Consider the following 46,082-nt stretch of genomic DNA (forward strand, 5'->3'; position numbering starts at 1 on the left):
AGGCGGCCTTCGACGCCGGCGCCTCGATCCTCACCCACGCGTTCAACGCTATGAACGGCATTCATCACCGCGCCCCCGGCCCCGTGCTCGCAGCGGCGGCCGACCACCGCGTGGTGCTCGAGGCGATCGCCGACAACGTGCACCTCGCCCCCCACGTCATCAAACTGGTCTTCGACGCGGCGCCGGATCGGGTCGCCCTCGTCACCGACGCGATGGCGGCGGCGGGCGGCGCCGACGGGCACTACGACCTCGGCGCCGTGAGCGTCACGGTCACCGACGGCATCGCCCGCACAGACGACACCGGTTCGATCGCAGGCTCCACCCTCACGCAGGACGTCGCGCTGCGACGCGCGGTGCAGGCGGGTGCCGGGCTGATCCCGGCGATCCGGGCGCTCACCGAGACCCCGGCGAGGGCGATCGGGCTCGACGATGAGATCGGCTCGCTGCGGAACGGCTTCGTGGCCGATGCCGTGCTGCTGGATGAGCAGCTGAACGTCGCACGGGTCTGGGCGGGCGGGCGCCTCTCGCGCGGGAAGGGCAAGGCTTGAGGCCGCCGTTCCCCAGACGGCGACCTCATTCCCCCCTTGCGTAGAGCGAGGGGCCCGGTGAGTTCCTCCCCCGAGGCTCCCGGACCGCCTCGACCGGCGGGATCGCTCCCGGCACGGCGCCACGGCTCCGCCCCCCGGTGGAGCCGTACTGGCTGTCTCTACCTGATGAGACGACGCGGTCCGCCGTTCATTACGCGACTTCGAGGATTTCTTTTCCCGAGATCGCGTTTCGAGGTGGACGACACCGAGTTCCAAACTGGGGTAGCCAGGCTGGGAGTTTCGGGAGAGAATGGAAAATACGCGTGATGCGGACAGCTTCTGCGCGTCTCTTCAAGTGAGAGGGCTCCTGCCCCTCACGACAGATGGATGATTGTGCCCTACGACAACACCTCCCCCGGCGGCGAAGCCACCGCCGACGCCGACCTGGTCCTGCGCACCCGCTCAGGAGACACGGAGGCCTTCGGCGAACTCTGGCGACGACACTATTCGGCCGGGATGTCGGTGGCACGCTCGTTCACGTCGTCCATCGACGCCGACGACCTGGTGCAGGAGGCGTACACGCGCATCTATCAGGCGATCATCAAAGGCGCGGGACCCAACGGCTCCTTCCGGGCGTACCTCTTCACCAGCATCCGCAACACCGCCGCGGCCTGGGGCCGTTCCCGGCGCGAGACCGCGATCGACGAGCTCGACTCGGTCGCCGACCCCGACAGCAGCGAGCAGGCGGCGGGCGAAGCGCTCGATCGCAGTCTGACCGCCCATGCCTTCCGCAGCCTGCCTTCACGCTGGCAGGAGGTGCTCTGGTACACCGAGATCGAGCAGATGAAGCCGCAGGAAGTGGCGCCGCTCCTCGGCATGAAGTCGGGTGCGGTGTCGCAGCTCGCCTTCCGCGCTCGCGAAGGCCTGCGCGAGGCATGGATCCAGGCGCACCTGCGCAGCGCCGACCCCGGCTCCGACTGCCAATGGACCATCGAGCACCTGGGCGCGTACTCGCGCGGCAACCTGGGCACCCGTGATCACAAACGTCTCGAGCTGCACCTCGACGAGTGCGCCCGATGCATCATCGTCGCCGCCGAGGCGAAGGATGTCTCCACGCGCCTCGCTCTGGTGCTCCTTCCGCTCGTGCTCGGGGTCGCCGGCTCCACCGGCTATCTCGCCACGCTGCAGGGCGGTGTACCGGTCGTCGCACTGGCGGCGATGCCGTCCAGCGTCTTCGGCGGCGCTGTCGTCGTCGGATCCGGCACTGCATCGGCCGGCACGACGGGCGGTTCGGTCGGCAGCGGTTCAGCCGCTGGCGGTACGACCGCCGGCGGAGGTGGAAGCGCCGGAGGCGTGTTCAGCGGAGTGGGCGCTCTGATCGGAGCCGGCTCGGCCGCTCTCGTCGTCGCCGGCGTCGTCGCCGCAGCGACCACCATCCCCGGAATCGTAGGTGCTGTGCCGGCATCGTCACAACCCAATGCGGGCGACAGCGACCCGTCGTCGATATCCGCGGAAGTCAGTCCAGATTCGACCATGGCGCTCGACGAACCCATGATCATCGAGCTGCCGGCCCCGGTCGAGCCGACCACGGAGCCGACCCCGAAACCGAAACCGAAACCGACCGAGCCCGCGGACTCGAAGCCCGACGAAGCCGCCTCAGTGGTTTCGCCGCCGACACAGGACCCGAAACCGGAGCCCAGTATCGCTCCTGAACCATCCCCGACTCCCACTCCGACTCCCACTCCCACACCGACTCCCACACCGACTCCCACTCCCACACCGACTCCCACTCCCACTCCCACACCGACTCCCACACCGACTCCCACTCCCACACCGACTCCCACTCCCACTCCCACACCGACTCCCACACCGCCTGTTCAGATCCCAGGCCTCCCGGGCGGGACACCGACCGCCGTTTCGACGGTTGTCAGTTGCGAGGAATCCGACTCCCACATCTTCTGGGTCACTCGCTATCGTGTGGAGGTCCAGGGCGCGCCGGATGCCCAAGTGCAGCCGTTCCTGAATGGCTCGACTGGAGGCACGTCCAGCGCGGTTCTCGACGAGAACGGTGTTGGCTTCGTGGAACTGCGTCCGTCCGCGCTTCAGATCATCTTCAATGCAGATGTCACCTTCCAGTACGTCTTCGAAGCTCAAGTGGGCCCGCTCACCGATCCGATTGCGCTAAGGGATCTCCCCGCCCAGTCCGGACAAGACTGCCGGCCCCGTTTCCCGCTCTCGGCTGAGACCGCATCCGACGAGCAGCAGACCGAGGAGGCTGTCGTTCCGGCAGCGCCAATCGACGGCGGCGAGACCGAACCCGCCCCCGTCGGCCCCGCAGCGCCTGTCGACGAGTCCCTCCCTGGCGAGACGCCGCCCGTCCAGGATGATGCCCCGGCCACTCCCGCCCCCGAGTCCCTCGATCCCTCACAGATCCCCGCGACACAGGAGCAAGGGCTTTTCGGCCCCGTCATAGACACTGTGGACATCGACGACGACGCCACTGCTCCCCCGGCCGAGGAACCCGCGCCCGCCGAATAGACTGGGTCCATGCCCCAGGATTCCGCACCAGTACCGGGCGTCGATCGTCCCGTCGTCACCGCTCTCGATGTCGTCCGCGTGATCGTCCTGGTCCTCGCCATGGCCTCCCTGGCCCTGTGGGGATTCGCCGCCTGGCCGCTGCCGTGGAACGTCGTCCTCGGTCTCGGCGCACCGCTGCTCGTGCTCCTGGTGTGGGCGCTCTTCCTCTCGCCCCGGCCGGTTCTGCGGTTGCATCCGTTCCTGCGGGCAGCCGTCGAGCTGCTCATCTACGCCGGCGTCACCGTCGCGTGGTGGTCGATGGGGCAGGGCCTGATCGGCTCCGCCTTCGCCATCGTCGCCATCGGCGCGGGCCTCGCCGCCGGTCGCCGCACCGTTTCATAGGCTCTCCGTCGTGAGCGTTCTCGCAGAGCTCCAGGCAGCGCTCGGCGCGCTCGTCGACATCGGCGAAGAGACCCTCCAGCTCGCCAGAGCAGACCGCTCAGGGCACGCCGCGGCCGGTCGTCCCCTGGCCGTCGTGCACGCCGAGACCGTCGAGCACGTGCAGCAGACGCTGCGCATCGCGACGGCCACCCGCACCCCGGTGGTGGTGCGCGGCGCAGGCACCGGCCTCGCCGGCGCCGCCAACGCAGGCGACGGCGAGATCGTGCTGTCGACTCTGCGCATGACCGCGGTCAAGGAGATCCGTCCGGACGACCTCCTCGCCGTGGTCGAACCCGGCATCCTCAACGCCGACCTCAACGACATTCTGCGCGAGCACGGTTTGTGGTGGGCACCCGATCCTGCGAGCAGGGCGATCTCGACGGTGGGCGGCAACATCGCCACGGGCGCCGGCGGACTGCTGTGCGCGAAGTACGGCGTGGTCCGGGATGCGGTCCTCGGCGTGGACCTCGTGCTCGCCGACGGCCGTCTTCTGCATCTCGGTCACCGCAGCGTGAAGGGCGTGACCGGACTCGATCTGACTTCACTCGTGATCGGATCCGAGGGCACCCTCGGCGTCGTCGTCGGCGCCACGCTGAAACTGCGGCGACTGATCGTCGGAACCACCTGCACGGTGATCGCTTCCTTCCCCGGGGTCGGGGCGGCAGCGGCGGCATCCGCAGCGGTGACCGCCGCCGGGATCCAGCCCGCGATCATGGAGCTGATGGATGCCCCGAGTCTCGCAGCCGTGCATCGTCATCTCCGCCTGGCGGCGCCTGCGGCGGGAACCGCACAGCTCACCATCCAGACGGACGGACCGGCCGCGATCACGGAAGCGGAGGCCGTCGCAACGATCCTCCGTGCTCTCGGGGGCGAGATCTCCGTCTCAGAGGACCCCGAGGAGGGCGAGCGCCTGCTCGCGATCCGCCGAGCCATGCACCCGGCGATGGCGGCTCTCGGCACCACTCTCATCGAAGACGTCTCGGTGCCGCGCAGTGCGATGCCCGCGATGTTCGACGAGATCGCCCGCATCGAGAAGGCGTACGGCCTGAGCATCCCCACCGTCGCGCACGCCGGCGACGGCAACCTGCACCCGAACTTCATCTTCGAGGGCGCGGAGGTGCCCGAGCGCATCTGGGCGGCCGCCGACGAGCTGTTCCGCGCGGCGATCGCGCTCGGCGGCACGCTCACCGGCGAGCACGGCATCGGCGTGCTGAAGCAGCGCTGGCTCGCCGACGAGCTGGGCGAGGACCAGTGGGAACTGCAGAGACAGATCACCCGGGTCTTCGATCCCCTCGGCATCCTGAACCCCGGCAAGGTGTTCCCCGCCGATGCCTGACATCCACGTCAGCGCGGCGGTGATCGTCGACGAGAACGACCGCGTGCTCGTCGTCCGCAAGCACGGCACCACCCGATTCATGCAGCCCGGTGGCAAGCCCGAACCCGGCGAGTCGGCCGCGCAGACACTGGTCAGGGAACTCGACGAGGAACTCGGCGTGCGGCTGGACGAGGGAGACCTGCGCCCGCTGGGCACGTTCATCTCAGCAGCCGCCAACGAGCCGGGCCACCGTGTCGTCGCCGTCGCCTTCGCCGCCACGATCGACCCGGCCACTGTGTCCGTGCAGGCCGAGCTGGCAGAGCTCCGCTGGATCTCAGTCGCCGATGTACCCGGCCTGCCGCTCGCGCCGCTCAGCGTGGAGCACCTGCTGCCGCTGGCCTGGCCGGGGCGCACCTTCTGACGCACCCGCCGGTCCGGCTCGAGTTCAGATGCCCTGCCAGGCCGGCTTGTTCGCGTAGGTGTACCGGTAGTAGTCGGCGAGCTTGAGCCGGGATGCCGCCGCCTCGTCGACCACGACTGTCGCGTGCGGATGCAGCTGGATGGCGGAACCGGGCAGGAACGCGGTGAGGGGCCCCTCGACCGCATCGGCGACGGTCTGCGCCTTGCCTTCGCCGAACGCGAGCAGGACCAGGTGCCGGGCGCGGAGGATCGTGCCGAGTCCCTGCGTGATGCAGTGAAGCGGCACGTCGTCGATGGAGTCGAAGAAGCGGGCGTTGTCCTCGCGGGTCTGCACGGTCAGCGTCTTCACGCGGGTCTGCGACGCGAAGGAGGAACCGGGCTCGTTGAACCCGATGTGACCGTCGGTGCCGATGCCGAGGATCTGCAGATCGACGCCGCCCGCCGCCTCGATCGCGGCCTCGTAGTCGGCGCCGGCGCGTTCGATGGTGGCGACCGCCCCGTTGGGGACATGGATGCGCTGCGGGTCGAGGCCCAGCGGCTCGACGACCTCTCGCGTGATCACCGAACGGTAGCTCTCCGGATGGGCGGGATCGAGGCCGACGTACTCGTCGAGCGCGAATCCGCGCACCCGTGACACGTCGACGCCGGCGAGTCGCGTGCGCAGCGCCTGGTACACGGCGAGCGGCGTCGAACCGGTCGCGAGCCCGAGCACCGCGTCGGGGCGCGCCTCGATGAGCTCGGCGATCTCCTGCGCGACCAGAGCGCCCGCGGCGTCCTTGTTCTCGACGATGACGACTTCAGCCATGGGCCATGATCTCCTTCTCTGGTGCGGATGCTCCGACGACCGCGGCGCCGAAGGCAGCAGCCGGCGAACCTGCGGCGAGCAGTTCGATTCTCGCGTCCAGGTGGAGCGAGCTCATGAACGGCGACTTCTCGGCCTCATCCCGGAGGGTGGCTCGGATGCCGTCCTCGAGGCGCGCGCCGAGAGAGGTGATCCCGCCGCCGATGATGACCTTCTCCACGTCGGCCGACAGCACGAGGACGCGTACCGCGGCCGCAGCGCCGTGGATGAGGTCGGCCTTGAGGGCCATCGCATCGGCGTCGCCCGATTCGGCGGCGTCGAAGATGTCGCGGACCGGTAGCGCACCGGGGCGTCCCCAGGCGCGGGCGAGAGCGCCGCCGCCGCAGAAGGTCTCGATGCACCCGCGCTGACCGCAGCCGCAGAGTCTGCCCCGCGGATCGACCGAGATGTGGCCGACCTCGCCGGCCGTGCCTGTGGCTCCCCGCCAGATCCGGCCCTCGACGACGATGCCGGCCGCGACGCCGGTGCCGAGGTTCAGGTAGGCCATCGACCCGGTGACGCCGCGCAGCACCGCCGCCCCCAGCGCCGCGGCCTTCACGTCGTTCTCGACCCGGAAGGGGATGCCCATCTCCGCCTGTGCGCGTGGCGCGAGATCGAGCGATTCGACGCCGAGGTTCACGGCATGCAGCACGCGGCCGGAACGGGCGTCGACGAGTCCGGGGATTCCGACGCCCACCGAGCGGACCTCGGCCATCGGATAGCCGATCTCGTCGGCGAGGGCCGTGACGGCGTCGACGATCCCTGCGAGAACGGCATCCTCACCCCAGCCGGTGGGGCGGCGAAGGCGTCCGAGGATGTCTCCCTCCGAAGAGACGGCGACGGCGTCGATCTTCGTACCGCCGACATCCAGGCCCACGCGAATGTGCCGACCGTCGAGGTCGGCGTCGTCTGCACCCGTCATCGGATGGCGCTCCTGCGTGTGGTCGAGGTGGTCTGGCCTGCGCAGCGGATCACGAGACTCCCAGCTGGCCGGACAGCACCATCACCGCGGCACCGCGGAGCACGATGTCGTCCTGGGTGGTGAGCCGGATGGCGACGTCTTCGAAGACCCCTTCCAGCGTCCGCGCGTGCAGGGTCTCGATGGCGGCGTCGATGAGGATCCCGTCGAGCATCTCGGCGGGACCGGACAGCACGACCTCGGACAGGTCGAGGGCGGCGACGATGGGGGCGATGGCGATCGCCATCCGCGTGCCCGCATCCCGGAGGATGTCGTCGCGACCCTCGGGATTCTCGGCGATGGCCGCGCGGAGGCGGGTGATGCTCAGCCACGCCTCGAGGCATCCGTCCTTGCCGCACGCGCACCGCGGTCCGCCGTCGGTTCCGACGACGACGTGACCGATCTCACCCGCCGCGTAACGGCTGCCCACGAGCGGCTGACTGCCGGTGATCAGGCCGGCGCCGACGCCCTTGCCGATCTTGATGAGCATGAAGTCCGTCTTGGCGTCGCCGAAGGTGTACTCGGCGAGCACGGCGGCGTTGGCGTCGTTGCGGGCCAGCGCGGGGAGCCCGAGATCCGCGCCCAGCTTCGCCTCGAGCGGGAAGTTCGCCCAGCCGAGGTTCGGAGAGCTCAGTACGACCCCGTCCGGGCGGACCACGCCGGGCGTGCCGATGCCGACGCCGAGCAACGGCCGGGTGGAGAGCTCGACGAGGCCTCTGGCGAGCGCGAGCGTGGCCGCGTACGCCGCCTCGCCGTCCGGCAACTCGGGGCGGGATACTTCCTGGCGTTCGAGCACTTCGCCGTCGAGGCTCAGTACGGCGCCGGAGAAGGCGTTCGGACCGGAGAGATCGAGCCCGATGATCTGGTGCCCGGCGCGGTCGATGTCGATGAGGATCGGGGGCTTCCCCGGGCCGGCCACGGCTCGCACGCCCATCTCGATGACGATGCCGTCCGCGACGAACTCGGCGACGAGATCGGAGATGGTGACCCTCGTCAGTCCGGTCTCGCGCGAGAGGTCGGCCCGGCTCATGGCGCCGGCGTGGAAGAGCGTCTGCAGGACGAGCGCGCGGTTGTGTCCTCTGGCGTGCTCGGGCAGCACCTTGGAGCGGGAGCGCAGGTGGCGGCCGGGGCCGAAGGCGTGCGTGTTCGCACCGGCGTGGGCAGACGGCGATGCGGAACGCGACTCATCCAATGCGGACATGTTTGTTAGTAGACCTTACGAACATGATTTACGCAAGCCCGGCCCCGCGGCTTGCGGGGAGGGTTACCGAAACGTTATGCGTCTCGGGTGGGTGCCCATCATATGGCTTCGCGCGCTCCAGGAGCACGCTGACGAGGCCCGCCACGATCTCCTCGCGCGCCGCGATCGTGAGCGGCTTGCCGGGTATTCCTGGGCGCCGCTGATCCGGCGTCGGACCGTCGAGCGGGCGGTAGGCGACACCCGCGACGGCGAGCCGGCGCAGATGCACCTGCAGCCGTCGTGCGAAGTCGTCGAACGCCCCGGGCTCGCCGCCGTCCCACAGCCGCTCGGCCGTCGCCGCGAGGCGCGGGAACATCGCGAAGTCGACCCTTTCGCGGGTCGGCAGATGCTCGGTCCAGACGTTCGCCTGGCCGCCGAGCGCGCCCTCCTCCACACGCAGCGAGTATGCGCGTTCGATCGTCAGCGGCGGCCCGACGCGAATCGGCTCTTCGGCGGAGTCGGATTGCGGGTAGTCGAGATACACCTGGAGGTCAGGGCAGGCGATCACCGGGATGCCTCGGCGCAGCGCCTCCCGCATGGCCACAGGGCCCCGCCAAGCGAGGATCCGCACGCCATCGGGAACATCGCCCTCCAGCACCTCGTCCCAGGCGAGGGCGGTGCGGCCGCGAGCGCGCACGTGCGCGGCGAAGTGCGCGGTGAACCACGGCTGGATCTCGTGCGGCGACGAGAGGCTGAGCTGCCGCATCCGCTCCGCCGCGGCCGGGCTCTGCTGCCACTCGGTCACCGGCACCTCGTCGCCTCCGATCCCGATCCACTCCGAGTCGAACAGGTCGCACAGCGCGTCGATGGCCGCCCGGCCGAACGCCAGCGAGGCCTCGGTCAGCGCGAGCGTCCGCGGGTTGACGCCGAACCGCTCCCACGGGGTCGTGGCGGGCTCGGCCGCGTCGAGATTGCCCAGCTCCGGATAGGCGGCGAGAGCGGCCTGCACATGCCCAGGCAACTCCACCTCGGGTACCAGCGTGACGAAGCGCTCGGCGGCGTAGGCGACGAGCTCGCGCAGCTCGGCATCCGCGTAATGGCCCTCGTGCACACCCTGCTCGACGGTCGCCCGCTCGCCGTGCCCCCGTTGCGTCGCATCGCGGCGAGCACCGATCTCCGTCAGGCGCGGGAACCCGGGAACCTCGAAACGCCATCCCTGGTCGTCGCTGAGATGCAGGTGGAGAACGTTCAGGTGGTGGTCGGCCAGCAGGTCGACGATGCGGCGGATGTCGGCTGCCGGGCGGAAGTGGCGCGCGACGTCGAGCATGACGCCGCGCCAGCCGTACGCCGGCGCCCCCTCCCACACTCCGGCGGGGATACGCGCCTCGGTGTCCTCCGGTGGGCGGAGCTGGCGGAAGACGGTGGCGCCGCGGAAGATCCCGGCGGCCGTCGCACCGCGGATCTCGACGCCGTCGGCCGCGACCGTCACCCGGAACGCCTCTGCACCGGAGCGAGCTCGGGCGAAAGCCGCATCGGCGAGTCCCGCGTCGAGCACGAGGGTGATCGCGGGGGCACTGTCAGCGGGGGCACTGTCAGCGGGCGTGGGGTCCGTGCCGCCACCGAGTATCGCGACCGTGCCCGCCAGTTCGGCGCCGGCCGGCTCGGCGCCGGCGACGATCGGCGTCCGCGGCGTCCAGACGAAGCCATCGGAATCGTGGATCACCGCGTCGATGCGGGGCAGTGTCGCCCGGTGCGCCGGTGGCGGCATCCGCAGGGCGCGCCCAGCCGTCGTTCCGGTGACCGCCCCGTCCTCGACGACCGTGACTCCGCCGACCAGTACCTCGATGATGCCCACCGGCGGTGAGTGCGGGGCGTCGAAGGTCGCCCCTGCCGCGACCGTCTCGGGGTCGAAGAGCACGAGGTCGGCTGTCGCTCCGACGCGGATCACGCCACGCGGCGCGTCGCCTCGATGCAGCCCGAGACGCTCGGCCGGGGTGCCGGAGAGGTGCCGCACCGCCTCTTCGAGCGTGAGCACGCCCAGGTCTCGCACGTAATGCCCGAGGTAGCGAGGGAAGGTGCCGCGTGCGCGCGGATGCGGCCGTGCGCCGATGAGGATGCCGTCGCTGCCGCCGGTGTGGCGCGGATGGCGCATGATCGCCCTGACGTTGCCCTCGTCGCCGACGTGCATGAGGATGCTGGTCGCCCCGGCATCCCGAACGATCGTGTCGAGCACGACGTCCACCGCACGCCGACCGCTGTCCTCGGCGATCTCGGCGATCGTACGCCCGACGAGCGTTCCGAGGGCGGGGTCTCCGGTGCCGGCGATCTGGATGCTGTCCCAATCGGCCCGTTCGCCGTGGAAGCCGTCGCATCCGATGCCCTCCAGCTCGACGCGCACGCGCTCGCGGGCCTCGGCGTCGAGGCCGGCGATCACGCCCAGGAGGTCGCCGCTCTCCGCGAGGCGGCTGGGGAGCAGTGACGCGAGCGTCGTCGAACCCGGCAGGTACGGATAGGTGTCGAGCGTCACGTCGACCCCCTCTGCGATCGCCTCATCGATGAGCGCGAGCAGGTCGTCGGCGCGACCCCGGTTCGGCGCGAAGTTCATCGTCGCGTGGGTCAGGTGGATCGGGCAGCCCGTGCGCCGGCCGATGTCGAGCACCTCCCGGTACGCCGAGAGAGCGGCACCGCCGTAGCTGCGGGTGTGCGGCGCCCAGTACCCGCCGCGTTCGGCGACCACCCGGCAGAGCGCCTCCAACTCGGCGATGTCCGCGTGCATCCCCGGCGTGTAGGTCAGACCGCTGGACATTCCGAACGCCCCCGCATCGAGCGCCGCACCGAGGAGGCCGCGCATCGCCTCGATCTCCTCGGCCGTCGCCGGCCGGTTCTCGTGCCCGACGACGATCATGCGCAGGTTGCCCTGCGGGACGAGGACTGCTGCGTTCCCCACGGTCGCGACATCGATCGCATCGAGGAGATCGTCCATCGAGCGCCAGGGCACCGCGGCCGGCGTTCCGTTCCAGCCGGCGATCTGTGCAGGGATGACGGATGCTGCGGCATCGTCGAGCGGCGCGTAGCCGAGCCCGTCCTGCCCGAGCACCTCGGTCGTGACGCCCTGCAGGATCTTCGCGTCATGAGCTGCGCCGGTCAGCACAGCGAGGTCGCTGTGGGCGTGCATGTCGATGAATCCGGGCGCGAGGACGACGCCTGCGGCGTCGACCTCGACGGCGCCGTCCGGCAGCTCGAGCGTGTCGGCGGCTGGAGGGTCCGTGAGGGGCAGCACCGCGACGATCCGCGCCCCCTCGACGGCGACGTCGGCACGGTACCGGGGCGCGCCGGTGCCATCGACGACCGTCGCCCCTCGGTACACGCGCACGCGCCCCGCGGCGGCCTGCTCAGCGCTCAGAAGCATGTCGCCACCGCCCCGATCACGCGTGGATCGGCGGCATCCGGATCGTCGATCACCGCGACGACCCGCCATTTGTCGAACGCCGTGCACGGATGCGAGAGTCCGAGCCGCACCACGTCGCCGACGTTCACGGTCGAACCCGGGGCGAGGGCGAGGAAGGCGTGCTGATCGTTGAGAGCCGTGATCCGGCCCGGCACAGTCTGCGGCGCGGGCAGGTCGATGTCGAAGGGCACGTCGCGCCGGCCGGCATCGAGCAGCGCGAGCCCCTCCTCCGGCTGCGAGACCACCCTCGCCCAGGCATGCATCGCGGAGCGCAGGGGCGGCGTGCCGAGCAACGGGCCGAACGGCGACATCCGTGAGTAGAAGCCGTCATCATGGATCTGGAAGGCCCCCGAGCGCAGCACCAGGTCGGCGTCGTCGCCGTGCGCGCCGAGCACCGCGGCCACGCGATCGGGGAAGGAGCTCCCCCCGGCGGTCAGGACCGGACGCATGCCGTCGGGATAGTCGAGTCGCTGATGCAGGTCGACGAGTGTGTGCAGAAATGCGTCGACGGCGGCCACGGAATCCGCGGAGCGGTCGGGTCCGAACGGACCCTCGTACCCCGCGACGCCGGCGAGGCGGAGCCCCGGGGTCGCTGAGATGGCCGCGGCGATCCGTTCTCCTTCGGCGATGGTGCGCGCTCCGGTACGGCCGCCCGTTCCACCGAGCTCGACGAGCACGTCGAGGGGACGGCCGGCGCCGACGAGCGCATCGGCCAGAATCCCGACCGTGGCCGGCGAGTCGGCCCAGCACAGGATGCGCAGCTGCGGATCCGCGTCCAGCAAAGCCCCGAGCCGCCTCGCGGCCGCACGATCGACGACGGCGTTGGCGATGAGCACGGTCGGCACGCCCGCCTCGACGGCCACCTCGGCCTGCCACGGCGTGGCCACCGAGATCCCCCAGGCGCCGGCGTCGAGCAGTCGTTGCCAGAGGGCAGGCGCCATCGTGGTCTTGCCGTGCGGGGCGAGGAGGATCCCCTGGCTCGCGGCCCAGGAGAACACCGTCGCCTCGTTGTGCGCCATCGCGGATTCCTGCACCGTGAGCACGGGGGACACCAGATCGGAGAGGCGCAGTCCGGCCCCTGCGATATCGGAGAGGCGCATCCCGGCGACGTGGGCCGGAAAGCCCTTCGTCCGCACGCCGAGAACCGGATCCGGAATTTGTAGAGGCATCTAACAACGCTACTAGGCTGACGACATGACTGCGAAGACCCGCGTTTCCACTGAGGCCGCACCGGCTCCCGCCCACACCTTCTCGCAGGGCGTCCGCAAGGGGCCGATCGTCCAGATCTCGGGCCAGGGCCCCGTCGATCCTGTGACGAACGAGTACCTCCACCCCGGCGATGTCGCCGCGCAGACCACGCGCACGCTGGAGAACGTGAAAGCGATCGTCGAGGCATCCGGTGCCACCTTCGACGATGTCGTGATGCTCCGCGTCTACCTCATCAAACGCGAGGACTTCGCGATCATGAACGAGGCATACGGCGCCTTCGTCGCCGCGCACACCCCGAGCGGGGTACTCCCCTCCCGGACCACGGTGATGACCGGACTGCCCCGCGAAGAGATGCTCGTCGAGATCGACGGCCTCGCCGTCGTCGCCTGAGTACGCACGGCGCCGGAGCCCCAGCGACCTTTACCTCCCCGTTACCTGCCATCCCGTATCATAAGGAGACAGGACACGTTATGTGAACCGGGGGGTGATGTGCGTGACCGATCTGATTTCCGCGCCTGATGCGAAGGCTGGGGCGCCCGGCGATACGCCCGCACCCACCGAGGTCCTCACCTCGATCGATGGCGCACCGCCCGCGGACGGCACTCAGTCGCTCGCCTGGGTACCCGTCGAACCGAAGCCGAAGAAGAAGCGCCTCGCGCTCTGGATCGGCATCGGACTCGGCGTCTTCGCCCTGGGCGCAGGTGCGGCGTCCGCGATCCTCATCGCGCCCGGCACGACCGTCGCCGGCATCCCCGTCGGGTGGCTGACACCCGGCGCGGCCGCCGACGCCGTCGACGCGCATCTCGCCGGCACGGAGATCACGCTCACCGGAGACGGTGAAGGAGCGGTGCTGACCGGCGCGGACCTCGGGGCGAGCATCGACGCCGCCGCTCTGGCCGACAAGGCCTTCGCAGAGCGCCCCCTGTGGAACCTCGGGGCGTGGATGGGCGACCCCATCGCCGCCGACATCACCCTCGACCCGGCCAAGGCCGAGAGCGCCCTGCGGGCCGCCGTGCCGTCGAGCTTCGATGACCCGGTCGACGCCGGCGTCTCGTTCGACGCGACGAGCGGAACCTACGTGATCACGCCCGGCGAAGCCGGTACGGCGATCGACATCGAGGCGCTGACCGCCGCGATCGTCGGCACCGTCGCCGATGGCCGCAAGAACCTGGACTTCCCCGGCGGCCCCGCCGAGGCTCTCCCCGCCGTCTCCGACGACGACGCCACCGCGACCGCCGGCACCCTGAACTCGATGCTCACGACGATCGGCTTCTACGTCGGCACCGAGCGCACCGTGCCCGTCGCACCGGCCGTCGCCGCCACCTGGCTCAAGGTCATCGATGTCGACGGAAAGCTGGTGATCGAGGCCGACCGGGCCGCGATCCAGGCCGCCGTCGACGGTCTCGCCCCGCTGATCCATCGCCCACCTGTGAACGCGCAGGCGGTCGTCAACTCGTCCGGCTCCGTGCTGGAAGAGCTCACCACAGGCGTCACCGGTCGCGATCTCGGAGACGTCTCCGGAGCGGCCGACGACTTCGCGGAGTTGCTGGAGGGCGGTGAGGCGGTCTTCACCGTCCCGGTCACCGAGACCCCGTTCGTCACGGCCACCCTGCATCGCCGGATCGACGTCAACCTCAGCAACCAGACCGTCACGGTGCTGGAGAACGGTGCCGCGGTCGACTCCTGGGAGGTCTCCTCCGGGGCGGGCGAGTTCGCCACCCACACCGGTTCGTTCGCGGTGGGATGGAAGACGACGAGCCAGAACATGGGCAACCGCGACCTCACGCAGGCGCCGTTCTACTTCCAGCCCGACATCAAGTGGGTCATGTACTTCAACGGCGACGAGGCCTTCCACGGCGTCTACTGGCACTCCAACTGGGGCACTCCGATGAGCCACGGTTGCGTCGGAATGCCCGAGTGGCGCGCCGCCTGGCTCTTCGACTGGGCCCCTGAGGGCACCGAGGTCAACGTCCACTACTGAGCGCGGCCCGCATGCCGGGCCGGACAGTGGAACGAGAAGAGGGTGGATGCCGTGGCATCCACCCTCTTCCTGTTCTGTCGACTATGCGATGGCGTCGACGATGCCGTTCAACGTCGCGGAGGGCCGCATCACCGCGAGGACCCGGGCGTCGTCCGGGCGGTAGTAGCCGCCGATGTCGACGGGCTGACCCTGCACGGCGTTCAGCTCGGCGACGATCTTCTCCTCGTCGGCCGCCAGCTTCTCGGCGATCGGGGCGAAGGCGGCCGCGAGATCGGCGTCCTTCGTCTGCGCAGCCAGCTCCTGCGCCCAGTACAGGCCCAGGTAGAAGTGACTGCCGCGGTTGTCGATCGTGCCCAGGGCGCGGCCGGGCGAGCGGTCCTCCTCGAGGAAGGTGCCGGTCGCGGCATCGAGCGTCTCGGCCAGCACGCGTGCCTTCTCGTTGCCGGTCGTGTCCGCGAAGTGCTCGAGGGATGCCGCGAGGGCGAAGAACTCACCCAGCGAGTCCCAGCGCAGGTAGTTCTCCTCGACGAGCTGCTGCACGTGCTTCGGCGCCGATCCGCCCGCGCCGGTCTCGAACAGACCGCCGCCGGCGAGCAGCGGGACGATCGAGAGCATCTTCGCGCTGGTTCCGACCTCGAGGATCGGGAACAGGTCGGTGAGGTAGTCGCGCAGCACGTTGCCGGAGACCGAGATGGTGTCGAGGCCGTGACGCATGCGTGCGAGCGTGTACCGGGTGGCCTCCTCGGGGGCGAGGATCGTGAGGGTGAGGCCGTGCGTGTCGAGCAGCGCCAGGCCCTGGTGCACCTTCGCGATGATCTGCGCGTCGTGCGAGCGGTTGGCGTCCAGCCAGAAGACGGCGGGAGAGCCGGTCGCCCTGGCGCGGGAGACCGCGAGCTTGACCCAGTCCATGACGGCGATGTGCTTCGTCTGCGTCGCGCGCCAGACGTCGCCTGCTTCGACCTCGTGCTCGATGAGCACGGTCCCCTCGCTGTCGACGATCTGCACGCGTCCGGCGGAAGCGATCTCGAACGTCTTGTCGTGGCTGCCGTATTCCTCAGCGGCCTGCGCCATCAGCCCGACGTTCGGCACGGTGCCGATCGTCGCCGGGTCCAGCGGACCGTTGGCGATCACGTCGTCGAGTACGGCCTGGTAGACACCGGCGTACGAGGAGTCCGGGATGACCGCGAGCGTGTCGCCTTCGCCGCCGTCGGCGCCCCACAGCTTGCCGCCGTTGCGCACCAGCGCCGGCATCGAGGCGTCGACGATCACGTCGCTCGGAACGTGCAGGTTGGTGGTGCCCTTGTCGGAGTTGACGTAGGACAGCCGGGGGCCCTGCGCGATCGCCTTGTCGAACGCTGCGGCGATCTCGTCGCCACCGGCGACGCCGGCAAGACCCGACAGGATCGACCCGAGGCCGTCGTTCGCGCTGAGTCCCGCATCGGCGAGCTGCTCGCCGTACTGCGCGAACACGTCGGAGAAGAACGTCTTCACCACGTGACCGAAGATGATCGGGTCGCTGACCTTCATCATCGTGGCCTTGAGGTGCACCGAGTAGAGCACATCATCGGCCTTCGCCGTCTGCAGGGTCTCGGCGAGGAACGCGTCGAGGTGCTTCGCGGACATGAAGGTGGCGTCGATGATCTCGCGCGGGAGGACCTTCAGGCCCTCCTTCAGCACGGTCTCGGTGTCATCGTCCGCGATGTGGCGGATGGTGAGGACGTCGTCGTGGGCGGCGACCCACGACTTCTCGTTGGACTTGAAGTCGTCGTGGCCCATGGTCGCGACCCGCGTCTTCGAGCCCTCGGCGAACGGCTTGTTCCGATGCGGGTGCTTCTTCGCGTACTTCTTCACGGCGAGCGGCGCGCGCCGGTCGCTGTTGCCTTCACGCAGCACCGGGTTGACGGCGGAGCCCTTGAGGCGGTCGTAGCGTGCGCGGACGTCCTTCTCCTCGAGAGTCGACGGCTCGTCCGGGAAGCTCGGGATGTCGTAACCCTGCTGCTGGAGCTCGGCGATCGCGGCCTTCAGCTGCGGGATCGATGCCGAGATGTTCGGAAGCTTGATGATGTTCGCCTCGGGGAGCGTGGCGAGGCCGCCGAGTTCGGCGAGGGCATCGCTGACCTGCTGCTCGGGCGTCAGCTTCTGCGGGAATGCGGCGAGGATGCGCCCCGCCAGCGAGATGTCGCGGGTCTCGACCTCGATGCCTGCCTGGGCCGTGAAGGCCTGGACGATCGGGAGGAAGGAGGCGGTGGCGAGAGCCGGAGCCTCGTCGGTGTAGGTGTAGATGATGGCGTCGTCGGTCACCTGGAGGTTCTCCGTTCGCGAGGGCAAATTGTCTCGACTCCAAGATACCTGAGGCGTTGTCTCGACGTTTGCGTGTGCACTTCGCCGGTAGGGGTTAGCCTGGGAGCATGTCCGAACTGCGCATGGTCGAACTCTCCGCTGCGACGATCGTCGCCGTGAACAACCTGTCGCTCAAGCCCGGGCAGGAGCAGTACCTCGCTCCCGTGTCCTACGGGATTGCGGCGACTGTCATCAATCCGCAGACGTCCTGGCAGCGGGTCGTGCTCGATCGCAACGAGGTCGTCGGCTTCGTGAGCGCGAGCTTCGATCCAGATGCCCCGGAAGAGCACTTCAGCTCGGTGCTGTGGCGGATCAACGTCGACGCCGACGATCAGGGGCGCGGGGTCGGCCGGTTCGCCGTCGAGAGCCTGATCGAAGAGGCGCGCACGCGCGGCGTCGATCACGTCAACGTCATCTACGAGGCCGGCGACGGCGGCCCCGAGGCCTTCTTCCACCGTGTCGGTTTCACGCCGGTGGGCGAAACCGAGTACGGCGAGATCATCGCCGAGATCCGTCTCGCCGACTAGAGCGGCGGCGGGGTCTCGAATCCCCTCCCCCATCGAGACCTCGTCGCCTTAGTCCCAGCCCCCGACGTGCTCCGTGCACGCCGGGGGCTTTTTGTCGGCGCCCGCAACAAAAGTTTGCACATCGGCTCGGACTCGGCCTATCATCGATCTCAGTTCGCGTATCGAAGCGCTTCGACACTCCTGGATCCGACCAGGACGAAACGTCCGCGAAGGCGTCACCCGACCCACCGAAGTGTCCGGCCTCTGGGCCACCGAGAAAGGAGTGCCGACGATGGCACGAACAATCCGCAAGACGAAGATGCTGGCGACGGCCGCGGTGCTCACCGTTGCCGGCCTCGCACTGAGCGGCTGCGCAGGCGACGGCTCCGAGACCGAAGACGGCAAGACCCTCAAGCTCTGGCACTACGAAGGCGCCGACAGTGCGATGGGCAAGGCCTGGGCCGAGGCGATCAAGATCTTCGAGGAGGAGACCGGCGCGAAGGTCGAGTTCGAGGAGAAATCCTTCGAGCAGATCCAGAAGACGGCGAGCCAGGTGCTCGATACAGACGCGGCACCGGACCTCATGGAGTTCAACAAGGGGAACGCGACGGCCGGGTTCCTCGCGTCGACCGGCCTGATCACCGACATCTCCGACGCCGTGGCCGAGTACGGCTGGGATGAGAAGCTCGCTCCGTCCTTGCAGACCACCGCCAAGTACAGCGAAGACGGCGTCATGGGCGGCGACACCTGGTACGGCATCCCGAACTACGGCGAGTTCGTCGGCGTGTACTACAACGAGGATGCCTTCGCGGCGGCCGGGCTCGAGATCCCCGCCACCTACGACGAGTTCGTCAGCGTCCTCGACGCATTCGTCGCCAAGGGCATCACACCGCTCGCGGAAGCGGGTGCGGAGTACCCCCTGGGCCAGCTCTGGTACCAGCTCGCTCTCCTCGAAGGCGACCGCGGGTTCGTCGACGACTATCAGCTCTACAAGAACCCGGTGGACTGGCAGGGGCCCGAGGTCACGTCCGCGACCGAGACCCTGAAGGAGTACGTCGACAAGGGGTACATCGCCTCCGACGTCTCCTCGGTCAAGGCGGAGGACGCGGGTGTCTCGTTCATCAACGGCACCTCCCCGATCTTCGTCTCCGGCTCCTGGTGGTTCGGCCGCTTCGTCACCGAGGCCACCGGCTTCGACTGGACGATGAACGCCTTCCCCGGCGCGGATCTGTCGCTCGGCTCGTCCGGAAACCTCTGGGTCGTTCCGGAGAACGCCGCGAACAAGGAACTCGCCTACGAGTTCATCGACATCACGATGCGCCCCGAGATCCAGGCGATCATCGGCAACAACGGCGGTCTGCCCGTCGCCGTCGACCCCGCCGACATCACCGACGAGAAGAGCGCCGAACTGATCGAGACGTTCAACGGCGTGCTCGATGCCGACGGTCTCTCGTTCTACCCCGACTGGCCGGCGCCGGGCTTCTACGACGTTCTCGTGCAGGAACTGCAGGGCCTCGTCACCGGCGTGCAGGACGTGAAGACCACGAACACGAACCTCGGCGAGCAGTACGACGAAGGCACCGCGGACTTCCGTTGATCCATCGCGGGGGCGGCTCGGTGGCCGCCCCCGCACCCTCCTGGAGATGAACCCATGTCACTCGCCACCCGCGGCGGCCGCACGAAGCTGCCACCCGAACAGCCGTCCATCCCGCAGCGCAGCGGCGGGACCGGGGCTTACTGGATGTACCTGCTTCCTGGCTTCGTGCTGCTGCTCGTCGTCGTCATCGTGCCGCTCATCTGGAACGTGTACCTCACCTTCACGAAGTGGAAGGGAGTGCGCGCGCCGGAGTTCATCGGACTCGAGAACTGGCAGAAGATCCTCACCGACAGCGACTTCTGGACGTCCTTCACCAACTCGGTGTGGATGATCCTGGCCATGGTCGTCGTGCCGACGATCGTCGGCCTCATCGTCGCCGCCCTCCTGTTCGACGTCGTCGGACGCAAGTTCGGCGGCAAGGTCGGCAGCTTCCTGCGGGCCACGTACTACCTCCCGCAGATCCTCCCCATCGCCGTGGCCGGCATCGTGATCGGATGGATCGTGCGTCCGGGCGGAGACGGCGCCCTGAATCAGATCCTCGGCGCTTTCGGCCTCCCCGCATACGACTGGCTGGGGCAGATGCCCTCCGCCCTCATCGTGCTCATGCTGGTCATGGTCTGGGTGCAGCTCGGCTACCCGGTCGTCGTGTTCATGGCGGCCCTGCAGCGCGTCGATCCGGAGCTCTACGAGGCGGCAGAGCTCGACGGCGCGAACTGGCTGCAGCGGTTCTCCGCCATCACGATGAGCATCATCCGACCGGAGATCTTCGTCGTGACCCTCACCTGCACGATCGCGGCCCTCAAGCTGTTCGGTCCCGTCTACATCATCACGCGCGGAGGGCCTGCCGGCTCGACGCTGGTGCCGGCCTACTACGCATATCAGGAGTTCTTCACCAAGCGGAACGTCGGCTACGGCGCGACGATCGCCACCGTGCTCACCATCGTCGTGGTCATCGTGTCGATCGTGTTCATCCGTGTGCAGAACTCCCTCGAACGGAAAGAGAGGGCGGGACTGTGATGCACGCCACCACCGCCATCGTCACCGGGAAGCCGTCGAAGAGCCGGCCTCGGGGCGGCATGACGAAGAAGCGACCCGTCGACTGGCTGCTGCTCGCCCTGGTCGTCGTGGGTGCGCTGCTCGTCATCGCCCCCTTCTATCTCGTGCTGGTCAACTCGTTCAAGTCGCCGGTCGACTACGCGAACTCCGGCCCCCTCGCCTTCCCGGAGATGCTCGACTTCGGCGGGATCATCAAGTTCTGGGAGCGCGTGAACTTCCCAGAGAAGGTCTGGAACTCGATCTTCATCTCGGGCATCGTCGCCGTGCTGGCGGTGGTGATCTCGATGCTCAACGCCTTCGCGATCGGCATCGGCCGCATCCGCGGGCGCAGCTGGATCGTGCTTCTGTTCCTGATGGCCAACCTGCTGCCGCAGGAGGCCCTGCTCTACCCGCTGTACTACATGTTCAAGTCGGTCGGTCTCTACGACAACGTCTGGGCCGTGATCATCGTCTTCACCGTGATCCAGGCCGCGTTCGGCACGTATCTGCTCTCCTCGGTGTACGGAACGTTCCCCAAGGAGATCCTGGAAGCAGCATCCCTGGACGGTGCCACCCGCTGGCAGATCCTGTGGCGCGTGATCTTCCCGATCAGCCGGCCGACGCTCTCCGTGCTGCTCATCTTCTTCTTCATCTGGACGTGGAACGAGTTCCTCATCCCGTTGACCTTCCTCGCGTCCAATGCGAATCAGACCGTCCCTGTCGCGATCAGCGTGCTGCAGGGCGACCGCCTGATGGACGTCACGACCACGAGCGCCTCCGCGCTTCTCGGCATCATCCCGACGCTCATCTTCTTCCTCATCTTCCAGCGCACGCTGACCCGCGGCATCACAGCAGGAGCAGTCAAGTAATGAAGTTCACCGATGGTTTCTGGCAGCTCCGCCCCGGCGTCGCCGCCCTCTACGCCCAGGAGGCGTATGACATCGACGCGACCGACGACACCCCTGACGGACCCGGCATCGTCGTCACGGCGCCCACGGCGGTCATCGCCAGACGCGGCGACGTCCTGAACCGGGCCACGCTGACGACCACGCTCTCCTCCCCCGCCGAGGGAGTCATCCGAGTGCGCATCGCGCACCATTCGGGCGGTCGCCGGCACGGCGGTTTCCCGCTTCCGGGCGCGGGGACAGGCACCCCATCCGTTTCCGTGTCCGATGCCGGCGGGGTTCTGGATGCCGGTTCGCTGGTGGCACGGATCGCACCAGGCGCGCCGTGGGACCTGTCCTTCGAGGTCGACGGGCGTCGCGTGACGGGCAGCGGCCACAAGGCCCAGGGGTACATCCGCCTCTCCGCGGATGCGGCGGTCGACGCCGGCGTCGTGGGCAACACGCAGTACGACGCCGGGATACCCGCGGCGTCCGCCTTCGTGCACGAGCAGCTCGATCTCGGGGTCGGCGAGCTCGTCTACGGCCTCGGCGAACGCTTCGGACCGCTGGTGAAGAACGGCCAGTCCGTGGACATCTGGAACGCCGACGGCGGCACGTCCAGCGAGCAGGCGTACAAGAACGTGCCGTTCCACCTCTCGAACCGCGGCTACGGCGTGCTCGTGAACGACGCGGGTCACGTGTCGTACGAGATCGGCTCCGAGGCGGTCGAGCGGGTGCAGTTCTCGGTCACCGGCGAGGTGCTCGAGTACTTCGTCTTCGCCGGCCCCACGCCGAAGGAAGTGCTCGGCCGCTACACCGCGCTGACCGGCCGCCCGCCCGTCGTTCCGGCCTGGTCCTACGGCCTCTGGTTGTCGACGAGTTTCACCACCGACTACGACGAGCAGACCGTGACGTCGTTCATCGACGAGATGGCGGCCAGAGAGCTGCCGGTCTCGGTGTTCCACTTCGACTGCTTCTGGATGCGCGAGTTCAACTGGTGCGACTTCGAGTGGGACGCCCGGGTCTTCCCGGATCCGGACGGGATGCTCGCCCGCCTCCACGACAAGGACCTCCGGGTCTGCGTCTGGATCAACCCGTACATCGGGCAGCGCTCTGCCCTCTTCCGCGAGGCGGCCGACCAGGGGTTCCTGGTCGCCCGACCGGACGGTTCGGTGTGGCAATGGGACCTGTGGCAGGCGGGGATGGGACTGGTCGACTTCACGAACCCGGATGCCACGGCCTGGTATCAGGCGAAGCTGCGCGCACTCGTCGATCAGGGCGTCGACTGCTTCAAGACCGATTTCGGCGAACGCATCCCCACCGATGTCGTGTGGGCCGACGGCAGCGACCCCGAGCGCATGCACAACCTCTACACCGATCTCTACAATCGCGCCGTGCACGACGTGCTGGTCGACGCTCGCGGCGCAGGCGAGGCCGTGCTGTTCGCCCGCTCGGCGACCGCGGGAGGCCAGAGCATGCCGGTGCACTGGGGAGGCGACTCGACCTCCACCTTCTCCTCGATGGCGGAGACGCTCCGCGGCGGTCTCTCCCTCGCGCTCAGCGGCTTCGCGTTCTGGAGCCACGACATCGGCGGCTTCGAGGGCACACCGGATGCCGGTGTGTTCAAGCGCTGGACCGCATTCGGCATGCTCGGGTCGCACTCCCGATTCCACGGCTCCAGCTCCTACCGGGTGCCGTGGGCCTTCGATGAGGAGGCCGTCGACGTCACCCGCCTGTTCACTCACCTGAAGATGCGCCTGATGCCCTACCTGTACCAGCAGGGTCTGGATGCCGCGCAGACCGGCGTGCCGCTGATGCGCCCGATGGCACTCGAGTTTCCGGACGATCCGGCGACCGGCCATCTGGACCGTCAATACATGCTCGGCTCCGAGCTGCTCGTCGCCCCTGTGTTCAGCGAGGACGGCACCGTCGACTTCTACCTTCCGGCCGGTGAATGGACCTCACTGCTCAGCGGCGAGACCGTCACCGGCGGCACCTGGCGCCGCGAGACGCACGGCTTCGATTCGCTGCCGCTGTACGCCCGTCCCGGTGCCGTGCTGCCGTGGGGCGCGCGCAGCGATCGGCCGGACTACGACTACCACGACGGACTGCGCCTGCGGGTGTTCCCCGGCGGTACCGGGGTCGCGACCGTGACGGTCACGGCTCCCGGCGGCGTTGCCACGACCTACACGGTCGACCGCGCTGAGGTCACGGGATGACGGTGGGCCGGCAGCGGTCCGGCTGATCAGTCGTTCTTGCCGGGGCGGCTGCGGTTCGTCCACGCGGCGATGGCGGATGCGGCGGCGCCGGCTGCTCGATCGAGGGCCTCGGCCGAGCGGCTGAGAACGTCCTGCGCCGCGTCCTGCCAGGCGGGGGCGGGCGGCGCTTCGCCCGCCTGCACCTTCGCGGCGTGCTCAGCGACCTCGAAAGCGCGCTCGAGGTCGGCGACCGCGTCCCGATAGGCGGCGAACTCGGCAGGGGTGACCTTCCCGGTGGCCGCGCGACGCAGCTCGACGGCATGCGCTGCCGCGCGGAGGTACGACGCCGTCGCCGGCCGCTTCACATCGGTCATCGCCGGGTACGCGATCTGTCGCGCGGCGTCGGTCTCGTACTGCATCCACCGGGCGGTCACCGCATCATGGGCGGCGTGCAGGCGCTCCAGCGGACGTGGACCGGATGCGGCGGGGATCTCGGCGCGGGCCGCGGTCAGCCGTGCCTGTCTCGCGCGCACTTCGGCCGCCGCGGTCTTCGCGTCGCGCTCGGCCTCCCGGAGCATCCGCTTCGCGCTCGCGACCTGCTCCGGCGTCGCCCGCTGCGCTGCCCGCTGGGCCGTGACGTGTACGAGATCGGCCCGTGCCACCTTGAGCGCCAGGCGGCGCTCCGTCGCGGTCTGCTTCGCCGCCTTCAGGTCCTGGCGCGCAGCGTCGAAGGCGAGACGCCGCCCGCTCGAACGCCCGCGTCCGCGAACACCCATCACGCCGATCGCACCCGCGCCGGCCGCGGTCGGCGCGATCCACCACCACTCGGCCATCAGCAGCAACGGATCCATGACTCGATGCTACCGACGACGACGCGACAGCGGTTCAGGCGTCAGGGTTCGCGGTTCAGGCGTCGGTGTTCGCGGTTCCGGCGAGCGGATCGGCGAGGAGCGACGCGAACGCGATCTCGGCCGCTCCGATGAGCAGGCGGTCATCGCCCAGAGCCGCCGGGAGGATCATCACGTCGGCGACGGGGTCGGACATCGCCTGCGCGCGCACCGCCGCGACGAGTGCATCGGCGTCGTGGGTGAGGATCATGCTGAGGAATCCGCCGAGCACCACCGCCGAGGGGTTGAGGACGTTGACCGCGCTCGCCAGGGTCGGGGAGAGGATGCGCCTCTGCCTCGACACCTCCTCGAACACGTCCGCGTCCGTCGCCGCGGCGAGGGCATCGGCGAGCGCCACGTCATCAGCGGCAGCGAGTCCCAGCACACCCAGCAGTCGACTGCGGGACACTTCGTCCTCGAGCACCCCTTCGCCGGCACGCCGGTCGGCCGGAGCCAGGATCACGGGGCGGTTCTGCCCCCATTCGCCTGCATAGCCGCCGGAGCCGCCGACAAGCCTGCCGTCGACGATGAGACCGCCGCCGATGCCGCTCGCACCGCCGTTGAGGTAGACGACGTCGAGATGCCCGACAGCGGCGCCGAAGAGATGCTCGGCCATCGCGCCGAGGCTCGCGTCGTTTCCGACCGCCACCGGCAGACCCGTCGCCTCCTGCACCAGGGCGCCGACGGAGGCATCCCGCCAGCCGAGATGGGGGGCGTACCGCACCACCGCATCGGTGGCGCGGACGAGGCCCGGCACCGCGATGCCGACACCGACCACGCGGAGGCCGGCCAGCTCACCGGCGCGCCACTCCCTGAGCGTCCGCGCCACCGATGCCGCAGCCTCCTCAGGGGTGATCAGCCGGTCCAGTTCCTCGCGCACGCGTGCGCGGACCTCTCCGTTCAGGCCGACCGCTGCCATCTCGATCGCGTCGACCTCGGGGTTGACTGCGAACGCGACGACGTCACCGCTCGCCGCGACGACAGGAGAGGGACGGCCGACGCGGCGGGTCTGATCGGGCTCTCGTTCGACCACGAGGCCCGCATCGGCGAGGGTCGTGACGAGATCCGCCACCGTGGAGCGATTCAGGCCGGTGGCCGCCGTGAGCCGTGCGCGGGACTGCGGCCCGCCCTCGTGCACCAGCCGGAGCATCTCGCCGAGGTTGCGACGACGCACACCCTCCACGCTCCTCGCGCCGTCCGCCACGGATGCTCCCCTCTCGCCGGGGGCACCCCCGGACCGCTCGTTCAGCCTAGCCAGTCCCATTCGACCCGAATGGGGCTGGACAGGCCGACGATCATGTCATAAGTTGTTGTTGCCAACTTATCCGATCTTCCCCGCTGGAGCCTCCCATGACAACCCCCACCCGCGACGACAAGTTCTCCTTCGGCCTGTGGACCGTCGGCTACAACGGAGCCGACCCCTTCGGCGGCCCCACCCGACCGGCGCTCGATGTCGTGCACGCCGTCGAGAAGCTCGCCGAGCTCGGCGCTTACGGCCTCACGTTCCACGATGACGACCTCTTCGCCTTCGGGTCGACCGACGCCGAGCGGCAGACGCAGATCGACCGCCTGAAGGGCGCTCTGGCCGACACCGGCCTGATCGTGCCGATGGTCACCACGAACCTCTTCAGCGCCCCGATCTTCAAGGACGGCGGATTCACCTCGAACGACCGCGACGTGCGCCGTTTCGCCCTGCGCAAGGTGTTCCGTCAGCTCGACCTCGGCGCCGAGCTCGGCGCGAAGACCTTCGTCATGTGGGGCGGCCGCGAAGGGGCGGAGTACGACTCCGCGAAGGACATCCGCGCCGCACTCGAGCGCTATCGCGAAGCCGTGAACCTGCTCGGCGACTACGTCACCGACAAGGGATACGACATCCGCTTCGCCATCGAGCCGAAGCCGAACGAGCCGCGCGGCGACATCCTGCTGCCCACTCTCGGTCACGCGATCGCTTTCATCGACTCGCTCGAGCGCCCCGAACTGGTCGGCGTCAACCCCGAGGTCGGCCACGAGCAGATGGCCGGGCTCAACTTCGCCGCAGGCATCGCGCAGGCGCTGTTCCACGGCAAGCTCTTCCACATCGACCTCAATGGCCAGCGTGGCATCAAGTACGACCAGGATCTGGTGTTCGGACACGGCGACCTGCACAACGCGTTCGCGCTCGTCGACCTGCTCGAGAACGGCGGCCCCGGCGGCGTGCCCGCCTACGACGGCCCTCGACACTTCGACTACAAGCCCTCGCGCACCGAGGACGAGAAGGGCGTCTGGGACTCGGCCGCCGCGAACATGCGCACCTACCTGCTGCTCAAGGAGCGCGCGGCCGCGTTCCGCGCCGACCCCGAGGTGCAGGAGGCGCTTGCCGCCGCACGTGTCGACGAACTCTCCGTCCCCACGCTCGGAGACGGCGAGTCGTACGAGGACTTCCTCGCCGACCGTTCGGCCTACGAGGACTTCGACGCGTCGACGTACTTCGGCGGCAAGGGCTTCGGGTTCGTCCGTCTGCAGCAGCTCGCGACCGAGCACCTTCTCGGCGCGCGCTGATCATGCCCCTCGTTCTCGGGGTCGACTCCTCGACCCAGTCCTGCAAGGCACTCGTCGTCGATACCGCGACGGGAACCGTCGTGCGGTCGGGGCGCGCCGCGCACCCCGACGGGACGGCGGTCGACCCCGAGGAGTGGTGGCGAGCACTGAACACCTCCATCGAGGAAGCCGGTGGCCTCGACGACATCGAGGCGTGGTCGATCGGCGGCCAGCAGCACGGCATGGTCGCGCTGGCCGCTGATGGCACGGTGATCCGGGACGCGCTGCTGTGGAACGACACCCGTTCCGCCGGCGCCGCGGCGGATCTCATCGCCGAGTTCGGCGCGGAGACGCTGGCGGCGCGAACGGGTCTCGTCCCGGTGGCGTCGTTCACGATCACGAAGCTGCGGTGGCTGCGCGACAACGAACCGGAGAACGCGGCGCGTGTCGCCGCTGTCGCGCTGCCGCACGACTGGCTGACGTGGCGTCTGCGCGGCTACGGCCCGGAGAATCCGGCGCTCACCGAACTCGTCAGCGACAGATCCGACGCCTCGGGCACGGGGTACTGGAACCCGGCGACGGGCGAGTACGACCGTGAGCTGCTGGCGGCTGCGCTCGGCCACGATGCGGTCCTCCCCCGCGTACTGGGTTCCGACGAGGCGGTCGCCGATGCGGACGGTCGTCACGTCGGCCCCGGCGCCGGCGACAACGCGGCCGCTGCACTCGGGCTGGACACCCGCCCCGGCGACGTCGTCGTCTCGATCGGCACGTCGGGCACCGTGTTCGCGATCAGCACGGAGCGCGTCGAGGACCCGACGGGCACCGTGGCGGGCTTCGCCGATGCCTCGGGCCGGTTCCTCCCCCTGGTGGCGACGTTGAACGCGGCGAGAGTCCTGGACGTCACGGCGGCCCTCCTGGGCGTCTCGCTCGACGAGTTCAGCGATCTCGCCCTGCAGGCGTCTCCCGGGGCGGGCGGCATCACGCTTCAGCCCTACTTCGAGGGCGAGCGCACCCCGAACCTTCCCGATGCGACGGCGACGCTGTCTGGTCTGACCCTAGCCTCGACGACCCGCGCGAATCTGGCTCGGGCGGCCGTAGAGGGGATGCTGCGCGGCCTCGGCGCCGGACTCGACGCGCTGCGCGATCTCGGCATCCCGCTCGAGCGCGCTCTGCTCATCGGCGGCGGAGCGCAGTCCGAGGCCGTAAGGCGGATCGCTCCCGAGGTGCTCGGCCTGCCGGTCGACGTGCCGGAGATCGCGGAATACGTCGCCCTCGGCGCTGCCCGCCAGGCTGCACGGCTGACCGTCGACGCCTAGCCCGTCAGATGAGAAAGGCCCGCACGGCGAACCGTGCGGGCCTTTCTCATCTGCGGCTCAGACCAGCGTCTCCTGCCAGGCGGCGTGCAGCTGCGCGAACTTGCCGGTGCCGCCGATGAGCGCGGCCGGGGTGTCGTCCTCGATGATCCGTCCGTGCTCCATCACCAGCACCCGGTCGGCGATGGCCACCGTCGACAGGCGGTGCGCGATGATGATCGCGGTCCGGTCGGCGAGCAGCGTCTGCAGAGCATCCTGGATCAGCCGCTCCGAGGGGATGTCCAGCGACGCCGTGGCCTCGTCGAGGATCAGCACAGACGGATCCGCGAGGAACGCCCGGGCGAACGAGATCAGCTGACGCTGTCCCGCCGACACCCGGCCGCCGCGCTTGTTCACGTCAGTGTTGTACCCGTCCGGCAGCGATGAGATGAACTCGTCCGCTCCCACCGCTCGCGCGGCCGTCCGGATCTCGTCGAGCGTGGCATCCGGCTTTCCGAGCGCGATGTTGTCGGCGACGGTTCCGCTGAACAGGTACGCCTCCTGAGTGACCATCACGATCGCCCGGCGCAGGTCCTTCGGATGCAGCTTCCGCAGATCGACTCCGTCCAGGGTGACGCGACCGATCGTGGGGTCGTAGAACCGCGAGATGAGCTTCGCCAGCGTCGACTTGCCCGCGCCGGTGGTTCCCACGAGCGCGATCGTCTGACCGGCGGGGATGTCGAGTGAGAAGTCCGGCAGGATCGTGGTCTCGCCGTTGTAGCCGAATGTGACGTCCTCGAAGCGGATCGCACCGCGCGATTCCCACAGGTCGACGGGCTTCTCGGGGTCGGGGACGGTCGGCTGCTCTTCCAGCACACCGGACACCTTCTCCAGCGCCGCCGTCGCCGACTGGTAGGAGTTCAGGAACATCGCGATCTCCTGCATCGGCGCGAAGAAGTTGCGCACGTACAGCACAGCGGAAAGCAGCACACCGACGGTGAGCGCACCGGTGGAGACCCGGATGCCGCCCCAGAGCACGACGGCACCGAGGGTGAGCGCGGCGACGCCCATCAGCCCGGGTTCGAACGTGCCGAACAGCAGCATCGAGCGCCGGTTGATGTCCCGGTAATCGCCCGCCACCTTCTGGAAGGTGACGTCGTTGCGGGGCTCCTTGCGGAAGGCCTTGACGGCGCGGATGCCGGTCATCGTCTCGACGAACTGCACGATCACCTTCGCGCTGATCACGCGGGATTCCCGGTAGACGAGCTGCGAGCGCGAGTAGAACCAGCGCATCAGCATCATCAGCGGGATGCCGGCGAGCGCAAGGATCACGCCCGACTGCCAGTCCCAGACGACGAGGGCGATGAAGGTGAACGCACCGAAGAGAACACCGGAGACGAGGTTGTTCAGACCGCCGTCCAGGAGCTCCCGGATCGAGTCGAGGTCGCTCGTCTGGCGCGAGATGATTCGACCGGACGTGTACGACTCGTGGAACTCGAGGCTCAGCTTCTGCGTGTGCAGGAAGATGCGCTTGCGCAGATCCAGCAGTACCGCCTGGGTGATCCGGGCGGCGATCATCACGTACCAGGCGATGAGCACGGCAGCGGCCGCACCCGCGAACAAGTAGACGAAGCCGATCGCGAAGGTCGGCATCCAGTCCGCGCGCTCGAGCACGGCCGGCAGCGCCTGGTCGAGTCCGATGCTGATGAGGATCGGCCCCGCCACCTGCAGTGCCGTCGAGATGACGAGCACCGCGGCCGCGAGGATGACCTGCGGTCGCAGCGGCCGGATCAGCGAGCCCAGCAGGCGCAGCGACCGCTGACGGATCTCCCTGCTCTCCGCGCGGGTGTAGTCGGAACGGTCCTCGTTCTGCGTACCGGTGATGTCGGAGCTCATGCCTGCACCTCCTCTTCGATGGCCAGTTCTTCGTCGGGCAGATCGCCCTCTTCGTCGTCTTCGGCGGTATCTCGGATGATCGGGATCGAGCCGGTCCTGGCCGCCTCCTCCGCCTCGAGGCTGGAGATCACGTGCCGGTAGTGCCTGCTCGACTGCAGCAGCTCGCTGTGCGTGCCGACCGCCGTCACGCGTCCGCGTTCGAGCAGCGCGACCCGGTCCGCGAGGGCCACGGTCGAAGGGCGGTGCGCCACGATCAGCGCCGTGGTCTCGGCGAGCACGTGCCGCAGCGCCTCCTCGACGAGCGCCTCGGTGTCGACATCCAGAGCCGAGAGCGGATCGTCGAGCACGAGGACCCGCGGGTTCGCCGCGACGGCACGGGCGAGCGCGAGACGCTGGCGCTGTCCGCCGGACAGGCTGAGTCCCTCCTCGCCGATGATCGTCTCCACGCCCTCAGGGAGCGCGTCGACGAACCCGGCCTGGGCGACGTCCAGCGCCTCGCGCAGCACGCGTTCGGCCTCGTCGCTGTGCACGTCGAGCTCGGCCCGGCCCAGCAGCACGTTCTCCCGGACGGATGCCGAGAACAGCGTCGCATCCTCGAATGCCATCGCGATGTGCTGGCGCAGATCGGCGAGGGTCAGGTCGCGCACGTCCACGCCGTCGAGCGTGACCCGGCCGCCGGTGACGTCGTAGAGACGGGCAGGCAGCGTCGTCAGCGTGGTCTTGCCGCTGCCGGTGAGTCCCACCAGCGCCATCGTCTCACCGGGGCGCAGCACCAGGTCGATGCCGTCCAGCAGGTCGCGTTCCTGCGCGCCGGCATCCTGGTAGCGGAAGTGGGCGTTCTCGAACGCCAGCTCTCCGCGCGGGTTCTCGATGCGCACCGGGTTCGCGGGGTCCGTGATCGTGTTCGTCTCGGAGAAGATGTCGAACACGCGGTCGGTCGCCGTGCGCGCATCGAGCATGAACGAGAAGAGGAAGCCGATCGACTCGATCGGCCAGCGCAGCACCGTCGCCATCGCGAAGAAGGCGAACAGCTCGGGCAGATCGATGGCGCCCTGCGAGATCAGCCAGATACCCGTCATCAGGCTGAGGCCGAACGCGATCTGCGGCATCAGGTCGAGCCAGAACCAGATCGAGGCGATCGCCCCGGCCTTGCTCATCTCGGTCTCGCGCAGCGTCTCGGCCTGGCGGCTGAAGCGGCTGAGCGCGTGCTTGCCTCGTCCGAAGGCCTTCAGCACGCGGATGCCGTGCACGCTCTCCTCGACGCTGGTCGCGAGGTCGCCGGCCTGGTCCTGGCTGCGTCGCGTGAGCGCGCCGTAGCGCTTCTCGAACAGATAGCCCCGGATCCACAGCGGAATCGCCGTGACGAGGAAGATCGTTCCGAGCAGCCAGTGCCAGCGGAACAGCAGCACAGAGCCGATGATGATCGTGAGCACGTTCACGACCAGAAGCACCAGGCCGAAGGCGAGCCAGCGGCGGATGAGACCGATGTCCTGCATCATCCGGCTGAGCAGCTGTCCGGACTGCCAGCGGTCGTGGAACGACACCGGCAGCGTCTGCAGGCGCGAGTAGAGGTCGGTCCGCATGCGGTACTCGACCTCGGTCGCCGGGTTCAGCACGAACCAGCGGCGCAGCCAGATCATGGCCGCTTCGCCGACGGCGAGGCCGAAGACGGCCAGCGCGCCCCAGGCGATCGCGCCGATCTCACCGGACCGGACGGGGCCGCTGATGATCTGCTCCAGCACGAGCGGGATCATCAGCGCGATGACGGCCGCGACGAGTGCGCTGGCGGCGCCGCCGACGAGTCGCCAGATGACCGGCTTCACGAACGGCTTGAGCCGCCAGAGCGCGGCGGGGGTGGAGAGAGTGGAGGAGGGTGAAGTGTTCTGCGAAGAAGGCGAGGAAGACATGTCTCTCAGACGAGTTTCGTATGGAAAGCGGTTGCTGAAAAGGGAACGGACACAGGAACGGACTCTCAGAGTCCGGTGTCCGAAACAGAGGGCGCGGAGCGACCCGCGGCGGTCGGTCTAAGGGAACAGGCGCACCGGGGTCGAGCCGAGAGCTGCGATCTGCGCGCTGGCGATCGTGGTCATGGTGTCCTCCTCAGAGCTCGGCTGTGTCGTCCGGTCGGTGCGACAGCCCATCAGCCTATTGCTGTGAACCGGCTGATCGCAAGACTCATTCCCGAATTCTTCCGGCCGGTCTCGTGGTCAGCGTGCGGCCGCGCCGAGCTCCGCGCGGAAGAGCCGCTGCATGTTGCCACCGAGCACGGCGACGATGTCGGCGTCGCGCCAACCGCGGCGAAGGAACGCCTCGGTGATCAGCGGCAACCCTGAGGGGCCCTCGAGGCCAGGAAGGTACTCGTCGGCCGGAACGCCCTCGACCATGGCCTCGACGCAGCACGGCGCGGTGGTGTCGGCCATGACCTCCTGCATGAAATCCGCGCCGATGCCGACGTGCTCGATGCCGGCCACCGACACCAGGTGCTCGAAGTGGTCGACCAGCCGGTCGATCGTGTAGTCGCCGGCATCGAGGTAGGGCGCGAAGAAGTTGACGCACACCACGCCGCCACCGGCCGCGATGCCCGCGGCCTGGGCGTCGGTGAGGTTGCGGTGATGGTCGAAGAGCACCCGGGACGACGAGTGCGTGGCGATCAGCGCGCGCGTGGAGAGCTCGAGCACGTGATCCACGCCGGCGGCGCCGAGGTGGCTGAGATCGAGCATCATGCCGATGCGCTCCATCTCGGCGACGGCACGGACGCCCAGGCGGGTGAGCCGGCTGCCGGCTCCGTCTTCCCCGCTGCCATCCGCGAAGGCGCTGCGGCCGAAATGCGCGAGGGAACCGATCCGCACGCCGAGCCTGTGCACGGTCTCCAGAAGCTCGACGTCTTCACCGATCCCCGGCATCCCCTCGAGCGCGAGCACGAGGGCGATACGACCTGCTTCGAGTGCGCGATCGATATCGGCGCCGTCGGCGCAGAGCGTGACGGTATCCGCGTTGCCCTCGGCGATCCTGTGGGTGGCTTCGATCATCTGGAAGGTGCGCCTCAGCGCGCCTTCCGGTCGATAGACGGCGTCGATGAACACCGGAAGCACCTGGATGTTCACGCCGCCCTCCTGCAGCTGCGGCAGCCACTGCAGCCGGAAGAACTCGGACCACTGCTCCGGAGGGCGGCTGGCGACCGCGCAGAGCAGGTCGTTGTGCGCATCCGCGACGACAGCGCGCCGGTGCAGTTCGGCGGCCCTGGTTTCGCTCATGTGCCCATCCTGCGCGCTGCGCAGGCCGGAATGCGGTCGCCACGCGCAGGTGCGAGCCGCCATCGGGAACGAATCCTGCGCTCCTGTGCCCGCCTCCACAATCGTGCTGCGCGCTCACGCCGGAGAGACGCCCTCGCGCGCCAGCAGACGCTCCTTCACGTCGAGACCCCAGGCGAATCCGCCGAGGCTGCCGTCGGAGCGCAGCACCCGGTGACAGGGGACGAAGAGCGCGGGGGCGTTCCGGGCGCAGATGGATGCGGCAGCGCGCACGGCGCTCGGGTTGTCGAGGACGGCGGCGAAGCCCGTGTACGTCAGCGGTGCACCCGCGGTGATGCGTCGGAGCGCGGCCCAGCCCGCGAGCTGCAGAGCAGTTCCGGTCTGCTTCACGGCGACGGCATCGATCGCAGCGAGGTCGCCGGCGTAGTAGGCCAGGGCGGCAGCGGCCGCATCCGTCTCACCCTCGCGGACCTCCGCCGGCCGTGCGGCGGCCGAGAGGCGGTCGAGGATCTCCTGATGGTCCGTCGTCCATCCGGAGGACAGCACGCGCTGCCGGTCGTCGACGAGGATCGTGAACGGCCCGTCTGGGGTGTCCAGGGTCTGGATGAGTGCGGTCATGATTGCTCCTTCGAAGTCGTGGCCTTTGTGGCTGTTCGGCGGGCGGATGCGGTTCGCACCGGTGCCGCGCGCCAGAGGTGGGCGGTGAGGTAGCTGCGCCAGGGTGCCGTGCGCTCGGCCCAGGCCGTGAGCGGAGCGGGCTCCGCGGGGAGGCCGGATGCCGCGGCACCTGCCCGCACGGCGACGTCGCCGGGCAGGAACACATCAGGGTCGCCGAGCACGCGCATCCGCACGTAGTCAGCCGTCCACGGGCCGATGCCGGGCATCGCGAGCATCGCCCGGCGCTGGTCGGCGCCATCGTCGCCGACCGTAAGGGTCAGCGAGCCGTCGGCGAGTGCCTCCGCGGCGCCGGTGATCGCCCGGATGCGGGCTGCGGGTCCACGGAGCACGTCGACTCCCCGCTCGGCGATCGCCTGCATCGTCGGGAAGAGCAGACCGCCGTCCGCCGTCCGCTCTCCCAGCGCATTCGCCAGCGCGGTCAGCGCCGTGCGCGCGGCCACCACAGTGATCTGCTGCCCGACCATCGCACGGATCAGCATCTCGTGCGGATCGGCCGATCCGGGGACTCGGATGCCGGGGGTCCGCGCGACGAGAGGGGCGAGCTCGGGGTGTGCAGCCAGAGCGTCGTCGACGGCGAGCGGGTCGGCGTCGAGATCGAAGATCCGCCGGACGGTGCCGACGAGCGGTGCGAGGTCGCCGAGTCCGGTGACCCTGGCTCGCAGGTGGAGCCGCTCGTCGTCTTCCTGCCGCACTTCGAACCACGTCGGTCCGCCGGCCATGCGCAGGTGACGACGGAACGAGGCGGCAGTCGTCTCCTCGACGCCGGGGAGTGCACGCGCCGCCATCCACGCGAAGACGCCATCGGCGTCCAGCGGACCGCGGTACGGCAGGACGAGGTCGATCGCGCCGGGGGCGTCGAGCCCTTCCGCGCCCGCGCGTGGGCCTGGCGTGGGGCGGCGGCGCGCCCTGAGCTCACCGGGAGTGAGACCGAACACCTCGCGGATCGTGTCGTTGCACTGACGGATGCTCGCGAAGCCGGCGGAGAAAGCGACCGCCGAGATCGGCATATCCGTGCCGACGAGGAGCATCCTCGCGGTGTGCGCGCGGTGGGCCCTGGCGAGCGCGAGCGGACCCGCGCCCAGCTCGGTGCTGAGCAGCCGGGTCAGGTGCCTGCTCGAGTAGCCCAGGCGTGCGGCGAGTCCGGTCACACCCTCACGCTCGACGACGCCGCTTGCGATGAGGCGCATCGCCCTGGCCGCCGTATCACCGCGCAGGTTCCAGGCCGGCGAACCCGGAGCCGCCTCCGGGAGGCACCTCTTGCAGGCGCGGTATCCGGCCTCGTGGGCGGCCGCGCTGGTCGGGTAGAACGTCACGTTCTTCTGCATCGGGGTGCGTGCGGGGCAGCTCGGACGGCAGTAGATCCCCGTCGAGCGGACGGCGGTCACGAACTGCCCGTCGAAGCGGGTGTCGCGGGCGCTGATCGCGCGGTATCGCTCGTCGAAGTCGGTGATGGGGAAGCTCATGTCTCCACTCTGACACGCTCCACGGACACCGGCTGGCGGAAATCGGACATCGCTGTGACCCGGGTGTACGTGCTCGGACACGGCCCGAACGTCAGGTCCGCCGCGACCTCGAGCCATACCCCCTGGTGTGCGATCGCGGCGCGCGTGATACTGGACGCTGACGGCTCCCTGTCCGTTTCGTGGCAGAAGGAGGGCATCGTGCGCCGACCTCGGACCATCGCCGCTCTGGGTGCGGTCGCGGCGCTGCTCCTCTGCGGCTGTTCGGGCCCGGCATCCACCGCTCCGTCTGCGACGCCTTCCACCGGCGACACGTCGTCGCACGAGTCGTCCTGTGTCGCCGATCCTGAAGCGGTGATCGCAGCGCGCCTGCCGGAGGCCGCCACGGATCCGATGCCTCCGGAACTGTCTTCGCAGATCGACGCCGCGGCGGTGGCATCCTTCGCCGTGGCTGCCGCGCCCGGCGCGATCGTCTTCGTGCAGACCCCGGAGGGAACCTTCAGCAAGGCCTACGGCGTGGCAGACCCGACGACGGGTGCGCCGATGACGACGGACATGTACCAGCGCGTCGGCTCCGTCACCAAGACCTTCACGGTCACACTGATCCTGCAGCTGGCCGAAGAGGGAGCGGTCTCTCTCGACGATCCGATCGGGAAGTACATCGACGGGGTGCCGAACGGCGACGTCGTCACCTTGCGCCAGCTGTCGGACATGACCAGCGGGGTCGCCAGTTACACGTTCGACGACGCGTGGCTGCAGGCCTTCATGAGTGACCCCGGACGTGTGTGGGATCCCCAGGAGCTCGTCGACATCGGCATCGCGCTGCCACCGCTGTTCGAGCCGGGAACGGAGTTCGACTACTCCAACACCAACACCGTACTCCTCGGCCAGGTCGTCGAAAGAGTGACGGGACAGGACGTCGCGGACGTGTTCGCCGAGCGGATCTTCGAGCCGCTCAGCCTGACGGGTACGTCCGACCCAGGAGCATCCGCCGCCTTCCCCGAGCCGCACCCGCGCGGGTACACCCTGCAGTCCCCCACCGCCACCCCGGAGGACCCCACGGACGCGACCGACTGGAACCCGTCATGGGGATGGACGGCGGGCCAGCTGATCTCGAACGGCCGGGACATGTTCGTCTATGCTCGCGCCCTGGGCACCGGTCAGGGTCTGCTCGACGCCGAGTCGCAACTCGAGCGGCTCACCTCGTTCCCCGGCGCGGCGGGCTACGGCCTGGGAATGGGATGCAGCAGCGGCTGGGTCGGGCATGCCGGCGAACTCCCCGGTTTCAACAGCTCCGTCTTCTACGACACCTCCAGCGACAGCACCGTGATCACGATGACGAACAGCGACATCGCCTCGGGCGACTGCGCGCAGTCGCCGACCCTCCTCGACAACCCGACCGGCGAGGTGTGCTCCAGCCCTGCGACGCGGATCTTCGTCGGGATCTCCGAGGCCCTCGGCAATCCGTTCGTCCCCGCGCCCAAGCAATGACCGGCTGATCGGAGCCATCGTGCACAGACACCCCGCCCTGATCGCCGGCATCGCGCTGGCCGTGACCGTGCTCACCGGCTGCAGCGCTCCACCGGAGGAGCAGCAGGTGGAGGTCGAGCTCGGAGATTCGCCCAACCAGGACGTGCTCGCCCTCCCCGACGGCAGTCTCGATTCAGCACTCGAGAAGCTGCCGGAGATCGTGGAGTCGGCGATGGAGCAGAGTGGAGTGCCGGGCATCGCCGTCGCGGTGGTGCACGGCGACGAAGCCGTCTTCGCGGAGGGCTACGGCGTGCGGACGAAGGGAGAGGATGCCGTGGTCGACGCCGACACCGTGTTCCAGATCGCCTCGCTCTCGAAGCCGGTGGGGGCGACGGTCGTCGCGACACAGGTCTCGCAGGGCGTCGTCGACTGGGCGACGCCGGTCATCGATCACCTGCCCGATTTCACGCTGGCCGACCCGTGGGTCACCCAGCATGCGACCATCGGGGACTTCTACTCGCACCGCACCGGTCTGCCGTTCGCGGCGGGCGACCTGCTCGAGGACATCGGCTACGACCGGGCCTATGTGCTGGATCGTCTGGCGCTCCAGCCGCTCGCGCCGTTCCGCGCCAGCTACGCCTACGCGAACTTCGGGATCACCGTCGGCGCCGAGGCTGTCGCCGCGGCCGCCGGCACCGACTGGGCGACGCTCTCCGACGAGCAGCTCTACGGCCCGCTCGGGATGGGCTCCACCAGTTCCCGTCATGAGGACTTCCTCCAGCAGGAGAACAGGGCCGCCCTGCACGCTCTGATCGGCGAGGGCGACTTCGAGCCCCGTTTCGAGCGCGACCCCGATGCGCAGTCGCCCGCCGGCGGTGTCTCCTCGAGCGTGAGCGACCTGGCGGAGTGGATGCGGCTCGTGCTCGCCGGCGGCACGTACGCGGGTGAGGAGATCATCGCCGAAGCGGCCCTGCAGCCGGCGCTCAGTCCGCAGAACGTGTCTTCGCCACCACACGCGCTGGACCAGCGGGCGGGTCAGTACGGCTTCGGATTCGGGGTGGGGATGCAGCCGAGCGGTCGCGTGACCCTGAGTCATTCCGGCGCGTTCATCCTCGGCGCCGCGACGAACGTCCAGCTGCTGCCGTCTGCCGACGTCGGGATCGTGGTGCTGACAAACGGCGCTCCGATCGGCGTTCCGGAGGCGATCGCCGCCGAGTTCCTCGACCTGCTGCAGTTCGGGTACAGCACGCGCGACTGGCTGAGCGACTACGGGCACGCCATGGCGGGATACCACCAACCCGCCGGCGACCTCACCGGAGAGACCCCGCCCGCGGATCCGGCGCCTGCCCAGCCCCTGTCCGCGTACGCCGGCACGTACGCCAACGACTACTACGGCGCAGCGGTCGTCTCCGAGGAGGACGGCGTGCTCACACTCGCCGTGGGGCCCGACGGCGGTTCCACCGCGCAACTCGACCCCTGGGACGGCGACACCTTCGCATTCATACCGCTCGGCGAGAATGCACCGGCGGGATCGCTGTCTTCAGCGGTGTTCACGATCGCCGGCGGCGCCGCCGCCTCGATGACCCTCGACTTCTTCAATGCGGAGCCCGGGCTCCTCGGAACCTGGACGCGGGTACCGTGAGACTTCTCCCGAAATCGGGTCGTGTGGTCTGAGCATGGCGGCGATCGAAGACGTGCGGGCTCTGGGCACCGAGTTGGAGCGCTCCTACCCGGTGCGTGTACGCGGAAGGTTGAAGTTCCGAGTCGGTCAGCTCGTGTACGTCGCGTTCTCCCTCGACGAGAGCGTGATGGGGTTCGCGTTTCCGAAGGAGGAGCGCGAGGCGCTGGTCGGAGGAGATCCGCGCAAGTTCCAGATGCCTTCGACGTCGGACCTGCGATTCAACTGGGTGCACGCGGAACTGCTAGCTCTGGAACCTGCGGAGGCTCGCGAGCTCGTCGTCGATGCGTGGCGAATGGTCGTCCCGAACAAGCTCGCTCGTGCGTACGATCTCGCTCATCCGGGTGGCCCGGGTTGAGAACTCGTCCGGTCGGTGCGCGGCTTGCGCCCCGCTGATGCTTGCTCACGTCGGGTCTCCGCGAGACGAAACGCGTGGCCTCTCCTCGTCGTTGAACGGGCGGAGCGAGACGAAACGTTGCCCCCTCCCGTTCGCTCGTTGAGCGATGCTTCGACTCGCTGGCGCTCGCTCAGTGCGGGTCTCCGCGAGACGAAACGCGCCATGATCCACTCGACTCCGAGAACGTTGAAAAGTTTGTCTGATCTGCTTCTTTTCGGCCTCTGAATGTCGGTGGCCCTCCGCAGAATAGAGGTATGAACAACCCCGTGGCTCTCCTCGATCAGGTCGTCTCCGACCTGGATCAGGTGCTGGGTGCGGATGCTCTCGCGTCGCTGTCGGATGCCGACCGGATGCATGTTCTTCGCGTCGCCGGGGAGGCGTTCCGCCGCATCGAGGCGGTCGTCGGGGAGACGACGTCCGGGGCAGAGCCTGGGTTTCCGGAGGAGTTCGGATGCCGGAACATGAACGAGCTTCTGCAGCGGGTGCTACGGGTCGATGCGCCGGGCGCTGCCCGGGTCGTGAAGACCGCGGATCTGCTGCACCGAGATGTCGAACTCACCTCGGGTGCCCGGTTGCCCGCGAGGTGGCCGTCGTTGCGTGGCGCGATGCTGGACGGGGCGATCGGGATCGCCGGGCTGCTGGCGGCGACCGGTCCGATCGAACAAGCCCGAGGTCGGATCGGAGCGGCTGATCGGTTGCGGGCGGATGCCGAACTCGCCGGCCAGGCCCGCGGCTACGTCCTCGCCGATGCCGATGCCGATGAGCGGGCGGATGCCGATGCTGTGGTCGCCGATGTGGCGCCGCCGGCGACGCCAGAAGATCTGAAGCAGTTCGCGCAACTGATCGCGCTGTATCTGGACCCGGACGGATCCGCGCCGACCGAGGCGGAGGCGTCGCAGTCCCGGTCGTTCACGATCGGGAGGCTCCGCAACGGCACCTACCCGGTCCGCGGGAACATGCTGCCCGAGGTCTACGCGCAGATGCAGCTCATCTTCGACGCGCAACTGAACCCGAAAACCGACGGACCCGAGGATCTCGGCGTGACGTTCCGCCCGTCCGATGAGATCGACAGTCACGATGACGGCGCAGACGGCACAGATCCGTTCAACTCCGACCCGAGGAATGTGATCGAGCCGCGCACCCGCGCCCAGAAGCAGCACGACGCCCTCGCCCGCAGCACTGGGCATCGCGGCCCGCCACAACGAGATGCCCAGCCTGGGCGGCGCGGCGCCGACCCTGGTCGTGCACGTCGACGCGGCCGACTACGCATCCGGATCATCGGCCGGATGGGCGACGATCCCCGGCATCGACGCCCCGATCTCGGCATCCGTCGCCTCCCACACCGCGTGCACGGGCACGATCCAACGGGTGCTGTTCGACGAGGGCCGCATCGTCGGCATCAGCGTCACCGACCGGGTCTTCACCGTCCACCAACGCCGCGCGATCATCGCCCGCGACAAGGAATGTCTGATCCCGGGATGCCATGTCCCAGCGTCCTGGTGCGAGATCCATCATGTGACCGAACACGCCCGCGGCGGACCCACCCACACCGACAACGGGGTGCCATTGTGCTGGCATCACCACCGCACCCTCGACAGGTCCGGATGGGAGATCCGCATGATCGGCGGCATCCCACAGATCCGCGGACCCGGATGGTGGGACCCCGACCAGCGATGGCGCACACCACGCGCCACCCTCGACACACTCACCCGCACCCGCGTCTGACGGCGCACCTGGGCACGCTCACCGACCCCAGGACACCTCAGAGAATGAGTTTGATCGGGCTCAGCAACGGCGCGTCAGCTGCAACCGCGAAAGGCTCGTGCAGGCTCCGCCGGACTCAGTGGAAGAAGTGGCGCTCCCCGGTGAAGAACATCGTGACACCGGCCTTGCGGGCGGCATCCACGACCTCTCCATCGCGCACCGAGCCGCCGGGCTGCACGATCGCCGAGATACCCGCATCGATCAGCACCTGCGCGCCGTCGGCGAAGGGGAAGAACGCGTCGGATGCCGCGACCGAGCCGGCCGCCCGGTCGCCCGCGCGCTCGACGGCCAGGCGGCACGAGTCGACTCGGTTGACCTGTCCCATTCCGACACCGACCGTGGCGTTCCCGCGGGCGAGGACGATCGCGTTCGACTTGACGGCACGACAGGCCTTCCACGCGAAGACGAGGTTCTCCATCTCCTCATCGCTCGGACGCTCACCGGAGACCAGCTCCCAGTTCGTCGAGACCGAGGCGATGTCATCGGGGAAACGGTCCGCGTCCTGCAGCAGCAGGCCGCCCGAGACGAGGCGCACGTCCATCCGCTCCTGCTGCCAGTCCTCTGGGAGCTGCAGCAGACGCAGGTTCTTCTTCGCCTTGAAGACCTCGAGAGCGGCGGGCTCGAACGACGGCGCCACGATGACCTCGGTGAAGATGTCCTTGAGGTTCTCCGCCATCTTCAGCGTGACGGTGCCGTTGGCCGCGATCACTCCGCCGTAGGCCGAGACCGGGTCGCACTCGTGCGCCCGCAGGTGGGCACTGGCGATGGGGTCGAGCGCGTTGGGCGCCGTCGTCGCGATTCCGCACGGGTTCGCGTGCTTGATGATCGCCACGGAGGGCAGCACCATGTCGTAGGCGGCGCGCAGGGCGGCGTCGGCGTCGACGTAGTTGTTGTACGACATCTCCTTGCCCTGCAGCTGCGTGGCCTGGGCGATGCCGTGCCCGCCGACGCGCGAGTAGATGGCAGCTCGCTGGTGCGAGTTCTCTCCGTATCGGAGGGTGGCGAGGCGCTCGGCCTGGATCGTGAGGTGCGCGGGCAGATCGCCGGGCTCGTTCAGGGTGCCCTCCGCGAACCAGGAGGCGACGGCGGTGTCGTACGCGGCCGTGTGCGCGAAGGCGCGAGCGGCGAGCTCGCGGCGCTGCGCATGGGTGGTGCCACCCGAACGGATCGCGTCGATCACCGCGGGGTACGAGGCAGGAGAGACGACGATCGCGACATTGGCGTGGTTCTTCGCCGATGCGCGGACCATGGCGGGTCCGCCGATGTCGATCTGCTCGACGACGACATCCCCCACAGCGCCGGAGGCCACCGTCTCGACGAACGGATACAGGTTCACGACGACGAGCTCGAACGGCTCGATGCCCAGGTGCTCGAGCTGCCCCTCGTGATCCTCCAGCCGCAGGTCGGCGAGGAGGCCGGCGTGCACGGCCGGGTGCAGGGTCTTCACGCGGCCGTCCAGCATCTCGGGAACCCCGGTCACGGCCGAGACGTCGGTGACGTCATAGCCGGCCTCGCGGATCGCGGCGGCCGTCGAACCCGTCGAGACGATCTCGGCGCCGGTCTCGGCGAGGGCCGCGGCGAGCACCAGCAGGTCGGTCTTGTCGCTCACCGAGATGAGCGCCCGGCGGATCGGCACCGCATCGCGATCGCGGTAGAGCGAGGGGTCGTGACGGGGGCCGGCCATGGTGGGCTCCTTCAGCGTGGGACGTGCGAGGGGTGATCAGGAAAGGGTGGAGGATGCGGTGTTCAGCGGAAGCTCGCCGGTGGCGATGCGACGGACGACATCGATGAGGAGACGGCGTTCGACGGGCTTGATGCGATCGTGCAGGCTGTGCTCGCTGTCGTCGGGGAGGACGGGCACCCGTTCCTGCGCGAGTATCGGCCCGGAGTCCACTCCGTCGTCGACGACGATGACGCTGGCGCCGGTCTCGGTCACACCGGCGGCGAGCGCGTCACGGACGCCATGGGCACCGGGGAACTCGGGCAGGTATGCCGGATGCGTGTTGATCAGTCGCGGCGAGTACTCGGCGACCAGCGCCGGTGGCAGCAGACGCATGAGTCCGCTGAGCACCACGAGATCAGGCGTCCAGACGGCGAGCTGGCGTCCGAGCTCCTCGCCCCAGGACTCGCGGCTGTCGTGCTCGTGCCACGGAACGGTGAAACTCGGGATGCCGAACTCCTCGGCGTGCGCGAGCCCGTCGGCGTCGCGGTCGGCGCCGACGACGACCACCCTGGCGGGGAAATCGGGGTGACGAGCGGCCTCGAGGAGGGCACGAAGGTTCGAGCCGGTGCCCGAGATGAGAACGGCGACCGTGAGCACCCGCCCAGTCTACCGGGGCGGGAACGCCGGCCCGTCCGGCTTCTCGAACCCGGGCAGGCGGTCCAGCGGGACGGTCTCGTGATCGGCATCCACGATCAGTGCCGCCGCATCCGCACCGACAGCCGCATCGGATGCCGCCATCTCAGCCATCCAGCGGTCGGTGCGCTCCTCCGCCAGTTCGTCCCGATGGCGGGGCGACAGCAGCAGGATGGCCGCACCGATCAGCACCTCGACGCCGATGGCCAGTGCGAACGGCCCGACAGCGGGTCCGGCCTCCGCCAGACGGCCCGGCCCCATCGATCCACCGGCCAGCACCGCGGCCAGCGCCGCGACTCCCGACGCGAGTCCGGCGATACCCCCGGCGATGACGGCTCGCGGCCCGATGCGCAGAGGCGTGCCCTCCCAGACCAGGCGCGAGCGCACGGCCCAGCCTGCGACCGCGCCGGCGGCGATCGGCACGATCACGACGATGAGCATCCAGATGGAGCTGTTCTCCGGCAGCAGCCCCAGCACCGGGATGCCGGGAACGACGCCGAGCTGAGTGCCGGCGGGAGACACAGCCGTGCCGGCGCCGACCGAGAACCCGGGACCGGCCAGCCACGATGCCGCCCAGACGATCAGCGTCGGCAGGTACGCGAGATGCCCGAGCGCGAGCACCGTCACCCCGAGGAGATCCACGCGCGCCGCCTCGAAGAGCGCGACGACCTCTCCCCCGCGCAGCAGCACCATCACGGCGACGGCCAGCGCCGACGCGCCGGTCACGGCGACGACGACGAACGCCGCACCGCGCACCGCAGCCGCCGGCACGGTGCCCCAGTCGCCCCAGCCGTCGACGATGTCGTGCAGGCGATCCAGCATCCCGCCGTCGCCGTCATCCCAGGCCACGCGGATCGCGCCACCGAGAGCGCCGGCGAGGTACGCCGCCGACGGCAGCAGGATCGACAGCAGCAGCGAGGTCTCCGCAGCCTGCATCCGGGAGGTGAGGGCGACCCCCGTCGCGATGAGGGCGAAGACCGTCGTCCCCGACAACGACCCCAGCAGCCAGGCGCCGGATCGCGCCGCGCGTCCCCCGGACCGAGCCGCGAACAGGAGCGTGAACAGGAGGAATGCCAGCGGGGTGACCGAGACCACGAAGGAAGCAGCCTCCTGGGCTATGCCGGCCGCGACGATCACGTCCTTCGGCACGGTGATGTCCAGCGGGACGCCGTGCCCGAACTGCCAGAGCGTTCCGGTGAGGGGCCAGAGCGCGCCCCAATCCGCGGCCGTCCCGAAGGCGATGGTCCAGAGCAGGGTCAGCGGAGCCAGCAGCACGGCGAGGCCGACGCCTGCCGCAATGGCAGCGTCGACGGCGGCCAGAAGCGCGACGAGGAGGCGTTGCATATCGAATCGAGACTACGACGAGAATCCCTGCTCCTCCTGTGGGCGCGCGCGTCGCCCGCCACACGATAACGTCATCATCGGAGGTTCCCCCATGACAGCTGCCCCGCCCACCGTCCGTACTCCCGCAGAGCCCGCCGGCGCTCTCGACCGCTTCTTCGAGATCACCACGCGCGGCTCGACGATCGGCACCGAGATCCGAGGCGGCGTGGTGACTTTCGTCACCATGGCCTACATCGTGATCCTGAATCCGATCATCCTGTCCGGCAAGCCCGATGTCGCCGGGAACATGCTGGACTTCAACGCGGTGGGAGCCGCGACGGCGCTCACCGCCGGTGTCATGACGATCCTCTTCGGTCTCGTCACGCGCCTGCCCTTCGCCTTCGCCGCCGGCCTCGGCATCAACGCCTTCGTGGCATTCTCCGTGGTCGGACAGGTCACCTGGCCCGAAGCGATGGCACTGGTGATGATCAACGGCGTCGTCATCGTGCTGTTGGCTGCCACCGGCCTGCGGAAGATGATCTTCGACGCGGTGCCGTTCCAGCTCAAGATCGCCATCACCGTCGGCATCGGCCTGTTCATCGCCTTCATCGGCTTCGTCAACTCGGGCTTCGTCACCGCGACAGGGGCTTCCTCGCCTCCTGTGGGTCTCGGCGTCGACGGCTCGGTCGCGACGATCCCGAGCCTGCTCTTCGTGATCACGCTCATCCTGACCGGCATCCTGGTCGCCCTGCGCATCAAGGGCGGCATGCTGACCGGCCTCATCGGCGGCACGGTGCTCGCCGTGATCGTCGAGGCGATCTGGCACATCGGCCCGCGCGCGTTCGACGACGAGGGGAATGTGGTCAACGCCGGCGGCTGGGGTCTCACCGTCCCCGCGCTCGACGGCTCTCCCGTGAGCTTCCCCGACCTCAGCCTCGTGGGTGCCGTCGACTTCACCTTCGACTTCGGCAAGGTCGGCCTGGTCGCCATCGTGATGATCGTGTTCACGCTGCTCTTCACGAACTTCTTCGACGCGATGGGCACCATGACGGGCCTCGCCAAGGAGGCCGACCTCGCCGACGACAACGGCGACTTCCCGCGCATCAAGTCGGCGCTCGTGGTCGAGGGCGTCGGCGCGATCGCGGGCGGCGCGACCTCGTCGTCGTCGAGCACCGTCTTCATCGAGTCGGGCTCCGGCATCGGAGAGGGCGCCCGCACGGGGCTCGCGAACGTGGTCACCGGGTTGCTGTTCCTGATCGCGATGTTCCTCACGCCGCTGACCTCGATCGTCCCGACCGAGATCGCGGCTGCGGCCCTCGTCATCGTCGGAGCGATGATGATGGCGCAGATCCGCTTCATCGACTTCGCGGACTTCCGCGTGCTGCTGCCGGTGTTCCTCACGGTCACGGTGATGCCGCTCACCTACTCGATCGCGAACGGCATCGGTGCGGGCTTCGTCAGCTGGGTGCTCATCCACGCCTTCTCCGGCAAGGCGAAGAGCATCAGCCCGCTGCTCTGGGTCGTGGCGGCCGGGTTCCTCGTCTTTTTCGCCCGCGGTCCGATCGAGGCGTTGTTCGGCGTCGGCATCTGATCCGCAGATCGAGGAGGGAGGGGCGGATGCTGCAGCATCCGCCCCTCCCTCCTCGGCGTGCACCTCAGCCGGTGTAGGCCGCGGCGAACTCGGGAGACGGCTCGATCGGCTCGATGACGTCGATG

At 69.1% G+C, this 46,082-nt stretch carries 36 protein-coding genes (1 of these 36 cut by a window edge); 19 read left to right on the forward strand and 17 right to left on the reverse strand.

All coding sequences use genetic code 11. The features are described 5' to 3' along the window. The 5 genes from nagA to CUR96_RS06730 all read left to right on the forward strand — a co-directional run. A protein-coding gene (gene nagA / locus CUR96_RS06710) for an N-acetylglucosamine-6-phosphate deacetylase (protein WP_102192505.1) crosses the window boundary here: on the forward strand, positions 1-548 show its end. Its footprint begins 640 nt before the window's first position; the window shows 548 of its 1,188 coding nt (coding positions 641-1,188); its start codon lies beyond the left edge, outside the window; the stop codon is at positions 546-548. 366 nt (positions 549-914) lie between these two features. Beyond that, positions 915-3,065 (forward strand): sigma-70 family RNA polymerase sigma factor, encoded by a 2,151-nt coding sequence (locus tag CUR96_RS18835; RefSeq protein ID WP_102192506.1) that lies wholly within the window; start codon positions 915-917, stop codon positions 3,063-3,065. A gap of 9 nt (positions 3,066-3,074) precedes the next feature. Then, positions 3,075-3,446, forward strand: a complete 372-nt coding sequence (locus CUR96_RS06720) for a YrdB family protein (RefSeq protein ID WP_102192507.1) — start codon at positions 3,075-3,077, stop codon at positions 3,444-3,446. Positions 3,447-3,456: 10 nt separating this feature from the next. Next, positions 3,457-4,821, forward strand: coding sequence for an FAD-binding oxidoreductase (locus tag CUR96_RS06725; RefSeq protein WP_102192508.1), 1,365 nt, complete (start codon positions 3,457-3,459; stop codon positions 4,819-4,821). Continuing rightward, positions 4,814-5,221 (forward strand): NUDIX hydrolase, encoded by a 408-nt coding sequence (locus tag CUR96_RS06730; protein WP_102192509.1) that lies wholly within the window; start codon positions 4,814-4,816, stop codon positions 5,219-5,221. Before CUR96_RS06725 ends, CUR96_RS06730 begins: the two co-directional genes overlap by 8 nt. A 24-nt stretch (positions 5,222-5,245) precedes the next feature. On the opposite strand, the gene nagB is transcribed toward CUR96_RS06730, so the two are convergent. The 5 genes from nagB to CUR96_RS06755 are packed head-to-tail and all read right to left on the reverse strand — an operon-like array spanning position 5,246 to position 12,816. Further along, a complete protein-coding gene (gene nagB, locus CUR96_RS06735; protein ID WP_102192510.1) occupies positions 5,246-6,025 on the reverse strand; it encodes a glucosamine-6-phosphate deaminase in 780 nt (259 codons plus the stop codon). After that, positions 6,018-6,983 (reverse strand): ROK family protein, encoded by a 966-nt coding sequence (locus CUR96_RS06740; RefSeq protein WP_180968965.1) that lies wholly within the window; start codon positions 6,981-6,983, stop codon positions 6,018-6,020. The genes nagB and CUR96_RS06740 overlap by 8 nt, the downstream gene beginning before the upstream one ends. Positions 6,984-7,032: 49 nt before the next feature. Further along, the gene (locus CUR96_RS06745; protein WP_102192511.1) at positions 7,033-8,220 is read right to left on the reverse strand and encodes an ROK family transcriptional regulator; all 1,188 of its coding nucleotides are present in this window, start codon (positions 8,218-8,220) and stop codon (positions 7,033-7,035) included. Positions 8,221-8,248: 28 nt separating this feature from the next. Beyond that, on the reverse strand, positions 8,249-11,608 hold the full coding sequence (locus CUR96_RS06750; RefSeq protein ID WP_102192512.1) for a family 20 glycosylhydrolase: 3,360 nt from the start codon (positions 11,606-11,608) through the stop codon (positions 8,249-8,251). Continuing rightward, positions 11,599-12,816, reverse strand: a complete 1,218-nt coding sequence (locus tag CUR96_RS06755) for an alanine racemase (RefSeq protein ID WP_245861104.1) — start codon at positions 12,814-12,816, stop codon at positions 11,599-11,601. Before CUR96_RS06755 ends, CUR96_RS06750 begins: the two co-directional genes overlap by 10 nt. Before the next feature lie 25 nt (positions 12,817-12,841). Between CUR96_RS06755 and CUR96_RS06760 the strand changes: the two genes are divergently transcribed. Together CUR96_RS06760 and CUR96_RS06765 are read left to right on the forward strand one after the other, a co-directional pair. Further along, positions 12,842-13,246, forward strand: coding sequence for a RidA family protein (locus CUR96_RS06760; RefSeq protein ID WP_102192513.1), 405 nt, complete (start codon positions 12,842-12,844; stop codon positions 13,244-13,246). A gap of 97 nt (positions 13,247-13,343) precedes the next feature. Further along, positions 13,344-14,837, forward strand: coding sequence for a L,D-transpeptidase family protein (locus CUR96_RS06765; RefSeq protein ID WP_245861105.1), 1,494 nt, complete (start codon positions 13,344-13,346; stop codon positions 14,835-14,837). Positions 14,838-14,918: 81 nt separating this feature from the next. Here CUR96_RS06765 and CUR96_RS06770 read toward each other — a convergent pair whose 3' ends face one another. After that, on the reverse strand, positions 14,919-17,138 hold the full coding sequence (locus CUR96_RS06770) for an NADP-dependent isocitrate dehydrogenase (RefSeq protein ID WP_102192515.1): 2,220 nt from the start codon (positions 17,136-17,138) through the stop codon (positions 14,919-14,921). A gap of 107 nt (positions 17,139-17,245) precedes the next feature. Here CUR96_RS06770 and CUR96_RS06775 point away from each other — a divergent pair, with 107 nt between their 5' ends. From CUR96_RS06775 to yicI, 5 genes are all read left to right on the forward strand, one after another. Next, positions 17,246-17,704 carry a GNAT family N-acetyltransferase gene (locus CUR96_RS06775; RefSeq protein WP_102192516.1) on the forward strand — a complete coding sequence of 153 codons (459 nt, stop codon included), beginning with the start codon at positions 17,246-17,248 and terminating at the stop codon, positions 17,702-17,704. A gap of 271 nt (positions 17,705-17,975) precedes the next feature. Further along, positions 17,976-19,280 carry an ABC transporter substrate-binding protein gene (locus CUR96_RS06780; RefSeq protein ID WP_102192570.1) on the forward strand — a complete coding sequence of 435 codons (1,305 nt, stop codon included), beginning with the start codon at positions 17,976-17,978 and terminating at the stop codon, positions 19,278-19,280. Between the two features lie 54 nt (positions 19,281-19,334). Next, positions 19,335-20,297, forward strand: a complete 963-nt coding sequence (locus CUR96_RS06785) for a carbohydrate ABC transporter permease (RefSeq protein ID WP_102192517.1) — start codon at positions 19,335-19,337, stop codon at positions 20,295-20,297. Continuing rightward, a complete protein-coding gene (locus CUR96_RS06790; protein WP_102192518.1) occupies positions 20,297-21,184 on the forward strand; it encodes a carbohydrate ABC transporter permease in 888 nt (295 codons plus the stop codon). Before CUR96_RS06785 ends, CUR96_RS06790 begins: the two co-directional genes overlap by 1 nt. Further along, positions 21,184-23,418: an alpha-xylosidase gene (gene yicI, locus CUR96_RS06795; RefSeq protein WP_102192519.1), complete on the forward strand. Its 2,235-nt coding sequence runs from the start codon at positions 21,184-21,186 to the stop codon at positions 23,416-23,418. Before CUR96_RS06790 ends, yicI begins: the two co-directional genes overlap by 1 nt. A 26-nt stretch (positions 23,419-23,444) precedes the next feature. Here yicI and CUR96_RS06800 read toward each other — a convergent pair whose 3' ends face one another. Both CUR96_RS06800 and CUR96_RS06805 read right to left on the reverse strand, forming a co-directional pair. Next, positions 23,445-24,248: a hypothetical protein gene (locus tag CUR96_RS06800; RefSeq protein WP_102192520.1), complete on the reverse strand. Its 804-nt coding sequence runs from the start codon at positions 24,246-24,248 to the stop codon at positions 23,445-23,447. A gap of 55 nt (positions 24,249-24,303) precedes the next feature. Further along, positions 24,304-25,434, reverse strand: coding sequence for an ROK family transcriptional regulator (locus CUR96_RS06805; protein ID WP_245861110.1), 1,131 nt, complete (start codon positions 25,432-25,434; stop codon positions 24,304-24,306). 200 nt (positions 25,435-25,634) lie between these two features. On the opposite strand from CUR96_RS06805, the gene xylA reads away from it, so the two are divergent. After that, positions 25,635-26,822: a xylose isomerase gene (gene xylA / locus CUR96_RS06810; protein ID WP_102192522.1), complete on the forward strand. Its 1,188-nt coding sequence runs from the start codon at positions 25,635-25,637 to the stop codon at positions 26,820-26,822. 2 nt (positions 26,823-26,824) lie between these two features. Next, positions 26,825-28,117 (forward strand): xylulokinase, encoded by a 1,293-nt coding sequence (gene xylB / locus CUR96_RS06815; RefSeq protein ID WP_102192523.1) that lies wholly within the window; start codon positions 26,825-26,827, stop codon positions 28,115-28,117. A 57-nt stretch (positions 28,118-28,174) separates the two neighbouring features. Here the strand turns inward: xylB and CUR96_RS06820 are convergent, their stop codons facing one another. The 5 genes from CUR96_RS06820 to CUR96_RS06840 all read right to left on the reverse strand — a co-directional run bounded on the left by CUR96_RS06820 (position 28,175) and on the right by CUR96_RS06840 (position 35,381). Further along, the gene (locus CUR96_RS06820) at positions 28,175-29,989 is read right to left on the reverse strand and encodes an ABC transporter ATP-binding protein (RefSeq protein WP_102192524.1); all 1,815 of its coding nucleotides are present in this window, start codon (positions 29,987-29,989) and stop codon (positions 28,175-28,177) included. Beyond that, positions 29,986-31,896 (reverse strand): ABC transporter ATP-binding protein, encoded by a 1,911-nt coding sequence (locus CUR96_RS06825; RefSeq protein ID WP_102192525.1) that lies wholly within the window; start codon positions 31,894-31,896, stop codon positions 29,986-29,988. The genes CUR96_RS06820 and CUR96_RS06825 overlap by 4 nt, the downstream gene beginning before the upstream one ends. A gap of 300 nt (positions 31,897-32,196) precedes the next feature. Further along, positions 32,197-33,243, reverse strand: a complete 1,047-nt coding sequence (locus CUR96_RS06830) for a dipeptidase (protein ID WP_102192526.1) — start codon at positions 33,241-33,243, stop codon at positions 32,197-32,199. A gap of 114 nt (positions 33,244-33,357) precedes the next feature. Continuing rightward, a complete protein-coding gene (locus CUR96_RS06835; RefSeq protein WP_102192527.1) occupies positions 33,358-33,858 on the reverse strand; it encodes a methylated-DNA--[protein]-cysteine S-methyltransferase in 501 nt (166 codons plus the stop codon). Beyond that, positions 33,855-35,381 carry a DNA-3-methyladenine glycosylase 2 family protein gene (locus tag CUR96_RS06840; RefSeq protein ID WP_102192528.1) on the reverse strand — a complete coding sequence of 509 codons (1,527 nt, stop codon included), beginning with the start codon at positions 35,379-35,381 and terminating at the stop codon, positions 33,855-33,857. Before CUR96_RS06840 ends, CUR96_RS06835 begins: the two co-directional genes overlap by 4 nt. 198 nt (positions 35,382-35,579) lie before the next feature. Here CUR96_RS06840 and CUR96_RS06850 point away from each other — a divergent pair, with 198 nt between their 5' ends. From CUR96_RS06850 to CUR96_RS06860, 3 genes are read left to right on the forward strand one after another with little or no spacing between them, the layout of a single operon-like run. Continuing rightward, positions 35,580-36,869, forward strand: a complete 1,290-nt coding sequence (locus tag CUR96_RS06850; RefSeq protein WP_245861106.1) for a serine hydrolase domain-containing protein — start codon at positions 35,580-35,582, stop codon at positions 36,867-36,869. Positions 36,870-36,888: 19 nt separating this feature from the next. Then, positions 36,889-38,490 (forward strand): serine hydrolase, encoded by a 1,602-nt coding sequence (locus CUR96_RS06855; RefSeq protein WP_219721964.1) that lies wholly within the window; start codon positions 36,889-36,891, stop codon positions 38,488-38,490. A gap of 34 nt (positions 38,491-38,524) precedes the next feature. Beyond that, a complete protein-coding gene (locus CUR96_RS06860; protein ID WP_102192531.1) occupies positions 38,525-38,884 on the forward strand; it encodes a hypothetical protein in 360 nt (119 codons plus the stop codon). A gap of 524 nt (positions 38,885-39,408) precedes the next feature. Here the strand turns inward: CUR96_RS06860 and CUR96_RS06865 are convergent. Continuing rightward, positions 39,409-40,110, reverse strand: coding sequence for a hypothetical protein (locus CUR96_RS06865; RefSeq protein WP_102192532.1), 702 nt, complete (start codon positions 40,108-40,110; stop codon positions 39,409-39,411). Positions 40,111-40,129: 19 nt separating this feature from the next. On the opposite strand from CUR96_RS06865, the gene CUR96_RS06870 reads away from it, so the two are divergent. Further along, positions 40,130-40,648, forward strand: a complete 519-nt coding sequence (locus CUR96_RS06870; protein WP_102192533.1) for an HNH endonuclease signature motif containing protein — start codon at positions 40,130-40,132, stop codon at positions 40,646-40,648. Between the two features lie 115 nt (positions 40,649-40,763). Here the strand turns inward: CUR96_RS06870 and purH are convergent, their stop codons facing one another. The 3 genes from purH to CUR96_RS06885 are packed head-to-tail and all read right to left on the reverse strand — an operon-like array spanning position 40,764 to position 44,387. Further along, positions 40,764-42,371: a bifunctional phosphoribosylaminoimidazolecarboxamide formyltransferase/IMP cyclohydrolase gene (gene purH / locus CUR96_RS06875; protein ID WP_102192534.1), complete on the reverse strand. Its 1,608-nt coding sequence runs from the start codon at positions 42,369-42,371 to the stop codon at positions 40,764-40,766. 36 nt (positions 42,372-42,407) lie between these two features. Further along, entirely contained in the window at positions 42,408-43,007 is a 600-nt protein-coding gene (purN, locus tag CUR96_RS06880) for a phosphoribosylglycinamide formyltransferase (RefSeq protein ID WP_102192535.1), read from the reverse strand. Between the two features lie 9 nt (positions 43,008-43,016). Continuing rightward, positions 43,017-44,387 (reverse strand): cell division protein PerM, encoded by a 1,371-nt coding sequence (locus tag CUR96_RS06885; protein ID WP_219721965.1) that lies wholly within the window; start codon positions 44,385-44,387, stop codon positions 43,017-43,019. 91 nt (positions 44,388-44,478) lie between these two features. Between CUR96_RS06885 and CUR96_RS06890 the strand changes: the two genes are divergently transcribed. Beyond that, on the forward strand, positions 44,479-45,957 hold the full coding sequence (locus CUR96_RS06890) for an NCS2 family permease (RefSeq protein ID WP_102192536.1): 1,479 nt from the start codon (positions 44,479-44,481) through the stop codon (positions 45,955-45,957). The last annotated feature ends 125 nt before the right edge of the window (positions 45,958-46,082 follow it).

Origin of the sequence: Microbacterium aurantiacum (assembly GCF_002872075.1) — a bacterium.
GTDB lineage: Bacteria > Actinomycetota > Actinomycetes > Actinomycetales > Microbacteriaceae > Microbacterium > Microbacterium aurantiacum_A.

What these genes read in the sequence shown, in the direction of transcription:
- xylA (WP_102192522.1), top strand. Translation starts at nt 25,635, where the DNA reads ATGACAACCCCCACCCGCGACGACAAGTTCTCCTTCGGCCTGTGGACC.
- purH (WP_102192534.1), bottom strand. Translation starts at nt 42,371, where the DNA reads ATGGCCGGCCCCCGTCACGACCCCTCGCTCTACCGCGATCGCGATGCG.
- CUR96_RS06825 (WP_102192525.1), bottom strand. Translation starts at nt 31,896, where the DNA reads ATGTCTTCCTCGCCTTCTTCGCAGAACACTTCACCCTCCTCCACTCTC.
- CUR96_RS06765 (WP_245861105.1), top strand. Translation starts at nt 13,344, where the DNA reads ATGTGCGTGACCGATCTGATTTCCGCGCCTGATGCGAAGGCTGGGGCG.
- CUR96_RS06890 (WP_102192536.1), top strand. Translation starts at nt 44,479, where the DNA reads ATGACAGCTGCCCCGCCCACCGTCCGTACTCCCGCAGAGCCCGCCGGC.
- CUR96_RS06745 (WP_102192511.1), bottom strand. Translation starts at nt 8,220, where the DNA reads ATGTCCGCATTGGATGAGTCGCGTTCCGCATCGCCGTCTGCCCACGCC.
- CUR96_RS06790 (WP_102192518.1), top strand. Translation starts at nt 20,297, where the DNA reads ATGCACGCCACCACCGCCATCGTCACCGGGAAGCCGTCGAAGAGCCGG.
- CUR96_RS06730 (WP_102192509.1), top strand. Translation starts at nt 4,814, where the DNA reads ATGCCTGACATCCACGTCAGCGCGGCGGTGATCGTCGACGAGAACGAC.
- CUR96_RS06860 (WP_102192531.1), top strand. Translation starts at nt 38,525, where the DNA reads ATGGCGGCGATCGAAGACGTGCGGGCTCTGGGCACCGAGTTGGAGCGC.
- CUR96_RS06885 (WP_219721965.1), bottom strand. Translation starts at nt 44,387, where the DNA reads ATGCAACGCCTCCTCGTCGCGCTTCTGGCCGCCGTCGACGCTGCCATT.
- CUR96_RS06865 (WP_102192532.1), bottom strand. Translation starts at nt 40,110, where the DNA reads ATGCCCAGTGCTGCGGGCGAGGGCGTCGTGCTGCTTCTGGGCGCGGGT.
- CUR96_RS06780 (WP_102192570.1), top strand. Translation starts at nt 17,976, where the DNA reads ATGGCACGAACAATCCGCAAGACGAAGATGCTGGCGACGGCCGCGGTG.
- CUR96_RS06740 (WP_180968965.1), bottom strand. Translation starts at nt 6,983, where the DNA reads ATGACGGGTGCAGACGACGCCGACCTCGACGGTCGGCACATTCGCGTG.
- yicI (WP_102192519.1), top strand. Translation starts at nt 21,184, where the DNA reads ATGAAGTTCACCGATGGTTTCTGGCAGCTCCGCCCCGGCGTCGCCGCC.
- CUR96_RS06870 (WP_102192533.1), top strand. Translation starts at nt 40,130, where the DNA reads ATGCCCAGCCTGGGCGGCGCGGCGCCGACCCTGGTCGTGCACGTCGAC.
- CUR96_RS06750 (WP_102192512.1), bottom strand. Translation starts at nt 11,608, where the DNA reads ATGCTTCTGAGCGCTGAGCAGGCCGCCGCGGGGCGCGTGCGCGTGTAC.
- CUR96_RS06785 (WP_102192517.1), top strand. Translation starts at nt 19,335, where the DNA reads ATGTCACTCGCCACCCGCGGCGGCCGCACGAAGCTGCCACCCGAACAG.
- nagB (WP_102192510.1), bottom strand. Translation starts at nt 6,025, where the DNA reads ATGGCTGAAGTCGTCATCGTCGAGAACAAGGACGCCGCGGGCGCTCTG.
- CUR96_RS06840 (WP_102192528.1), bottom strand. Translation starts at nt 35,381, where the DNA reads ATGAGCTTCCCCATCACCGACTTCGACGAGCGATACCGCGCGATCAGC.
- CUR96_RS06805 (WP_245861110.1), bottom strand. Translation starts at nt 25,434, where the DNA reads ATGCTCCGGCTGGTGCACGAGGGCGGGCCGCAGTCCCGCGCACGGCTC.
- CUR96_RS18835 (WP_102192506.1), top strand. Translation starts at nt 915, where the DNA reads ATGATTGTGCCCTACGACAACACCTCCCCCGGCGGCGAAGCCACCGCC.
- xylB (WP_102192523.1), top strand. Translation starts at nt 26,825, where the DNA reads ATGCCCCTCGTTCTCGGGGTCGACTCCTCGACCCAGTCCTGCAAGGCA.
- CUR96_RS06820 (WP_102192524.1), bottom strand. Translation starts at nt 29,989, where the DNA reads ATGAGCTCCGACATCACCGGTACGCAGAACGAGGACCGTTCCGACTAC.
- CUR96_RS06835 (WP_102192527.1), bottom strand. Translation starts at nt 33,858, where the DNA reads ATGACCGCACTCATCCAGACCCTGGACACCCCAGACGGGCCGTTCACG.
- CUR96_RS06720 (WP_102192507.1), top strand. Translation starts at nt 3,075, where the DNA reads ATGCCCCAGGATTCCGCACCAGTACCGGGCGTCGATCGTCCCGTCGTC.
- CUR96_RS06760 (WP_102192513.1), top strand. Translation starts at nt 12,842, where the DNA reads ATGACTGCGAAGACCCGCGTTTCCACTGAGGCCGCACCGGCTCCCGCC.
- CUR96_RS06830 (WP_102192526.1), bottom strand. Translation starts at nt 33,243, where the DNA reads ATGAGCGAAACCAGGGCCGCCGAACTGCACCGGCGCGCTGTCGTCGCG.
- CUR96_RS06800 (WP_102192520.1), bottom strand. Translation starts at nt 24,248, where the DNA reads ATGGATCCGTTGCTGCTGATGGCCGAGTGGTGGTGGATCGCGCCGACC.
- CUR96_RS06775 (WP_102192516.1), top strand. Translation starts at nt 17,246, where the DNA reads ATGTCCGAACTGCGCATGGTCGAACTCTCCGCTGCGACGATCGTCGCC.
- CUR96_RS06755 (WP_245861104.1), bottom strand. Translation starts at nt 12,816, where the DNA reads ATGCCTCTACAAATTCCGGATCCGGTTCTCGGCGTGCGGACGAAGGGC.